We start from the raw sequence: 56,981 nt of genomic DNA on the forward strand, positions 1-56,981 counted from the left end.
AGGCACGTCGAGGTCTTTCAGATGGCTTGTGTAGGAACTTCCATCATCGGAAGGCCTCGACCTCTATCCAGCTATCGACGCGCCACTTCCCCGAGACCCCCGTCTACACCCTCGATTGTGAAGAGCCACAAAACCCAGGACGGTTCAGTGTTTTCGGACAACCCGACCACACCCTTTCCTTCAACTCATCAAGAGACCGGGCAAAACGGGCGCGTACCACTAAAAAACGGGCGCGTACCACTAAAAAACGGGCGCGTACCACTAAAAACCCGGACACCACACCAGCAACCGGGCACAACAAAACCCCGCACCACAAACGGGTACGGGGCAGTGAAAAGTAGATCTATGCCACTCGCTGATTCAACTCACGCAAACGCGAAATATCCTCGATGGCAATCTCATCATCCGGATCATCCTCATCAAACATCTGAGCAACCTCATCCAAGAGTTCCATCGGAACACGAACGTCTTCTTCTAAAGCCAAGGTCAGACAAAAGCCAACAGCTAGAGGAATTTCCCTATGTTCTGACAAACTCAGCGCAATTTCCATAGTCGTGTCTTGATCCCCCACCACGGGAAGAAGGATATCCCTCAATGAAGAGAAAATCTCAAAATAGGACCTCATATATCAATCTTACTCTGGGTGTGCCGTAGAAATGAATCTCATGCCATTCTTGCGCCGACTCGTCACAACTCGCACAACAACACCGTCGACAGACTTCCTATGTAACGTACGATGACCACGCACAAGCGCTTCACCATGATCTAGCACCTCTTCAATCGCGCCTGCAATATCGTCTCTTGACCAGTCTTCAGGGAACTCAGTGCGAGGCACACCTCGTTCCTTCTCAAAAATCCACCCAAATCCTGGATAGTGGCCGCCCTTGCCCTTCGGCGCTTCCGAAAAACTTTTATTATCTCGTTCTCCGTAGAGGATGTGGTTCCATTGCTTCGAATCAAGGGGCTCAAATCCTTCAGGCTGGAGTTTTGGCGGGTTTTCCGGATTCCTAGGTGTAGTTCCCCGGGAGGTTGTGAACACTCGCGGGGAATTACAGCTAGCCTGCCATAATCGGTCGGACTCAGCGACGGCTGCGGCGCTGGATTGGCCTTCCGGTGCTTGTGCACCCAGTTACCCAAAGCGCCGGGATTGATCTCCAACTCCCTAGCGACCTGGGCCATCGAACGGTCAGACTGCAAAACCAACTGCACCGCCTCGGCCCTAAACTACGGACAGAACTGCCGCCTCCAACTAGCTAACATGATCTCGATCCTCTCATCTCAAAAAACTGTCCAAGAACCTAGATACACCCCAGATCGCGTGCTCCCGGTGACGGGTGTGGGCCTCCGCGCGTCGGCGCAGAATCCGGTCCAGGGCCCGCACCCCTCCGAGGGTGTCGGAGATGACGACATACAACTGGTCCGGATCTCTGACCGCCATGGTCGCGTCCGCAAGATCTCGCAAGGCAGTGTTGGCAACTTCTGCGCTCTCGGCAGGATGGGCAGGCGTAGGCATCACGGCACCTTCTTTCGTCTCCGGTGATGCCCCTCAGGTACACCCGACTCGTCAGACCTGTCGGCACAGTGGCAGAGCGGCGGTGAACGCCTTCGCTTGCTGTCCGACTAGCTTGCGGGTCTCACAGGAGGACTGGATCGCGGCCTTGGTGATCGCCGAGACCGCCGCATCGAGATCCTCAAGCGTGTCAGCGGTCACGGAGACGGGACCGCTGTAGCGCAACACCCCGTGCCCGGCGGTGAGGTCGGTCTGCTGCTCCTGGTACTCCGCGTTCTGGGAGGCGTCCTCGATCTGCCCGATCCGGGCCCGCTGGGCGTCGTCCGAGACGTATTCCACCTTCTTCTTGCGGATATCGCGGGCGGCCTGATCGGTGCGCATCGGCGTGACGATGAGGGAGAACGACCGCAGCACTCCCGTCGACAGCAACACCGGGGCGAGGAAGCCTGGGTGGACGAGAGACCTGGGCCATTCCGAAACCCATAGCACCGCGTGATAGGCGGAGTCCGTGCGCAGATGCCCCCAGGCCTCGTTCACGGCGACCAGTCCGGCCGTGGCCAGTTCCTGGCCCAGGTCGCCATGACGGTCCAGGGTCGAGGCGATCGCGGGATCGTAGGCGGAGCGGAGGATGACGGCGATCTGTCCGGTGCTCAGCCATTCGGTGAATGACAGGTCCGCGGCCCGCAGTGCCGAGGTCATTGTTCTCATCTCCTGTCGCAGCACATTCGCCCACCCCGGAGTCCGCCACCACTCCTCGATCTGATTCAGATCGGTTGTCGCGTCGTGGAAGCCTTGCGGCGTGATCGGGTGTTTCCCGTTCGGAGCGCACACGAACACCAGCACGCCCATGCGGGCGAACTCGCGCGCGGCAGCAGGAATCGATCCCGATGCCCCCACGTTCTGGAGCGCTCTCGACACGGCGTTGCGTTTGGACCTCATGAGCGTGAGCTCGATCCGGGTGCCAGCACCGGTGATTGGGAGCGTGCCAGGGCACGCTCGGGCACTGCCGGATGGTCCGCGCGTAGTTCCGTGTTCGCACCGTGTGGTCTCCTCCCGACTGGTCACCTGTGAGGTGAGCCAGGGCGCCCAACGGTCGAGACGGTCAGTGGATGAGGAGGTTGGCCGCCAAGTCCGTCGGAGCACCTGGTGTATACACCGGCATAGTCGTAAAACAAGGAACCATGTGCCGTATGGTGCGAATGATCCGAATATTCGGACCGAGATCCGTCAGATCAGAACCAGTCAGAAGGCTTGTTGCTCGGTGCGCTTGAGTGCACGGTAGCGGCTTGGGCTCATGCCCATGATCTGGCGGAAGAGACGTGCCGCATGTCCTCGACTCGCCCATCCAACTTGTCGGAGTATGCTGTGGATCGCATCATCTGTATCTCGGAACAAGCGAGCCATCTTTTCGACACGCAACATCGTCGGCCACGCGTGCGGGGTCTTGCCGAACGCCGCCACAAATACTTGGCTGAATCGCGAAGCCGACAGGGGTGTGGCTGACGCGAGTTCTGCACAGGTCCACGAGTGCGCAAGATTCTGCCTCATCAGGTCCGCGGCTTGTAGTGCTTCTGCTCGAACTGCAGAGAATTTTCTATGCCGTGGTCGGGTCGGCAACGTGCTTGCGCGCTACCCGGGCGAGATCCGCACTGGAGTAACTTGCACGAACAGCACGACGACATCAAGGATCGAGAACCACAGTACTTGCATTCGGTGAGCGTGGAGACTAAGTCCGTGTGGGTCCAGACTCAGTTTCACAATTTCATCTACCCAGGGCATCAGTAGCCCAACCCGCCCCTCGCCGAGGTGGCGAACCTGAGCGGGATCGGCGTAGATGATATCCGCGAAATCTTGCGTATCTAATCGGTCTCGAATGACGTTGACGTACTGCCAGTAAAGCTGGTGGGGTGCATAGTCTGGGTCAATATAGACGGTGCTCGTTAGGATTTGTGGCTCAGGGTCGGATCCGCAAAAGACCCCTGCTCCCAGCAAGACAACATCACCGGCATTAACAGCCCGCCGATTGGAGTTCACGGTGAGGAAAGCTGATCCATCACAGATAACGATAAGTTTGGTGCAATCATATGCTGTCGGACCTATCGGCCTATGGAGGGTTTTCGTTCTCGCAAGTATTGGCGCGAACTCGAAGTCGGGAAGGGGTGTGTGAATGTTCAATATGTTGATGGATTCTTGCTCTCCCTCCCAGGCTGCGGGAGCTTCATCGCCTATTCATTTGGGCGTGGGTAGTGCAGAGAAAATTAGGCTGACGGATCTTCGTGCAGTGTTGGAACAGCTAGGTAACCATTGCTGCCATTGCGACCGTTGGCCTCAGGCGGACACCGCCCGCTGAGCACATGGAGTACACGTCGGCTGGAGCGAAACCTGCGCGGACGAACAGAGCTACGCAAATGCAGGTCTGCAATCGTGGCAAGCTGACAACAGTGAATCCGGGTTCTCAAAAAACGGTCGACTATCATTCGATACCCAATTAGAGCGATGAGCCCCTCCCTTCTTATTGTGGCCAATCACTTTTGAACGCGGGGGAATCGCTGTTTAAAGTCTGTCGCGACGTCCTTCATGAACATAAACTCGACACCGTCGTGCTCTGACATATGCTCGATGAACCGCTCGAGCATCAATAGATTCTGTGGGCGACCGCTTACATCGGGATGGATCGTCATCGGAAAGACTGCGTAGTCCATTTCGCGATAGACCCAGTCGAACTGGTCCCTCCACAGCGACTCGAGCGCTCGGGGAGTTACGTATCCGTGGCTGTTCGCGCTTCCTTTGACGAACATCATTGGCGGCTGGTCATCGAGATACCAGCTTGCTGGAATCTCGATGAGGTCTGTCTCTGTCCCGCGTTCCAGAGGCTTCATCCACTCCTTGGCCGAAGCCGCATCGAAGTTGATCGGTGTCCACTCGTCGCCGGCGCGCACATAGTAAGGAGTGTGATCGTCGTGCATGAGTGAGTGGTCGTACAGGAATCCACGCTCGTGCAGGATTTCGTTAGTGACTCTCGAGAACTCCCACCACGGGGCTACGTATCCCACCGGTCGCCCACCCATGCGCGACTCAAACAACTCCAGGCAGTAGTCGACCACCTCCGTTTCTTGCTCCCTCGTCATCGACAGTGGATTCTCATGGCTGTACCCGTGCATACCTACTTCGTGTCCAGCCGCAAGCGTCCTCTCAAACTGCTCAGGGAACGTCTCAATCGAATGCCCCGGCCAGAACCATGTCACTGGAATCTCGCGGTTCTGTGCCAGCTTGAGCAGCCGAGGAACCCCGACTTCACCCGCGAACATTCCACGCGAGATATCGCTAGGTGAGTCCTGCCCACCATACGAGCCAAGCCACCCGGCGACGGCGTCAACGTCAATACCGATAGACACCATGATCTTCTTAGACACTTTGAGTTCCTCCTTGAATGATCTTGATTGCTCGTTCGGAAAGGTGATGTTAAAAGTGACCTAGCCTTGAGAGAAGGCCCATCCAGCAGCGAGTGCACCGATACCTAAGCCAGCGTCGAAGGCGATGTTCCATCCTGCACTGGCCATCTCCGTATTTCTGGACGTGCGGGCGCGTCGCATCATGGCGGTCAGCGCTGCCGTCTGACCTACCCCAGACGTAAATCCGATGACTGCAACGGCTAGGAGTATGCCCAGACGAGAGAGAACGACAGAGAAGACCATCGTTGATAAGGCAAGGATTCCGGCTGCTGTCACAAGGATGGCAAGCGGCGGATATCGATCAGATAGGCGGCCTCCCACCAGGCGACCCAGCGCCAAGCACACTTGGACCATCAACGCAGCCAGAACCGGTAGCCACGTACCCTCTGTGTCGCCGACTGAGGACAGAACGGCGGCGTAGAGACTCACGGCGAAAAGGTGACCCACCAGGCTGGTGATGACAATAGTGGCGGTAGAAAAAGTCCGCGAGCGTTTCAGAGAATCAGGCGCGGCGAGCTCCACCGACGGGCTGCCCAGCTGTAGATTAGAACGGTTGTCGGTGGGCGATTTCGCCTGCCCTGCCGGGACCAATGCGCTCAGCGCGAAGGCACTCCCGACGAGCGCTACGGCCAATTGCCCTCCTAGCTCGGCAGCATAGAGGCCTATCGGGGCTCCGAGCGCTCCGCCCACCGCTGAGCCAAAGCCATAGGTGCCGAGGGCGCGGCCGGTTTGGTCAGATGCTGCCTGCTCTTTGACCCAAACGGTACTCATCACCACGAAGACGCCGAAGCCAAGGCCGAGAAGTAGTGATCCTGGCCACTGGTTCATCAAGGGGAGGATCGCACTGCCCAAGCCCATAGCCGCCAGTGCCAGCATGACGGCAACGCGGCGATTCCTGACCCATCTCCGCCCAATGATAAGAAGCGGCTGGACGGCAACGACGACGAGCATCACTATGCCTACTCGTGCTCCAGATGAGATGCCTGACTCGTTTAGAGCGCTTGATGCTGTGGTGTAGAAGGTATAGAACGCGGCGAAACCACCACAGCCCGCAACCGCTATTCGACCTACGATGCCGTAGGAGCTGGGCCGCGCTGAGGTCACTTGTGCAGTTCCGTAGCCGCTCTGGAGGTACTGTCTGACTTCGCCGAGAGCTTTGGACTGTCAGCGAGCTTGAGCCAAATGACACCGCCGATAATGACTGCGAGCCAGAACCCCTTGATTAGGGTGAGTGTCTCGTCGAAGAAGACTGGCCCCAGCAGGGCGGCGCCGACCGCGCCGATGCCGGCCCAGACAGCGTAGCCGATGCCGACATCGATTCTCTTCAGGGCTACGCTGAGGAAGAATAGAGTGAACAGGAAGAACACGATGGCCACGAGGGACCATGTGGGGTTTGTGAAACCATTGCTTCCGTTCACGCTCAGGGCGTATCCAACCTCGAATCCTCCGGCGAGGAGGAGGGCGAGCCAGGCGCCAGCCTTCTTCTCAATGTCTGTCGGAGTGGTGGTCTCATGATTGGCAGTGGTAGCCATGAGAATGATCCTTTCTGAAGGTGATAGTGCAGGCGTGGGATTAAGCGGCGCCAGCAAGGTTGAGGCCGACAACACCGGCTATGACGGCGCCAATGCCCAGGAGCTTTTTCCAGGTTAGTTTCTGGGAGAGGAAGAGCGCGCCGAGGACGACGATGCCGACTCCTGCCAAGGAGGTCCACAGTGCGTAGCCGACGCCGACGTCGAAGGTCCGCAGGGCCAGGCTGAGGAAGAAGGTGGCTATGCCTCCGCTGACGAGGGTGGCGATACTCCACCAAAGCTTGGTGAAGCCCTGCGCCTTTCCGGCGGAGATGCCAACGGCGACTTCGAAGATGACGGCTATTCCGAGGTAGAGCCAGCTCATGATGGATGTCCTTTCAAAGGTGCATTCGAACGCTGGTCAGCGTCCATTGTTGATCTGTGTGTGTGAAAGTAGCGAGCGAACGGTTCGTTGCCTCGTTCGGCCGGAAAGGAGTTGAAGACGGTGGACCGAAGCTCATCAGTAATGCCGAGCGAGAGGTAGCTGGTGCGGTAGTCGAAGCCCCATTCGGCGACGGCGTCGCGATCGACGGCGACGTATATGGCATCCACGCCTTGATCGATAGCGAAGCGATAACACAGTCCGCAGGGTTCGCCCGTGGCCACCAGCGTGGTGCCGGAGAGGTCGTCCCGGTCATCAGAGTTGAGCACTTCGCGCATAGCGACGATCTCGGCGTGGGCGGTCGGGTCACGGGTTTCCCTGACCCGGTTGACTCCAAAATCAGAGATGACGCCGCTGTTGTCGACGAGCACGCCAACGAAGGGCAGCCCTCCGGCCTCGACGTGCTCAACACCCACTACGACCGCCTCGTTCATGGCCTGAATGAGAACGTCCGGTGGGATGGTGCTCATGATCGGGCCTCGGCGGCCGTCGCGCCCTCGGCCAGAGTGTCGACAGTCTTCTTTAGCCGCGCGCCGCTGGGTACCCCGCGCAGGAACTGGCCCTCGACCACGATGCCTGGCACAGAGGTGACGCCCACGGTGTTGACCGCATAGTTCTGATCGGCTTGCTGCCTGGCCCGTCGTTCCTCACTGTGCAGAGCCTGTTCGGCCTCCTCCCGATCGAGGCCGGCCGAGACTGCCACGTCAAGGATCACGGGATCCTTGCCGATGTCCCAGTCATCTTGGAAGAAGGCCTTGAACATCGCCTTGGAGTACTCCTCGGCTTTGCCCTGCTCCTGAGCCAGCTGCAGGACCATGAATGCCTTCTCCGTGCGCGGCTGGGGAGATACGGTCGGCAGGCTGATGGGAACATCAAGCCGTTCGGCCATCGGGTAGACGGCGTCTCTCCAGATCCGTGGCAGGTAGTCGTCCTCCGGGCGCAGGGTGGGAACGGGATCCGGTCGCAGCTCGAACGGCCGGATGGTCACTTCGACATCACGGTCCCGTTTGAGTTCCTCGATCGCTCCCTCAACGAGGAAGCAAAACGGGCAGACGTAATCGACGAAGACATCGATCTTCGTGGTCATAGTGCTGGTCCTTTCAATCATGTTACTGCATGTGCATGCATCTATATGGGTAAAAGGTGGCCCTTCTCGCTCGAGGGCGCCAAATGCTAAGATGTAAGCTTGCTGATCGCCTCGAAGGAGTGGTCAAGGCCGGCCAGATCTAGCTGTGGGTACTGCTTGGCTGCGTCGCAGAGCAGTTCGCTGATTTTCGCATCGTAGGGGTCGCGGATCTCCTCCACGGATTTGAGGCCTTTCTCAGTGATGACCGCGTAGACCCCGCGTCCATCGTCGGGGCAGGTGTCTCGGAACGCCAGCCCCTTGTCCTCCATTCGCCCAACGAGTCTGGTCACGGAGCTTGAGTTTAAGCTGACCTTCTGGGCGAGCTCGTGGATACGTAGCTCCCGCTCCGCGGTTCTGCTTAGGTGAAGGACTGCACGATACTCGGTGAGTCCGATTCCGTAGGTGTCAACGAGCCATTTACCCAGTGTGGCATCCACTGCGGCGACGATGGCCACAACCTGCGACCATGCCGCGCTGAGGTTGCGCGTCGGGGGGGTATGTGCTTGCTCAGAATGATCCGTGTACATGCACATAACCCTACCATGTGCGTTCGCGCAGCTCACCTCTCGGAGAAGAGGCGACCGTATCCTTCCACCTGGGATCTCAGGCCGCTTCCGTCGAGGCTGGCCCACAGCAAAACCTGGTTAGCGGTGAGCATCGTGATGCCGAGCGTGGACTCGAGATGATCGATCGCCCCGATAGCTCGCTGTCCGTTGCCGGCGATGAACACGGCCTGAGCGCCGGTCGTCGCGACCAGTTCGTCCACTGCTGCGGCGGTGGCTGCCGGAGTGATGGTCAGCGGGCCTCCTGTAGGACCGCTGGGGGTTGCGGAGACGATGTCGATGCCGTGGTCTCGGAAGTAGGCCTCGCCGGCTCGGCAGAGCTCGTCGTCGAACCAGGAGGGCGCCATGATGGCGATCTTGTTCAGACCCAGCTTTCGGATCGCGGCAGTGGCCGCGGTGCCCGTGGTGTCGAGCTTGATGCCGTGACTGACCGTTGACAGGCGCATGAGCAGTTCTTGCTCGCGGTCTGCTCCGATCTTGAACGAGGAACTGGTGAAGGCCAGTCCGATGGCGTCCAAGGGCGAGCTGGAGAGGCTGTCGACCGTGCGGTCGATGATCTCTGGAGCAATGAACTGCATGACCGGGTCATGGGCGATCTTCTCGTCGATGGTCCCGCCTGGGTGCATCGGGCTGAAGTCGACGCGTGCTCCGTGGATGGTGCTTCGTGTGCCGGCGAGCATCGCCTGGGCTTCGGCCTCCGGGCCGATGTCGGCGTGAGGGGTGACGATCCCGAGTTTGAAGTCGGATTCCCAACCGTCGTATTTCCACACGTGTCTTCTCCTTTCTAGTTTGGCAGCGTCGTTGCGGCCAGGCTCAGTGAGGTTGGTGTGCGGCCGTGATCGGTGACCATCTTCGGGTGCTTGGTCGCGATGAGCGTGAGCAGTTCGTCCATGTTCGGATCGACATAGTAGCGTTGCTCGCCGCGATAAATCATCCTGGTGCTGTCGCTGTTGCGCTGTTCGATGGCGTCGCCGCTGGGATTGAAGCGGAGGACATCGATGCCGTAGAGCATGCACAGCAGCGTGTTGAAGATGGGCGCGGCCTTGATCCACCGACCATTGAGGTAGATCCGTGCGTACCAGTGCAGGAACTCCTCACCTCCGACGAGTTCGTGCATCGCCGCGTCGGCAACGTGGTTGGTGACCACGTCGGAGCACAGCACGGCGGGCACGCCGAGCTTGCGGCAGCCAGCGACGAACAGGATGCTCTTGTGCAGGCAGAAGCCGAAAGGTTTATCGACAACGTCCGAGGCGCTAAGGTCCGTGTTCAGCATGACGTTGAAGACGTTGTAGTCGATGGTGTCGCGCACGGCGTCGTGGAGACGCTCGACGGAATTGGCGACGTTCGCCACGCTGTAACAGCCAGCGTCCTCAACGAACTGCGTAACGCTCGGGGCGTCATAGTCGAACACGGCGGTCGCCTGGGTCAGCTGAGGTTCGCGAGCGATCATGAGTTCACTCCCAACATGGTGGCGATCTTCGTGCGCAGGAGGTCATTCGATCCGGAGTAGATCGCTCCGGGTATGGCATCGAGGAGGTTGCTCGCCAACGGTGACGTAGTCAGGTATCCGTTGCCGCCATGGACGCGGATGGCGTTGATCGCCGAGTCGACGTTGGCCTCGCTGATGAAGACCTTGGCCGCGGCGATCGGAACGGTCAAGTCCTCGAAGCCGTCCAGTCGTTCCGCGATGGATTCCAGCAGGGCTCCGCCCAGTTCGATGGCGATCTGAGTCTGGACGATCCGGTCTGCCACCAGCTGGTTGCTGCCAATGCTGCGCCCGAACTGTTCGCGGTCGTTGACGTACTGCACTGAGCGGGAGACCAGCTGCTCCATCTCGCCGATGTTGCCGGCAAAGGCCAGCAGGATCTCGCGCTTCATGACCTGGTCGAGGATCAACAGGCCTGCGCCAGTGTGCCCGACGCGGTTGACAGCGGGCACTCTCACGTCCTCCAGCGCGACCTCCCCGATCGGGGAGGTGCTCAGCCCGGCCGTGGGCATCGGCTGGGAAGTGTCGACGCCGGGCCATCCAGTCTCGACGAGGAACGCCGAGAGCCCCTTGTCGACGCCGTCTTCGATGGTCTTAGCGTAGATCACCAAGGTCGAGGCAATCGGTGCGTTGGTGATGAACCTCTTTGTACCGTTCAGGACGTAGTAGTCCCCCTGGAGAATCGCTGTGCTGGTCGTGCTCATGACGTCTGACCCGGCCTCGGCCTCGGTGATCGCGTGGCCGCCGATGGTGGTGCCGGATTCGGCTGCCGGCAGATAGCGATCCCGCAGCTGTCGCTCTGCGAATGCGCGCAGGCAGTAGATGGTACTGGCCAGTTGGGTCACTGCTGAGAAGGTCAGTCCTCGATCCGGGCTGGTGCGCCCGAGTTCACGGACTCGGTTGATGGCGGCGCTCATTCCTGTACTGCCGATGCCTTCGGTGGCGAGCGTTCTGAATAGCCCGCTCGTGGCAGCGGCATTCCACAGTTCCGTCGGGAATCCAGCTTTCTGTGAGGGTGGGGCCGTGGGCGCGTACTTGCGCAGGTGGTCGAGGAACCCCAACCACGGGTCGTCAGTCAGAATCGTGCTCATCGTCTACTCCTCTAGTAGGTGCTGAAGTCTCTGGCGCTGAGCACGCGCTTCTCGTCTCCGCGGGTCGGCGGGTTGAAGACGCTGACGAGCTCGAGATCCTCGTGGTCCGATGCGCGCAGATAGTGGGGCTGGTTGTCATCCAGGACATAGACCATGCCGGCAGTGACTTCGAAGAAGTTCCCTTCGGTGTCTTCGACGTTGCCCGCGCCACGGATGCAGTAGCAGACTTCGAGGTTGTTGCGGTACTCCAACTTGGACTCGGTGCCCGACCGGAAGACGGTGTCGGCGACGGCGAAGCCCATGTTGTCCTTTTCGACCAGGAGGCGGTGGCTGGTGCCACTGCCCCACTCGACGGCGGAAACTTCGTTCCTGGGCTTGGTGAACATGGTGGTACTCCCTCTTATTCAGGCGATTTCGGTGATAATTGACGGTGATTGGATGGTAATGGTCAGCAAGCCATGACGTCAGTGCGATTGGCCTCGATGAAGCTGGCGATGCCCTCGGGCGTCTTCAGCTCGTCCGGATTGATTGAGATGGTGTTGATCGGAATCTTGTAGGTCCGAGCGCACCAGCCGAGCAACTGGACCGTGGTGACGCTGGTGAGGATTCCTGTCGTGAGTAGATCGACATCAGGCGGCAACTGGTCTGCCGTGACGTCGGTAGCGAACGTTTCGACGATGTACTGCTTGACCCTGTGGAGGGTGGACATGAGTTACTCACTCCCTACTCGTGATTTGATGGTGGGAAGATCCGGTTTGCCGTTACCGTTCAACGGCAGGGGCCCGGTGAAGGCATGCAGGTTGTTCGGCATCGCGAAGGCGGGCAGATGAGCGCTTATTGCCATGCGCAACTGGAGTCCGGTTGCGGCAGAGCCGTGATCGGGCGCGGTGTAGGCAAGATGCAGTTCTTCTGCGGAGTCAGAGACCTCGAGCCACGCGCAGGCAATGCCGACCAGAGCCGTCCGACGCGCAGCCTGCTCGATTTCTTCGAGGTTCACTCGCTGGCCGCGGACTTTGACAAGACGATCACGTCGGCCGTTATACATCAGCTGCCCATTTGACCACCTTGCCTGGTCCTTCATCGGGTACAAAGCCTCACCGGCCACGGGTAAGGGCGTGACGGTTCCCTCGGTGATATAGCCTTGCGCCATCCACGGCGTATGCACGAGTAGTTCCCCGTGGGCCTCCTCGGCGCTCTTTCGGAGAGGTACGTGGATTCCATTGGAGTTGAGCAAAACCTCGCAGCCGGCGATAGGCGTGCCAAGCGGCAGGGTCTCACTTTCAGAGAACTGTTCGGCTGAGAGCGTCTCGATGAGGCAATCGTTGACCTCGGTGGCTCCATAGACGTTATGGAAAGTTGCAGTTGGGAAAAGTCGCGCTGCGGCCGCGCGCAGCGATTGTGCAACGACGCCGCCAGTGAGAACCACGTCCCGAACCGAGGGGTACACCGCGTCTCCAACGGCGTTGAGCAGCGCATCCAGAGTGGAGGGAACGACCTGGATGAATGTTGGCCGGTGCTGTTCGAGCAGTCGGACCAGGTAGGGAGCCTGGTGGAGGCGGGCTGCCTCAGCCGCGACCACAGTACCGCCGGCGGCCAGAACCGCCCAGGTGTCCAGTAGGGACACGTCGAAGTTCCAGGGGCTCAGACTCAGGGACACGGTTGTGTCGTTGAAGCCAAAGTAGTCGCCGCCCCAGTGCAGGAACTGAGTGAGGCCTGTGGCGGGCAGGGCGACGAGCTTGGGGAACCCCGTTGACCCGGAGGTGGGCAGTGCGAGGACTCCGCCTTCCAAAGAGTCTGTCGAAGCTGAGCGTGTTCTGGCGAAGTGTTCGATCTGCTCGACGATCGTCGCCAGGTAGTCGTCTGATGCCGAAGTGGGAACCAGTGCTACTACGCCTCCGCGATTGAGGATCGCGACGCACTCATCGATGAGGCTGCGGTTCTTGGCTGCGCGGTAGATGCCGTATCCGTAACCGGCGACATCATCGCTGCGCTTGTCCTCGCCTTCGACAATGGTCCCGGGCTCCAGGTTTAGGCCCGCCGTCGGGGTGGGGGCTGTCGTAGCCATCATGCTCACGCTGGTCCCTTCTCTTCTTTGTACTCCGAGTGAGAGCCGGAGCGGACTCTGGCGATCACTCGCTATTTGCTTCGATGTACATACATCAATGTAAACTACTGCATGTGCATGCATCAAGACATTACGATAGAGGTGTCATAATCTGTCACAATTCCCCTTCGCCCATTAGCCTGTGGACGACTCCCACGAGGGGCAACGAGGACGTTGCCGCGCTTCTGGTCGAGCGGGCGCTTGGAGCGGGTGCTAGGAGGTATTTCCGCTGTTCAGAGCGCAGCTTTCCCCTCGCTCACAGTGGCAAGTACTTCTCGGTCTCCCACTCCTTGTCGCTCACCGCGGTAGTTGTCGCCGATGTGCCGATCGGAGTCGACGTCGAAGAGCGACTCACCTCGCAAGCGTGCGTCGATCTTGCTTGGGCGTGGTCTCCTGGCGAGCGCGCGGAGCTACAGTGTCAGGCTGACGTGGAGCATATCTCCACCGAGATCTGGACTGCGAAGGAAGCCGCGGGGAAGGCGCTGGGCATGGGCTTGCAAGCGTTGCCGTGCGCTATTGAGACATCTCCTGTGGTCGAGGCGACCGCGCACCGGACCATCGTGATGCCCTGCGGGCGCGGAACGAGTACCTACTTGGATTCTCATGGTGTGTGGCACGGTAAGAGCCATCTCCGCATATCCTGGAGGCACGCGCTCTAGCTCCCTGAGGGAGCCTGTCCCGCATCCGGCGCCTCATGCGCCGCTGCCGATTCCTCTCCGAGAACTGTGGACTCCGCGCGTTAGTCCGCCTACAAGCTCAGCTGTCGCAGCTGGTCAATCAGTTGTTTCTGTGCAGTGTAGCCCTCGTTAGCTACTGCACATTGATCACGATCAGATCCACCCACACAGTTGGCACCGTAGTGCAAACCGGCGTGCCGCGCGCACCTGCCCGCTGAGGCGACCCTCCAGAGGCCAGCCTCGGAAGGGAGCCGCCGTGGTGATGACGATCCGCGTCATGTCGGCCGGCCGCAGATACGAGTATCTCCTGTCCTCCGTCGCTGCAGGCGACGGCGACCGCGACGTGGGCACCCCGCTAACCCGCTACTACACCGAATCCGAGTGCCCGCGCGGCACCTGGATCGGCTCAAGGCTGGCAAGCCTCGAAGACGACCACGGCACCGGACTTGCCGACGGCGAGGCCGTCACCGAGGACCAGCTCGCACGGCTTCTCGGTGACGGCCTGCATCGAATCACCGGCACACGGCTCGGCCACCCATTCCCGAAACTGCAACCCCGCGCGAGCGCATCGCCGCCCGCATTGCGCAGCTCGACCCGGACCGGTCGCCAGCGCAACGGGATGCAGCCATCGAGGAAAGCCGTAGCGAAGAGATTGCGAAGAAGCCGCGCAACGCCGTTGTAGGGTTCGACCTCACGTTCTCCCCGCCGAAGTCGCTGAGCGCTCTCTGAGGTGTCGCTGACGCGGGCACGCAAGCCCTCATCTCACAGGCGCATCACGCAGCCATGCGCGACACCATCGCGATTCTTGGAGAACGGGTCACCTCAACCCGCGTCGGCCGAGGCGAGATCGTGAGGATGCCGATCAGCGGAGTGATTGCCACTGCGTTCGATCATTACGACTCCCGCGCCGCCTGCACAAGGCCACCGTGTCGCTGTCGACAAGCTACAACGCGTTCCTCACGGATCACACTGCCCGGCTGCTCGGTGTCTCCTGGTCCCCGGTCGACCGAGGCAAGGACCGCAACACGGGCTGGGAGATAGACGGTGTGCCCACTGAACTGATCGCTGGGTTCTCCCGACGCACGACTGGAACCGACGGGGTCGAGGGCATCGAAGCAACGGAAGATCGGCTCATTGCCGAGTACATCGTCACCTACGGACGCGAACCTAGCCCGGCGACGATCGCCCGATTGCGGCAGCAGGCAACGCTGGAGACGCGGCCGGTCAAGGAACTGCACTCTCTGGCCGAGTTCACTACTCAGTGGCGCTGGCGCGCGACCGGATTGCTGGGCGAGGACGCGACGACGTGGGCGCAACATCTCCTCGCACACACCCCGGCTGAGGCGAGGCTGCGTGCCGACGATGTGCCCCCTGGAACAGGTGGCTGATATTGCGACGGTGGTGCTGATGGCGGTCGCCAACCGGCACCCGGTGTGGAACCGGTGGAACATCCACGCCGAGACGATACGGCAGCTCATGGGGGTGCGCTTCACCACGACCAACGACCGCATGGCCCTCCTTGATCAGATCATCGAACGGGCCGAAGCCGAATCACTCCGGCTGACCCTGGAGTTCGACCGTGCTCTCTCTGAGCATTTCATCGACGAGAACGGGCCCCGGTTCCAGTCCGTCGACCAGATCGCCACAGTCTCGAACCTTGCCCACTCAGATCGGGTACTCGATATGCTCGTCGGCCCAGCCGGGGCCGGCAAGACCACGGCGCTACCGGCACTGCACCGGGCCTGGACCGCCGGGCACGGACGCCACTCGGACATCGGCCTCGCCCCGTCAGCACCCGACGACTCCCGCTTGTGGATATCGACCCGGACGTACGGCTGGCTCGAGTCGGCGGTGGAACAACTTCGGAGGCGGTCGCGCGCGAGGCCACACGCCACGGCCTGACCCCACTCAACGGTAGCGCACCAACGGTGGATGTTGCCGGCTACAGCCTTGGAGGTGGCGTGGGACCACTCATCCGGCAGTATGAAATACGCAACCGACCGCGTCACCGGGTTCGGCATAGTCACCGCGTTGCAGCTCCAGCTCTTTCCCGTCGACCAAATACTTGCCGGCGCACTGAGCTTCGCCCCCTGAGCGATTCCCTGAGATCGTCAGCCGTAACCTGGAGTGGACCACCGGCGTGCCCAACCAACTCCCCTCCTCATTGTCGCTCAAGACCTTCCCCGACCTTCTGACTCTGCCGGAACGCGTCCGATGCAAGCGGACCCTGCGCCTCTTCGTCATCTGCACCGACCCCCCGGACATGTATCTCCGCGATTGACGCACTGCGGACCGGTCGAGGACAACATCTACCTGATATCCTACGCCGACTGCAGCAAGGTATTCGCCGAACCGGCAAACTCGCGCGGCTATGAAGGTGATGACGTGACTACCGTGGCACTGGACCCCACCGCGACCGTCATGGCACGCATCGATGCGGAGACCGGGAACTACATGCTCCTTCAGGTTCATTACCTCCGCTGTGTCGCCACGCGGAAGCCAGAGCGTGACAACGCGATCGGCCACCCTCATGCGACTTACGTCGTCCGGATAATCACGCCGATCGCCCGGCAGGTACGCTACGACCTCGCGAACGAATAGTCCGCCCTGGTCGAAGACCTCGCGCACGGGGCGACCAGTCGAGCACTGTATTTTTGTTCGGAGACAATGCCACCGAGCTGAGCACAAGTGCCTGCTACGAACCCGAGACCTATCAGCGCCTTGTCGACATCAAGCACCACTACGACCCAGCTAACCTCATCCGACTCGGGCGCGCCATACCTGTCAATGCGCGCTGAAAGTACGCCCTTCTCTAAGATGCGTCGAATCGGAACGGGTGCCATATGAAACGGCATCGGTGGCGCCTGGTTGTCCATGGCGACGACTGGCAGTCGCCGTGTACAGGTCATGGAGTTATGTCTGACGCTCCGCGTTGCAGGAGCGAGGGCCAGAGCACGTGCCCCGACGAGAAGATGCCCCTCGTACAGACAACGCCAGTGCAACAGCCGGTAGGCGCCGTTATGACTGGGCGTATTTGGTCGTCGGCGTACTGCGCTAAGCCGGGCTGATCGCGCTGACCGCCCCGACCCTCAGAAGAGCTCGACACCGCCGTCGCCGCGGTGGAGCACGCCGCGATCCAAACCTCCTACCAGACCCGCCTGCTGGTGGCTCTGAGGCGAGGCCGGAAAGAACGATGTAGCATGAGCCGGGCCGGTTCAGGCGAAGTTGGAAGCAGGAGGCGATCCGAGCACCTGGCGGATGACCAGCCCGATCAAGGAGTCGCAGGATGACGCCCGGGGCCCACCGGTCTGCCGGAGTCCCCATGCGCGAGCCGAACGACGAGAACGTCAACCGTCCGTTGCGGGTCGGGTCGCTGTTCTCCGGCTACAGGGGTCTCGACCTCGCCGTCGAGCACGCCACCGGCGGGGAGACGATCTGGTTCTCCGAGATCGATGCCCCACCCATCCGCGTCTTCACGCGTCACTGGGCGGGCACCCCGCACCTCGGAGACATCTCCGTCATCGACTTGGGCGACGACGGTGCCGCCGATCGATGTGCTGATCAGCGGGCTCCTGGGTCAGGAGGTCTAGGCCGTCGGCACCGGCGCCGGCCTCTCACCCGGCACCCGCTCCGGGCTCTGGTCGAACATGGCAGCCGCGATCGACGCGTTGCAACCCGTGCTCGCCATCATGGAGAACGTCCGCGACTTGCTCTCCGCACCCCTAATCCGCCCTACCCCGGAAGGAACAACCCCCGACGCACGCAACCAAACGATGCAACCGACGAGCCTGCACCCGCCGTTCCCAACCTGGAACCCGACCCGTGGCCGCTGGGAGACGAGCCAACACGACCTCCTCGCGCGCACGGAGCCACACTCGGGGATCTGGCCGACCTCCGGCGAAGTGCGCGTTGAGTCGGCCTACCGGCGTCACTGGCCGGCACACCCCACCAACGGTTCCATTTCTTCCTCACCACTCATCGACAAGACGCTGTTACGGACACTTTTGGCCTCGGACTTTTCGCCCAAAGGCGCAACCCCGGACCAGGTACGGACACGACGGGGCATCATTGCCCTGAGCCACCAGGTCATCAACCTCGCCGTGCACGGACCGGCAGGCTCACCGACCAGCTGGAACGATCGGAGACCCTGTTCGCTCTGATGGAGGACATCTTCACCGCTGGGGGCGCGCCCAGGCCATCGCCCGATGGGAACACGTCACCGGACCAGCAACTCCTGCCCCTGCGATCCTGAAAGAGGAGAAGGGCCCGCGACCTGCGCCGGAGTTCGACGAATCGCTCATGCGCCTCCCCACCGGATGGGCCACCAGCCCCGACCACGGCCTGACTGACAACCCGAGAAACACGGCGCTCGGCAACTGGGTTCTACCAATCCAATCCGTTGCTGGGGTCGCACGGATGTTGTGACCTCGACGCAGCATTCTTCTCTCCCCGGATCTGGCACTCGGCCGCCGTGATCTGTGGCTGATGTTCGTCACGCCCTCGTTCAGGAGTCGTCCAGGAATCGTCCGGGCAATGACGGTTGTATAGATTTCCTAGCCCGCACACCTTGTGCGAGCGAATAGAGGGGAAGCAACATGAGTGCCCAAATGAGATCGCGGAGCAGGTCGTGGAACATCTGGAGTGGCTACAGCAGCCTTGTCCACGCTGGTGCCATTGCGACCACAGCGGCCAGGAACATCCGACAGACCGCAAGCGTCTGGCCGATCAGCCGTTCGCGACCCTCATCACCCAGGAGCCCGAGCACCGGGAGCAACGCGAATTCAAGGACTCGATTAAGGCTGAAGATATGGCGATTGCCGTGTATCGAAAGAGAGGAGAGACTACGAGGTCTGGTTACGCATCGTGAACGACAGAGAGCACGTCGAGATCAATCTGGAGAGCTCAGCCCGACTGAACGCTTCGCTCAACGCGTTCATCGTCGAGGTCATCGTGTCGTCGGGCTAGATTCGATCTCGTTTCCCTTGCGAGTGGCGTGCCCTAATAATCCCCAATGGGGCAGGATGCGCGCATACTCTAAAGCCGACACAACTAAGCGGGTGCGAGGTGAGGGTCTGCAACAGGAAACACCGACATAAAACAATGCAACGGCATATAGTTAGGCAACCAGAACCCCCGAAGATCGAGTGATCCATGTCAAAATCAGCATTCGTTACAGCCACTCAGCCACGCAATCGCTAATCATCATTTGGGGAACCGGGTTCGGATACCACCTCACCGAAATCAATCAAAAGGCGCCTAAGCAGGGAGGCAAACTGCTCCGTACCAGGCGGGAAATCTGGCCACCTCTCCTTCAGATCATTCACAGACGCGAACGGTTTCGAAACATCGCCCTGTCTCCCCGTCATAACCACCCCTGCGACTCATCTACTCCCTGTACTACCTGACAGGATCATGATTTGTTTCCACGCTTAGCCCGTGACCATTATCCCTGTTTGCGCCCGGGGCTCTTGCTCTGATCAGGCAGGGACTCGACGTCACCGGTCTGAGCTCCCCTCGATCCTGCAGCTGGCTCGGACCGTTTAGTAGGCGTCTTCGCGATTTGGTCTTGTTTGCTCCGGTGGGTGGCCGCCGTCTCCGGCACAGTGACCATCACACCACTAGCAAGAGTTACACGCACTGCCATTAACCCTCACTACCAGCAGTTTCAACAGTCTTAACCAGAGCGAACCTGTCCGCGAAGACGTACCAGCCGTAGACGATTTCCAACCGTAGTGCGATCTGGTTGTGGCGGGACAAGGCACCCTGACCGTCCGGGTCGCCGTACATGATCTTCTCGACCGGGAACTCGCGTTGGACACCCCAGCGGATACCATTCGTGAAGTCACCGAGGATCCCTCGCACACCAGTATCAGTGGTCGCCTCTGGGCGCTCAGAAACGGTGTCTCCTTTGGCGGTGTTAAGTCCCAGGAAGGAGCTGATGCCTGCGCCCAGTCCCAGATTCGGGTACCGTTGAGTCCCCGATGGGGAACCATCAGCGTTCTTGGTCTGCAAGTTCGATAATTCCCAGGTCAGTCGCGGGACAATCGCAAACCCATGGACCGACACCGGCCGGTCTCGATTGATCAACAGCCCGGCGGTAGCGCGCACCACCTGGTCTGGTTCAACAGATGCAGACAGCTCCGCGGAGTACTCGGTAGCACCCACGTAGTGATCCCAGGCCGTGATTTCAGTACCAGTCAACGGATTGATCCGGCGATACAGGCCCAGATCCAGGGCACGAGACAGTGCCATGGAGCCTGCTCAGCTGGTGGTCCTCATCGGCCCACTGGACTTCCTCATTGAACCGCATCGTGACCTGAGCTTTCTTCAGAGTTGCGGTCACCGAAGTAAACCCACCAGTGGTAGCAGACTTCTCCGCACCCTCCGTCACAAACTCAGCCACCGTCGAGGTGTTGATGTGTCCTTGATCAGCCCATCCGCCACCGTGCGAGGCATCAGCATCTTCGCTGTCTCAGTAGTAAAAATAGCGATCACAAACACGCGCTTCCAAAGCGTCACAAAACAAAGAGTATTACCCCCGAAGGACACTCACCGTCCCTGGTCATCACCGCCAGCACACACACGCCAGCGCCTGACGTCATCATCATCATTCGTGTTAAGCCGAGACCACCCATTTAGCCGCCTCGTAGAAGATCCTGAGCAAACTTCTGTTGCTCAGAAATCCGCGCTTTACCAGCAGATCCACTGGTGGAGCCCCACGCGCCCCCACACCGGCATAACCACCAGCCTTGACCCCAGCATTTTGACAGAACGCTTCGAGCAACGCCTTAGCATGCTCGGTGATCTCGCCCTCGCGATGACCGCGTACCACTAAAAACCCCGGAAACCACGCCAGCAACCGGGTACAACAAAACCCCGCACCAGTTACTGGTACGGGGCACTAAAAACTGGGGCCTTAGGCCACCTGTTGCTTGTTCAACTCACGAAGAAGCGAGACATCATCAAATACAGGCTCATCATTCGGTTCTTCCTCGTCAAACATCAGACTAGCTTGAACGAGCAACTCCTCTGGTATTTTTATTGACTCTTCTACGGCCACGTCAAGACAAAACAACACAGCAATACCGAGCTCTCGGTGCTGAGACGCATTCACCGCTTCTTCTAGTACTGGATTCGACTCTCCAACAGCGTCAACAACCACGCTGTACAAAGACTTAAAAACTTCGTAGGAGCTCCACATGGTCTTATTCTACTTCCTGGGGTCAAGATCCGGGTAAGCGCTAATAATGTAGCGTAGCCCGCCGTGTTTTCTCCGACCAGTCGCCACCTTGAACGGCACCCCATCCACCGTGTACTTATGGATAAGGTTACCCCGTGACTTGTTTGGCTTACCGTAGGTGATGGTGTCATCAATCGCATGCACAATATCTTCGTGAGACCAATCGCGGGGGAACTCGGTTCTGGGAACACCTTCAGCTAACTCAAAAATCCACCCGTACCCGGCCCCATGACCGCCAAGCCCGTCTGGTGCTTCAGGCGTCGAACTGTTACGCCGTTCTCCGTAGAGGATGTGGTTCCATTGCTTCGAATCAAGGGGCTCAAACCCCTCAGGCTGTAGTTTTGGCGGGTTCTTCGGGTTCCTAGGCGGGATCTTCTTACCATAAGTGAACCCGTCAGGATACTGTTCACGAAGTCTCTCTAACGCCTCGCCCCGGTGCTTATCCCATTTCGCGTACGGTACTCTACCGTCATCTGTAGTTTTCTGATTATCCACACATCTTTTCCTAAGCTGTTTCGCAACATATTTATAATCGATAATGCTTCAATTTCACTCAGTATTTATTGCGTCATTATTAATCAATAGATCGTGCTCAGCGGATTGGTTGTTTCAGCCGATGAAGGATTGTCATAGATGATCCCCAGAAAGCCATCGCCACCGTGCGGATCATGTCGTTATGCAGGGCCATCGCCAGCCGGAATCTCGCCTGGGTGGACGCATTCCCCCGCAACCAGTTGATCGGGATGAATGTTCTCAATCGCGATCTGCGGAGAGGAATAGCACACCGCATCCCCCACACGGGTGATCGTCGCTTTGAAACAGCCGGACCAGCTGTACAAATTAGCCTCGCTGCCCCACTTCGTCACGCAATTTCTGAATTTCTTGACGTGTACCAGCAGTATTCTGCGCGGTGCGAATCGTCGCGATGAATAGCTCCAGCACCACACGGAACAACACGAGCTGAATGACGGGAATGATCCATCCAATCAGCAACCACAGTACGCCAATCAGCGCGACACCTGTCGCCATGATGGTAAATGCCGGCACTAGCCAACCAATGATCAGGGAGATGCCGACCAGAACGAGGATCAAAATATAGATGATCTTCGTGAACTTGACCGTCACGAAACTATCGAACGACAGATCAAACAGGCAGGCGACGAAGCCTTTGTTTTCTTCTGCTGATCGTCGTGCAAAGTCCAACAGCAGTTTTTCAGGTTATTGTCAGGAACGCTAGAGTTCATCGTTGCCTACGCGCTGACGTCCAACATCTCCGCCTCGTGCAGGTGGATCAAGACCGCTGCAGCGGGTGGGCTTACGTCCTGCGCACGAGCGAAAGTCACGGCTGCCTCGAACACGTCTCCGTTGTGATGAACCTCGGGTAGTCCCACAAACCGATAACCCGTAAAGTTGTCCTGATCAATTACGGCAACCGTGGCGACCGATCCAGCGCGGAAATTTGCCAGGTGCCGACCGGTTGGCGGTTCGTAATAAAAGAGTGTGCGTTCATCCCAAATACGAAGCGAACTCGTTGGTCCAACCGCAGGAGCCCCTTCCGGTGTAGCCGTAGCCAGCACCGGAATGTCCGTCTCAAGCAGAGCTCGCATGTGCCCCGTCAAGCGAAAACCACCACGCAGTCGCCCCGCGAATCCTTCGGCAAATGCCGCGCTATCACGAACAAATGGTGAACCCAACGGTGGCGCACCGGCGCGGAGGGACGCGTCAAGGAATCGCTCCATCTTCTCAGGATCTTCGTCTCGCAGAAACACCACCAACATACGCAACAGTCCATGCACCGTGGTGGCTGGGTCCGCTGAAGTCTCCAAAAGTCGCATCGCAGCCTGGTGATTGCCCGCCCGCGCTTGCTGAAACAAGCCAATTGATTCCAACCAAATGCCATCGCGCCACGTCTCTACTGTCACGTTTACTCCGATCTGGCTACTGACTGTTTGGTGTGAGTACCTCGCTACGCTCCATCATATGTTCGCCATGCCGTAGTTACAAACACAGCTAGCACGTAGACACGGAACCTATCGTGTGATACTACTAGATATGCGCCTAATTAGTTCATCAACACACAAGATATTGTGTTTTTATGATGTCCGCTTCAGTCAATGAGTGAGGAGAGATCGCTGTGCATACTCCAGCGAAGAAACCCCCGGATGCACTCCCGGTTCGAGAAATACCAGTCAAAGAGTCCCCGGATCTGGTGTATTTTTCCAGCGTTTCGGAGAACACCCATCGCTTCGTGGAGCAGCTGAACCGACCGGCCATACGAATTCCGCTGCGCCCGAGAAGTGAAGGGTATATCCGTGTCTCACGCCCTTTCGTGCTCGTTGTCCCCACCTACGGGGGTGGGGAGCGCTCTGGTGCGGTACCCAAGCAGGTGATCAAATTCCTCAACGACCCGATCAATCGGTCTTTGATCCGCGGTGTGATCACGGCGGGAAACACCAATTTCGGTCAGCACTACTGTCTGGCCGGACCGATCATCTCCGCCAAATGCAAGGTACCGGAGCTGTATCGCTTTGAACTCTTAGGAACGCGGCGCGACATCGAGCTGGTGGACACCGGACTGACTCGCTTCTGGGACCAAGCCGACTCCCAAACCTTTACCTCCACTCCAAGCTAAGTCGAAAGGAAACGGTATGACGATACCCACCACGGATGCTCCTGAGGTCACCGGAATCGGTGAGCGCAGGGACTACCACGCACTCAACGCCGAGCTGAACCTGTTTGCTGCTGACGGCTCGATCCAGTTTGATAAGGATCGCCAAGCAACCCAGGCGTACCTGGATCAGCACGTGGCCCCCAACACCAAACGCTTTGATTCAGTGTGGGAAAGACTGCACTGGTTGGTGGACAACGACTACTACGAGAAAGATTTCCTCGCCGCGTACTCAGAAGAGTTCGTCACCGCTGTATACGAGCGTGCCGAGAACGCCGGTCACCGTTTCCAGACCTTCTTGGGCGCCTTCAAGTTCTTTACAGCGTACGCTCTGAAAACCTTTGACGGATCCCAGTATTTGGAGGGGTACCCCCAGCGAGTCGCTACCACGGCTCTATACCTGGGTCACGGGGACGAAGTATTGGCTACCCAGCTGGTTGATGAGATGATGTCTGGCCGTTTTCAACCGGCTACGCCCACCTTCCTCAACGCCGGAAAAGCCCAACGCGGTGAACTAGTTTCGTGCTTTTTGCTGAGGATGGAAGACAATCTGGAATCCATTGGTCGCAGTGTCAACTCTGCGCTACAACTGTCTAAACGGGGCGGCGGAGTAGCGCTACTGCTGTCAAACCTTCGTGAGGCGGGGGCGCCGATCAAGAAGATCGAAAACCAGGCTTCCGGAGTTGTTCCCGTGATGAAGATCCTGGAAGACTCATTTTCCTACGCCAACCAGCTAGGGGCACGCCAAGGCGCAGGTGCGGTGTATCTACACGCCCACCATCCCGATATTCTGCGGTTTCTCGACACCAAGCGTGAGAACGCCGACGAGAAAATCCGTATCAAGACGCTTTCTCTTGGTGTCGTCATCCCGGATGTGACGTTCCATCTTGCCAAGGCTAATAAGGACATGAACTTGTTCAGTCCCTACGACGTTGAGCGCGAATACGGAACCCCACTATCAGACCTGTCAGTCAACGATCACTATGACGAGCTGGTCGCCAATCCACGGATCCGCAAGTCCACCATCAAGGCCCGTGAGTTCTTCAAAACCCTGGCTGAGCTACAGTTCGAGTCCGGTTACCCCTACGTACTGTTTGAAGACACGGTGAACCGCGCTAATCCACTCCAGGGCCGGATTAACATGTCCAACCTGTGCAGCGAAATTCTGCAGGTAAATACACCATCCCGCTACGATGGCGCCATCGGCTACCAGGAAGTCGGTCGTGATATTTCGTGCAATCTGGGTTCACTAAATATCGTCGCGGCGATGGCCTCTCCGGATTTCAGTGCCACGGTGGAGACGGCCGTTCGGGCACTCACCAGTGTCTCAGATCAGACCAACGTGGATGCTGTTCCGTCAGTAGCTGCCGGTAACGAAGCCTCACACGCCATCGGGCTAGGCCAGATGAACCTGCACGGCTACCTGGCCTCTCAACGCATCCATTATGGTTCCGAGGAGGGCATCGATTTCACCGACATCTACTTCCTGACTGTCACCTATCATGCCTTGCGTGCCTCGAACCGGCTGGCGATTGAACGTGGGAAGGCCTTCGAGGGTTTTGAAACCTCGTCCTATGCCGACGGTAGCTATTTCGACAAGTACACCGAGAAAGAGTGGCAGCCAGCCACCCAACGAGTCCGGGATCTGTTCGCGAGCGCTGGGGTCGCCATCCCGTCGCGCGAAGACTGGGAGAAGCTGCGTGGCTCGGTGACAGAACACGGGATCTATAACGCCTATCTGCAGGCCATCCCGCCCACGGGTTCCATCTCGTATGTCAACAACTCCACCGCCTCGATCCATCCGGTGGCGGCCAAGATCGAGATCCGTAAGGAGGGAAAGCTCGGCCGAGTCTATTACCCGGCACCGCATATGACCCACGACAATCTGGAGTTCTACCAAGATGCCTACGAGATTGGATACGAAAAGATCATCGACACCTACGCCGCCGCGACACAGCACGTGGATCAGGGGCTGTCGTTGACGCTGTTCTTCCGAGATACCGCCACTACCCGCGACATTAATAAGGCTCAGATTTATGCCTGGCGTTCCGGTATCAAGACTCTCTACTACATCCGATTGCGCCAGCCGGCCCTGGGAGGCACAGAAATCGAGAACTGTGTCTCCTGCGCCCTGTAACCACTGACCACCCTATCTGTCGAAAGAAGAACGATGACTGCGACCCATTCCAACCGTCCACTCACCGAAATCTCCGTGACCCCACCGTCCTACCGCCACGACCCCACTGCCCGGTTGCGCCCGATCAACTGGAACCGCGTCGACGATGAGAAAGATCTCGAGGTCTGGAATCGACTCACGGCAAATTTCTGGCTACCAGAAAAAGTGCCCCTCTCCCATGACATTCCCGCCTGGCAGAAGCTCACCGAAGAAGAACGCACCTTGACCATGCGCGTCTTCACGGGGCTCACGATGCTCGATACCGTCCAGGCCACCGTCGGGGAGATTTGTCAGATTCAGGATGCACGCACCGAGCATGAAGAGGCGATCTATACCAATATCGCGTTCATGCAGTCCGTACACGCGCGCTCCTATTCATCGGTATTCTCGACTCTGACCTCAACACCGGAGATCGACAATGCCTATCGGTGGGCGGTCAACAATGACCTGCTGCAACAACGGTGCAAGAAGGTGTTGGCTCACTATTATGGCGACGACCCGCTGAAACGCAAGGTGTCCTCGACCCTGTTGTCGTCACTGTTGCTTTATGCGGGTTTCTATCTGCCGTTGCATTTCTCGGTCCACGCCACGCTGACCAATACTGCCGATATGATTCGGCTGATCCTGCGTGATAAGGCAGTCCATGGGTACTACTCCGGCTATAAGTACCAACGGGGTTTGGAAGCCCGCACGGCTAGTCAACAGAAGGAAATGCGAGAGTTCACCCTCAACCTGCTGGACGATCTCTACGAGCTAGAGCTGCAATATTCCGGTGAACTCTATGAGCCTCTGGGACTGATGGATGACGTTGCCGTCTTCGTGCGGTATAACGCCAATAAAGCACTGATGAACCTGGGGTATCCGCCGCGCTTCTCGTCAGAAGAAACCGAGGTCAATCCCGAAATCCTCGCCGCTTTGGCTCCCGGGGCGGACGAAAACCACGATTTCTTCTCCGGGTCTGGTTCCTCCTACGTGATCGGCACAGCCGAGGATACCAGCGATGACGACTGGGACTTCTAAACTCGACCCCATACCTCTTCACCTCTTCGAGGATGAGCACAAGAAAGGAATTTCGATGACCAAGAACATCTCCGTGCTTGTCGGTAGTCTGCGTCGTGGCTCTTATGCCCGCAAGATCGCCCGCAATGTGCTTGACTACTTCCCCGGCGGCTATACCGCTCAAATCGTGGAGATCCGGGATCTGCCCCTCTACGATTTCGACTACGATGACCCAGAGGTCACCGATAAACCGACCCCTGAGCAGTACACGAACTTCCGAAACACCATTAAGAATTCCGACGGTGTCATGTTCGTCACCGCAGAAAATAACCGCACCATTCCGGCCTGCTTGAAGAATGCTGTTGATATCGGTTCCAAACCGAATAGTGATGTCGCGTGGAAGGGTCTGCCCGCCGGAATCATCAGCCACTCGGTGGGACGTATGGGTGGCTATAGCTCACAGAAGAATCTGCGGTTGGCCCTGTCCTACTTTGACATGCCCACCCCCGGCCAGCCGGAGGTCTTCTTGGGGCAGTCTCCGGCTCTGCTTGATGACAACGACCAATTTGTCCAAGACTCCACTGTTGAGTTTCTTCAGGACTACGTGAAGCGTTTTGTCGAAATCGTCGAAGAGGTGGCACATAAGAAATAAGCCACAGAGCAAACTCCTACGACGGCGGCAGTTCCAGGATCGGTGTGTTCGTCATATCGCCATGACGAGCGTGAGAACTGCACCAATGATGATACAGCATCTAGATCACGGGTGCGAATAAACGCTTGATTCAATCATCTCGTCATCATCAGAATGCTTTCGATCAGGATGCCGTTCGGAAGAGCTGGTCAATGCTCAATCCGTGCTCGTCGTGCAGGACATCAGCATTGCCGGTGACAGAGACGAGAGCTGAAGATTTGTTCGGGAGTCGACCTGGCACGGAGTCGGAGAGGGCTCCCGAGAGGGCCGCTTCTTGCGACTGGAGCTCAGCGACCGGATCCTGTGCGAGGTCGTTTCGGACTTGAGGCAAGGCTCGTGGGTTTTTGATGACCTCAGTGATCATAACGAGGTTCGCACGCCTGAAAACCTAGTCATGTCACCCACATAAAAAAGAACCGCACCATCGTGCGGTTCTTTGGTGGAGGTAAGGGGACTCGAACCCCTAACCCTCTGCTTGCAAAGCAGATGCGCTACCAGTTGCGCCATACCCCCAAGTGTTTAGTTGGGTGGGACCTCATCAGTCGCCTCTTCCCAGATAGTCCGGGTTTTCACGTCTCGGGCGATGACAAATCCTAACGCACCAGCTCCAAGCGCCACTGCGAGGGTCACGATGAGTTTCTTCATGTGATCTCCTGTGGTCTTGGTGTCGGTGGTGGGCGTACCAGGACTTGAACCTGGGACCTCTTCGTTATCAGCGAAGCGCTCTAACCGCCTGAGCTATACGCCCGAACCTATCTCGAGGTCGCCCTCAAGACGAGAACCTACCTTACCCGGAATTTAACAGAACTCCAAATCCGGTTCAGTCATCGGTGAGCGTGACGCCCACACCTCCAACGAGGGAGGCTGAAATGTTGTAGATCAAGGCTGCCAGGATGGACAGCAACGTAATTAAGACCACGTTCACCACGGCAATAATGGTCGACACGGAGGCCACCTGGCTGAGTGAGACGAGCTCTTGGATAGTCTGTCCACCGCCCTCAGTGCCCAGGATGGTTCCGATCAGGGCGTTGACCTCGTCGAAGATGCCGGTCAAATCCATCACGGTCCACAACACCACGCCGGCCACCACGGTAACCACACCGAAGGCAACGGAGAGCAGGAAGGAGATCTTCAACACCGACCACAAGTCAATCTTGGCGAGTACCAGCTTGGCTCGACGCACCTTGGCTTTCGGTGCAGGACGCACCAAACCTTTGGTATTCTTCTTGCCTTTAGGCGCGTTCGACCCCGCAGTGGGCTTTGTGCCAGCTGGGGCAGCCGGTGCTACTTTCTTCGGACCTTGAGTCTGACGGGCAGGTTTTTTGCCCTGCGGGGCTGTTCTGACCTGCTGTTGAGGGACTTGAGGTGGCTGTCCAGAGGGCTTTTTCTGTGGCCCTGGAGTGCTCGATTGACTCACGACTGTCCTTCCTCCGTACGGTGATCAGTTTCCAAGGCTACTTCAGAATTCTGATCAGTGGGCTCAAGACCGACAGTGTCCGGCGTCTTGTCAACATTGTCCACATCGGGTTCTTGATCAATCGGGTGGTTTAGCGCCACGGCAACAATGGAATCCTTGGGACCTGGCTTGGCAAAGATGACGCCCATGGTGTTGCGACCTCGGATCGGCACCTGCGATACCGCTGAGCGGACCACGTTACCGGACTTCATGACCACCAGCACCTGCTGGTCTTCGGTGACCACGAGTCCACCGACCAGCCCACCACGGGCTTCTTGCAGGTTGGCGACCTTAATGCCGTACCCGCCGCGGTTCTGCAACCGATACTCATCAGCTGAGGTGCGCTTGGCGTATCCGCCATCGGTGACTGTGAAGATATAGGAGTCATCACAGATCACGCCCATGCTCAACAACTCGTCATCGTCCTTGAATTTCATGCCGGTGACACCCGAGGTGGCCCGGCCCATGGGACGCAACGCCTCATCGGTTGCGGTGAACCGCAGGGACTGACCGTTACGAGAGATCAACACCAGATCATCGTCGGCGCTGACCAGTTGGGCTGCGACCACTTCATCGTCTTCGCGCAATTTGATCGCGATGACACCGGCAGTGCGTGGCGAGTCGTAATCTTCCAAGCGGGTCTTTTTCACCAGTCCCTGCTTGGTGGCCAGCGCCAAGTAGGGCTGATCCTGGTAGGTCTTCAACGTCAGGACCTGGGCAATGTATTCATCGGGCTGGAAGGCCATCACATTAGCCACGTGCTGACCCTTGGCATCGCGACCGGCCTCTTGCAACTCGTAGGCCTTGACTCGGTAGACGCGACCAAAGTTGGTAAAGAATAAGATCCAGTGGTGGGTGGAGGTGGTGAAGAAATGCTCCACCACGTCTTCACCCTTTAGCTGTGCACCGCGGACACCCTTACCGCCACGGTTCTGAGCGCGGTAGTGGTCGATCCGGGTGCGTTTGACGTAACCGCCACGGGTAATGGTGATGACCATTTCCTCTTCGGGGATAAGGTCCTCCATCGACACGTCACCGTCATAACCATAGAGGATTTCGGTGCGACGCTCGTCGCCGTGGCGCTCGATGATCTCGCTCATTTCTTCGGAGATGACCTCGCGCTGACGGATCGGGGAGCCCAGGATCTCGTTGTACTCGGCGATCTTGGCCTGAAGCTCGTCGTATTCATCCTGAATATTCTGCGCTTCTAGCGCAGCCAGTTGTCGCAACTGCATCAGCAGGATCGCACGGGCCTGATCATCATCGATGTCCAGTAGCGTCTTGAGTTCTTCACGGGCGACATCGGCCGAGGCTGAGGCGCGAATGGTCGCAATAACCTCATCGAGCATGTCCAGAGCTTTAAGCAGACCACGCAGAATGTGGGCGCGTTCTTCGGCCTTGCGCTTACGGTAGGCGGTACGACGCACGATGACATCGACCTGGTGTTTCACCCAATAGTGGATGAACCCATCCAGCGACAGGGTCCGCGGGACTCCATCAACCAGTGCCAACATATTGGCCGAGAAGTTTTCCTGTAGAGCGGTGTGCTTATACAGGTTATTCAACACGACCTTGGGCACCGCATCGCGCTTGAGCACAATGACCAGCCGTTGTCCGGTGCGACCCGAGGTCTCATCGCGCAGATCTGCAATGCCGGACAGCTTGCCGTCCCGGACCATTTCGGCGATCCTGGAGGCCAGATTATCTGGGTTGGTCAGATACGGTAGCTCGGTGACCACCAGGCAGGTTCGGCCCTGGATCTCCTCGACGTTAACCACTGCGCGCATGGTGATCGAACCACGCCCGGTCCGGTAGGCCTGCTCAATACCCTGGTGGCCCAAGATCTGTGCCCCGGTCGGGAAGTCAGGACCTTTGATGCGTTTCAGCAGTTCTTCTAAGAGTTCTTCCCGACTGGCTTCGGGGTGGTCCAAATACCACTGGACACCATCGGCCAGTTCCCGCAGGTTATGTGGCGGGATATTGGTGGCCATTCCGACCGCAATACCCGAAGAGCCATTGGCCAACAGGTTCGGGAACCGGGCAGGTAGCACCGTGGGTTCTTGTTGCCGACCGTCGTAGTTGTCCTGAAAGTCCACGGTATCTTCGTCAATATCGCGGACCATCTCCATCGCCAGGGGGGCCATTTTGGTCTCGGTATACCGTTGGGCGGCGGCACCGTCGTTGCCAGCTGAACCAAAGTTGCCCTGACCCTGGGCCAGTGGGTAGCGCATCACCCAGTCTTGGATCAGACGCACCAGCGCATGGTAGATGGCCGAGTCACCGTGGGGGTGGTAATTACCCATCACGTCACCGACCACACGGGCCGACTTAGAAAAGGAGCGGTCCGGACGGTAACCGCCATCGTACATGCCGTAAAGCACACGACGGTGGACCGGCTTGAGACCATCGCGCACATCCGGCAGAGCACGTCCGACGATCACGGCCATGGCGTAATCGAGGTAGGAGCGTTTCATCTCCGACTCGAGATCGATGTGTTCGACCTTGTCTGGATTGATGATCTCTGGAGGTAGTTCGTCACTCACGCTGTTTTAATCCTTGGGTTTTCCAACACGGGCTTCTTCGGACTCGCAGGCAGCACGCGATCTCTGATTAGATATCGAGGAACCGGACATCCTTGGCGTTTTGTTGAATGAAGTTTCGACGAGATTCCACATCCTCGCCCATCAGCATCGAGAAGACCTGATCGGCTGCGGCAGCGTCATCCATGGTGACCTGTAGCAACGTGCGGTTCTGCGGATCCATAGTGGTTTCCCACAGTTCCTGGTAGTCCATCTCTCCCAGCCCCTTATACCGCTGGATGCCGTTCTCCTTAGGCAGCCGCCAGTTCTTCGCCAAACCGGCTTCCAACCGGTCATCACGTTCTGCATCGGAGAACACGTAGTCGTGGGGCTGATTCGACCACTTAATCCGGTACAGCGGGGGTTGGGCCAAGAACACATGACCGCGTTCGATCAGCGGGCGCATGTAACGGAAGAGCAGGGTCAACAGCAAGGTGGTGATGTGCTGACCGTCCACATCCGCATCCGCCATCAACACAATCTTGTGATAGCGCAACTTCTCGATATCGAATTCTTCACCGATACCGGTACCGAATGCGGTAATCATGGCCTGAACTTCCGCGTTCGATAATGCTCGATCTAGCCGGGCCCGTTCTACGTTCAGGATCTTGCCACGCAGAGGCAGTATGGCCTGGGTAATCGGATTGCGACCCTGCTTGGCCGAACCACCCGCAGAGTCACCCTCGACAATGTAAATCTCGCACTCTTCGGGACTCTTTGAGGAGCAGTCCGAGAGCTTACCGGGCATGCCGAAGGATTCCAGCGGAGACTTCCGCCGGGCTTGATCCCGAGCTTTGCGGGCTGCCAACCGGGCCTGGGAGGCCAGGATGGCTTTGCGAATAATCTCTTTGGCCGGCGCGGGGTTGCGGTCTAACCAGTCGGTCAGTTCGGAGGTGATCACACCCTGGACGAAACCGCGGGCCTCGGAGTTGCCGAGCTTGGTCTTGGTCTGGCCTTCAAACTGTGGCTCGGAAAGTTTCACTGAAATAACTGCGGTGAGTCCCTCACGGATATCGTCACCGGTGAGGTTATCGTCTTTATCCCGCAACAATCCGTTGTCTCGAGCGTAACGGTTGATCAAACCGGTCAAGGCCGCGCGGAAGCCTTCTTCGTGGGTACCACCCTCGTGGGTGTTAATGGTGTTGGCGTAGGTGTAGACCGATTCAGAAAAAGCAGTGGTCCACTGCATGGCCACTTCCACAGCCATCTGGCGATTTTCGTCCTCGGATTCGAAGGCGATAATGTCCTCGTGCACCGTTTCGGTGCGCTTGAGTGAGTTGAGGTGCTGCACATAGTCGAGCAGGCCATCTTCGTAGTAGTAGCTCACCGAACGCTGTGAGGGGGTGTCTTCGGTTTGACCTTGCTCGGCCAATCCGGCTTCATCGGGCTGATCTTGCGCAGCACTGGCGCCGACGATCTCATCAGACTGGACCTCATTGGAATCCAGATTGCGCTCATCGGTCAGGGTAATCCGTAGGCCCTTATTCAAAAACGCCATCTGCTGGAAGCGGGCGCGCAACGTCTCAAAATCGAACTCGACGGTTTCGAAGATCTCCGGGTCCGGATAAAAGGTCTGGGTGGTGCCGGTCTGCTCCGTTTCTTCCCCGCGTTCCAGTTGCTGATCGGTGTGACCGCCGTTGTGGAAACTAATTCGCCACACATAACCCTGGCGACAGATCTCGGTATAGACCCTGGTGGACAGTGCATTCACCACGGAGACACCCACACCATGCAAACCACCAGAGACCGCATATCCGCCGCCACCAAACTTGCCACCGGCGTGCAGGATGGTCATGACCACTTCAACCGTCGGCTTGCCCTCAGTGGGATGCAGATCGACCGGAATACCGCGGCCATTATCAGAGACCCGCAGGCCACCATCGGCCTGAATGGCCACGTCGATGGTGTCGCAGTATCCTGCCAGGGCTTCATCGACCGCATTGTCGACGACCTCGTAGACCAAATGATGCAGACCCCGGGAAGTGGTGGATCCGATATACATACCGGGCCGTTTACGAACGGCTTCCAAACCTTCCAGGACGGTAATGTCTCCGGCGTCATAACTGTGATCCACTTTGGATAGTCCAGCTGAGTCCGGTTGGTCTGGTTGAGACAGGGTCTCTGGCTGTTCATCGGCCACGGTCGACAGGGGCTCCTCGATCGGAAAATAGGACTTTTGGCAACGATAACTCGCCGCGCACATCCCGTTATTCTACGCCATCAAGTCCGATCCACGGAAAAAATCGGGCCCTCAGTGGAGAAAACATGCCCAAATCGTGACATAACGGCCGCTTCGGCGTCATGGTAGAGCTTCTTCTGAACAGCATCTCGACCTCGCTGGTGCTAGCCCGGCAAATCCGCGTTGAGCGAGATCGTGGGTGGGTTATCCGTAGGTGTCGCGCGGACCTCGACCGCGCACCACCCGCGGGCCTTTACGCCAGCTGGGGGCAGCGGGTCCGTTAATGGTGATCTCTCGTACCACCTCACGACCCAGAGCCGTATTGATCCGTTGCAGGATCTGGGCAGACATCAATCGCAATTGAGTGGCCCAGCTGGTGGTCGAACACCGTACCACCAGCACCGCGTGCTCGAAACTTTCAATCTGACAGTGTTCAGCCACCTGTGGTCCGACCAGGTCCTCCCACCGTCCCAAGACCGATCCGACCGCGACCGGTTCTTTCCAACCCCGGTCAGCGACCAGACCCCCGAAAAGCTCATCAAGGGATTTCACTTTCGGTAAGGGCGAGGTGAATTGATTATCAACGTCAGCGGCAGCTCGCCGGCGCACAGATGGGGCCCGTCGTGTTCCCCGGCGCGAAGAACCTCGCCGCCACCGGTGCAGGTTCGGGTCGGGGTCGCCTGGGGTATATCCGGCTTGGGAGACGGTGCGACGTACTCGTTGTAGGGCGGCAAATGCCGCGTCAATTCTGTCGTGGTCCACCCCGCAGATCGCATCGAGTTCATCTGCTGCCATCATCATCTAGTCCTCTGGCCCGTTGGTCTCAGTAGTGGGCACCTGGGAGATCCCGTGATCGCAGCGCACCGGGAACCGCGGACCGTGAAGTGTGTGCGGCACATCCTCGGCCACCGCAGCGGTGACGATCACTTGATCAGCCTTGGTGGCGATCTGGGCTAATTTGTCACGCCGTTGGGCATCGAGTTCGGCGAACACATCGTCGAGAATCAAGATGGGTCGGTCCTGGTCACCGGGCCGATCCTCGGCGAGCACCTGATAGCTGGCCAGTCGCAAACCAAGCGCAAAAGACCATGTTTCCCCGTGGGACGCATAGCCTTTGGCCGGGGCAGGTCCCAGCGTGAACTGCACGTCATCACGGTGAGGCCCCACCAAGGTCAGTCCGCGATCTTGTTCCTGATCATGAACGGCCTGCAACTCCTGAAGCATCGCTTCAGCCAGAGCAGTTTCGTCCGGGACCACCGGGTGTTGCCCGGTAGCTAATCCCACGGTGGATTCGTAACTGAAACCGGCATCTTTCATACCCGGTGCTAGGGCTTGATAGGCGGTCTGCAGAGGCTGAGCCAAGAGCTTCAAGACGTGTAACCGTCCCCAGAGAATTCTGGCGCCGGCCTGGGCAAGATATTCGTCAAAAACGTGACGGGTGCTTTCTTCATCGGCACCCCATCGGCGGGATTTTTTTGCGGACTTATACAGGGCATTGCGCTGTTTTAACACACGCTCGTAGTCCCGCCGGGCATCGGCCATGACTGGTCGAAGCTGCACCGTGAGGTCGTCAAGAAAATTCCGACGCACCGAAGGATCTCCGTTAATAAGGTGCAAATCTTCCGGAGCAAATAAGACGCACCGCACTAAACCCAAACCCTGCTTGGCCGGTTGCGGTGCTCCACGGTTGATGGACACCCGATTGGATTTGCCAGGATTGATCTCCAGGTCGATACCGACAGCACGTTGATCGTGGTGAATGCGGCCTCGGATATGGGCTTGGTCTGCGCCAAAGCGAATCAGCGGTCCATCGTGTGACACCCGATGCGAATGATGGGTAGCTAAATAATTTATCGCCTCGGCGATGTTGGTCTTGCCGACCCCGTTGTATCCCACCAGGACATTGGTACCTGGTTCGAAAGTCAGGTCCAGTTGCTGATAGGACCGAAAGTTTGTCAGTGAGAAAGCCGAAATGTAGACCATCAGTCAGCGATGCGAATCGGCATGACCAGATAGCGGAAGTCCTGGAGTTCCGCTCCTTCGGGTTCACTCTGACCGGTCAGCAATGCAGGTTTAGGAGCGGTGGTGAAGGCAAAGTGGGAGTAATCGGCATTGACGACGTTGAGTCCCTCAAGCAAGTAGGTGGGGTTGAAGGCCACCGTGATGTCGTCTCCCAACAGTCGGCACGGCACCGATTCATTCGCCGAGGCATCATCTCCTGCCCCGGCGTCAAGGTAAACCTCGTTACCGGTGAACGCCAAACGCAACGGAGTATTGCGTTCCGCGACCAAGGCCACGCGCTTGACCGCATCAATTAAGGGCGTTGATTCCACCACTGCGTGGATCGGACTGGACTCGGGAAACAGGGCCCGAATCTTCGGGTAATCACCATCAACCAACAGGCTGGTGGCACGACGGCCACCGGACGAGAACCCGAGGATCTCGGTTCCTGAGTCGCTCTGATTGAGTCGCAACGACAGTTCGCCACCACCACCCAAGGACTTGGCAACCTCGGACAGTGTGCGAGCTTTAACCAACACGGAGGTCGACGTCGCCGGATCGGTTGGTGTCCAGGTGATTTCTTTCATGGCCAATCGGTACCGGTCGGTGGCCAGAAACGTCATCTGATCCCCGTCGATCTCAATCTTCACCGCAGCCAGGACCGGCAGAGTGTCATCTTTAGAGGCTGCCGCGGTGACCTGGTGAACTGCTTGAGCGAACGTGTCACCGTCGACCGTTCCCGAAATGTCAGGTAGCTCAGGCAAAGTCGGGTACTCACTGACCGGCATCGTCGCCAGGGCAAATCGCGAATTCCGACACGTCAGAACAACTTTGGAGCCATCGAGCTCGACGGTGACGGGTGCATGAGGAAGAGATTTGACGATGTCATTGAGCAATTTGCCGGAAACCAGAATTTGTCCCGGCTCTTCGATATCGGCTTCGACTTCCAGTTGTGCGGAGGTTTCATAATCGAAGCTCGCGATGGACACGAGTTGATCTTCGGCTGTGATCAACAATCCCGACAGTACAGGTACTGGTGGGCGAGGGGACAAAGAACGGGCAGCCCACGATACAGCGTCGGTGAGGACGTCACGCTCGATAGTGAACTTCAGGCTCGGGCTGCCACTACTGGCCGAGTCTGTAGAGAACTTCTCTAGACTGAACGTCACGCTGCTCTGCCTCTCATGATCGGGTCTATCGCACGCCTAAATGGCGTGACTACGAGCTCAATAATGACAGAAATGAGCTCATGAGTCATTGCAAGCTTAGCGGATTGTGAGTTTTCATGTGATCCGCTGTGAACAGCTTCTCGGTTCCTCTTCTGTCGTCGAAGCAAACGCGAAGTGTCTGGAAGGTTGTTGTTCTGTAGATGGGGATTTTTAAGGGTAAGTGGTGTTAATAAGTCCTGTGGATAATGTGGATAAGCGGTTGCTCAGCGCTCATTTTGCGGTTGAATTTGTGGAGGGTCGCGTGGAGTGTGCTCGTGTGGGCTGGGGATTGTCGTGGAGTTTCTCGGCGTGGCTGTTCAGCAGATTCACAGGGAAGAGGGGGTGTATCCAAAGGGTTTTGGTATTTCTCCCCGTTTTATCCCCAGAGTTATCCACACCTGTTTATGGGGGTTGAATGTTGTGTGTGGATAAGTTGTGGATATACCTGGACGATTGTGGATATATGGTCTCCAGCTTTGGACAAATCTCCGTATTTGGCGGGTTTAACGGTGTGGACCAACATTCAAGTTGAACTTGAGGTGAATAAAAGAAAATCTTCAAGCTGAGAGTGACTTGAATATCACAGGGGTATCTCTAGCGATTAGTTGTGCTTATTACGTGCTGCCTGTTTGATGAGGTTGGTTAGCTCCATGACTTGGTTATAGATCGTGCGACGTTCACCCATCAGGTCACGAATCTTTCGGTACGCGTGCATCACGGTGGTGTGGTCTCGTCCGCCAAGCTCTGCACCGATGCGTGGTAGGGACATCTCCGTTAGCTCACGGAGTAGGTACATCGAGATCTGCCGGGCATTGACCAATTTTTTGGTTCGAGATTTCGATTGCAACTCTTCGAGTGTGAAACCGAAGTACTTCATGGTCTCGTCAAGGATCAATCCAGACGTAATCTCCTGGGAATCGGCATCAGGGATCAAGTCCTTGAGAACATGCTCAGCCAGAGAATAGTCAATCGGCTGACGATTCAACGAAGCGTAGGCAGCAACGCGAATAAGTGCGCCTTCCAGCTCGCGAATATTCGTAGAGATCCGTGAAGCGATGTACTCCAGGGCATCTGTGGGGACATAGAGACCGTCAGATTCCGCCTTCTTATTCAGAATCGCGATACGAGTTTCTAGATCTGGCGGTTGAATATCTGTGGTGAGACCCCATTCGAAGCGGGACCGTAGTCGTTCTTCGAAACCCGAAAGTTGCTTTGGTGGTAGATCAGAGGTAATTACCACTTGCTTATTGTTGTTGTACAGAGCATTGAAGGTGTGAAAGAACTCTTCAACCGTGGCTTCTTTATTGGCCATGAACTGAATGTCATCGATCAGCAAGATGTCGACGTTTCGATAGATCTGCTTAAAGCTGGCACCCTCATCATGACGAATGGAGTTAATAAAGTCGTTCGTAAATTCTTCGGAGTTTACGTACCGGACTCGCAGACCGCGATAAAGCTCTTGGGCGTAGTGACCGATGGCGTGTAGCAGGTGAGTTTTACCCAGCCCAGACTCTCCGTAAACGAACAGCGGGTTATAGGCCTTCGCCGGGGCTTCAGCCACCGCATTGGCTGCCGCGTGCGCAAATCGATTGGATGAGCCTGTGACAAATGACTCGAAGTGGTATCGAGGATTCAACCGGGTACGTTCTTCTGAGTCTGCCGGGGTTGCATCAATTGTTTCAGGTTCGGGACTAGGAGCCGGGTTCGTTCTGGCGCTCAGTACCGTGGTGGGGTTCGAGTAATCCTGGTCATGACGTGGTCGAATCGAGTCCTTTGTCGCAAACCGTCGCGCAGAGTTATCAACGTAGTTATCCACAGCGTGAGGCCGGTCATAGGAAGGTTCGGAGGAGCGAACTGGTTCCGCGGTGACAGGTTGCAGACTTGCATCAATCGAGAAGGCGCAACGGAGATCAGTTTGAAAGACCTTGTGCAGGGCCTGGCTCAGAGTAGCCTGTAATTGGCCCTCAAGAACTTGTCGAGTGAGTTCATTTGGCACGGTGAGAAGAAGTGTGTTCCCAATCAGCCCTTGAGGCACTGCCAGATCCAAAAACCCCATTTGACGTGCACTGACTTGTCCTGTGTCTTTGATCTCTTGGACAACGTGACGCCACGAACTTGTGATTGAGTCATCTGGAACCACGAGACTCTCCTCTTCACAACCGCTGTGGTCGTGATGTTAGTGACCTATCGTAACTGCTGTTGTGGACTGTCCAGTTCAGGCCGTGAGACCGCCCTGGTCCCATGACCACGAGGGGGTCTGAACATGAACAGGACAACTGGTCGTGCCAACGACCAGTGGTAATAGCCTAGCGTGATCACGCGGGAAATGAGAGTTATGCACAGTGTTATTCACAGCATGTGCGAAGGTTGTTGAGAAAGTGTATCCTCGTGGATTTGACGCATCGATCGGAAAGTAACTATTCTTGACAGGTCTGTGTTCGTGCTACCGCGTAGCGTAGTGCGCTATTCAAAGACCAATGACCTTGAACTGACACCGAGTTCATTAACGCCTGGTGGATGACTGACGTCCTGGGTGTACGGTGCAAGACCATATAGCTTGGAGAATTAACCATGAGTAAGCGGACTTTTCAGCCGAATAACCGCCGTCGCGCCCGCAAGCACGGTTTCCGTGCTCGGATGCGGACCCGGGCCGGTCGTGCAGTGCTTTCAGCACGCCGGGCCAAGGGCCGGGCGCGCGTTTCTGCCTAACTATTTTGATCCTTTAGCGCAGTACCTGCCGGTCGTGATCGCGTGTTGCCACGAATGAACCGGATCAGAAAGGGCAAGGACTTTTCACGGACAATTCGTTCCGGCACCCGCGCTGGGGGCCGGAACATTGTCGTATCTGTGGCTTTTCAGCAACAGAGTGAGAATCCTGAAGGTCTTAGCCCAACGCGGGTGGGATTCATCACCTCAAAGGCAGTGGGCAATGCGGTTACGCGCAAAACCGTACAACGACGCTTGCGTGCTGCTGTAGCCAGTCTTTTCCAAGAGGACCACTTCCCCGTGGGAGATCATTCTTCACCTGCGCAAGATGTTGTGATTCGTGCTCTGCCTCGGTCAGCTCAGGTTGACTATCATGAGTTAAGGTCCGATGTGGCTGGCCAATGGCTACACGCGATGAAGAAAATGGCCCAGCGTGACAGAACAAGCATGACAGAAATGGCAGAAGACTAAGGTATGCCCGTTGAATCGCCCTACATCACGTTAAGCCCGAGAAAGCAGTGGGGTCGGTTTCGTGCCCTGCCTTCTGATGCTGTTGCCTCGGTGCTTATAGCGTACCGGGCTGTGATCTCGCCACTGTATGGTCAAGTGTGCCGATTCTTTCCGAGTTGTTCGGCCTATACACTCGAAGCTGTCTATCGACACGGTGCCATTAAAGGAATGGGCTTAGGCATGTGGCGAATTCTTCGTTGCCACCCGTGGCAGTCTGGTGGAGTTGATCCGGTTCCGCCAAGTCATAGAGTTTGGCCAGAGGGTAAATTGCCCAAGATCATTAGACTGAATCACCCGCAAGTACCGGAAGAACCCGGCTCACACACAGCAGAGGAAAACTGAACGCCATGGGCTTTTTCGATGTCATACTGTTTCCCTTCAAATGGGTTGTCTCCTGGATTCTGAGTATTTTTCACAGTTTCTTGAGCTTTTTGGGCTTGGGCTATGATTCCGGTTGGACCTGGACGCTAGCGATTGTGCTCTTGGTGATCACCATCCGCACCTTGCTCTTGCCCCTTTTCGTGCGCCAGATCAAATCCCAGCGTGCCATGCAGGCGATGCAGCCTGAAATTAAGAAACTCCAGCAGAAGTACAAAGGGAAGAAAGACCAGCTGTCGCGTCAGGCGATGGCTATGGAGCAGCAGGCGCTGTTCAAGGAACATGGGACCAGTCCATTCTCAGCCTGTCTGCCCATGCTTGTTCAGATGCCATTCTTCTTCGCGCTATATCAGGTACTTAACGGGGCATCTCATGCAGCGGCAAACGGCGAGAACATCGCGGCCTTGAGCCATGAGGAAATCTCCTCATTTGCCAGATCGAGCATCTTCGGCGCACAAATGCAGGACACCTTCCTGGGATCGACCGGTGAGAACCTCGACTGGTCGGTCATCATCGTGGCTGCGGTGATGATTGTCTTGATGTCTTCGTCGATGTTCTATATGCAACGGATGCTGATGAGCAAGAACATGACTGAGGCAGCGATGACCGGCCCCTTTGCGCAGTCGCAGAAGCTGATGCTGTACGTTTTGCCTTTGGTGTTCGCCATCGGTGGCATCAACTTTCCTATTGGCGTTTTGGTCTACTGGACCGCAACAAACTTCTGGGCGGTTGGCCAGCAGTTCTACATTATTCGTCGGAACCCGGCCCCTGGCTCGCAGGCGGAACGGGAGCTAAATGAACGCCGTGTGGCAAAGGGTCTTGAACCCATTGGTAAAGCAGCTGAGGAAGCGCGGGCTAAGGCCGAAGCGAAAGCAAATAAGCCGAAAGGCCAGCGCCAGCAACCTGTGAGAAAGAGTAGAAAGAAACGATGACTACTACTGAAGAACTCAATAACGCCGTCGATCCTGACGATACTCTTGATGAGCAGAGGGTCGAAGCCCAACAGACTGAAGAGTCGGTCTCGACGATCGAAGAAGAGGGCGATCGCGCTGCCGATTATATTGAAGAGCTTCTTGACATTGCCGATCTTGACGGAGACATCGATATTGAGGTGCGAAATGGCCGCACCTACGTTTCTGTCGTCACCGACGGTGAAGATGACGGGTTACAGGGCTTGATTGGTGCCAAAGGCAAAGTCCTTGAAGCACTCCAGGAACTGACAAGACTGTCGGTCTTGTCGTCGACCGGCCAACGATCTCGACTCGTGTTGGATATTGCCGGGCATCGACAGCAACGCGAGGTTGAGCTTCGCTCACTGGCTGAAGACGCGATTGCTGAGATTAAGGACGGCGAAAAGGACGAAGTACACCTGAAGTCGATGTCACCCTATGAGCGCAAGATCATTCACGACGTCGTGGCTGAAGCGGGCCTAGTCAGCGCATCCCAGGGGCAAGGCTCACGCCGCCACGTGGTCATTTCTGCCGACAACTGATGAAGGATGGATCCCTATGGCCGAGGATCAGCATCATGGGCAGGTCGATTACGACACCGCCTTAGCCATCAGCCGATTGAGTGAACAACCGCAATGGATTCAAGGTGCTGTGCGGGAGATTTATGGCAAGGCGGGCGAGGTTGCCCAGCGTTATGTGAATCATCTGGTGACGACGGGTGTTGAACGGGGCCTTTTGGGCCCACGCGAAATCCCGATTATGTGGGAACGTCACGTGTTAAATTGCGCCGTTGCGCAGACATTGTTTCCTTCGGGCGCACTGGTGGCCGATGTTGGATCAGGAGCCGGTTTACCCGGTATTGCCTTAGCCATAGCCCGACCCGACGTTCAGTTTGTGCTTGTTGAACCATTAGAGCGACGGGTGCTGTGGTTAGAGGACGTGATCGGGGACCTAAGTTTGCATAATGTAGATGTGGTGCGTGCCCGGGCTGAACAGGTGGTAGATACCCTCGACGTTGATGTCGTGACTGCACGAGCCGTGTCTGCCTTGAAATCACTCATCCCATTAACTGCGCCGCTTTTGCACGGAGACGGTGAACTTCTAGCGCTCAAGGGACGTAGTGCTGCGGAGGAAATTTCGAAGGCACAGAAAGTACTTCGCACGCATCGGGCCAAGGACGTGGCAGTCCTGACCTGCGGGGATGACCTGCTTGAGATTCCCACGACCGTTGTCAGGGTAACGTTTGGGGATAGACTGGGGTAGTCAATAGAGTCGCCGTCATGGCATCGGAGTGTGAAAAGCGCGTATGAGCAATAACGATTCCTCAACGGCTGCCGAGTCGCAATCCTCGGCTACGCCGCTGGCTGCTGAGATCGCATCCGAGGCGAAACGACGGCAACGTTTGGACTCCAAGAAGATTCCGAAGCCCGGGCGCACACGTATTCTGACTGTGTCCAATCAAAAGGGCGGCGTTGGAAAGACAACCACCACGGTGAATCTTGCCTCCGCATTGGCACGTGGCGGTATGAACGTCATGGTGATTGATGTGGACCCCCAGGGCAACGCGTCAACTGCTCTGAACGTGGAGCATTCACAGGGTACCGACTCCATCTACGATGTTCTTATTAATGACTTTGAGCTGCACGAAGTGGTTCAACAAAACCCAGAAACGGATTCCTTGATCGTAGCCCCGGCCAGCATCGATCTGGCTGGTGCGGAGATCGAACTAGTGTCATTGGTCGCGCGAGAGCATCGGCTGGCTAGAGCGCTAGCGCGGTATCTCAAATACCGGAAGAAAAAAGACTTGCCACGGCTTGACTACATCTTCATCGATTGTCCTCCTAGTTTGGGATTGTTGACTGTCAACGCTTTGGTGGCAGCGAAGGAAGTTTTGATCCCTATCCAAAGCGAGTATTACGCCCTTGAGGGTCTATCCCAACTGACCAAGAACATTCAAATGATTCAAAAGCATTTGAACGAAGAACTCGAAGTATCAACTATTATGTTGACTATGTACGATGGTCGCACCAATTTGGCGATTCAGGTCGCGGAAGAGGTTCGCGAGTTTTTCCCGGATCAGGTGCTTGATGCTGTGATTCCGCGTAATGTTCGGATATCCGAGGCACCCAGTTTTCAGCAGTCTGTGATGACTTATGATCCTGCTTCGTCAGGTGCTTTGAGTTATCGAGAGGCTGCTCTCGAGATTGCTGAACGTGGACGTAAGCAAGGTCGTTAGTATCGCGTTATCTTGTTGTTTGCCTCGTGCCGAGGCTCCTTCTCTGTGGCGTGTACGCCGTTTCACGTGGAACGGGTACCATATAAGGGGAGGTTATCGTGAGTACAAAGAAGAATAAACGCGGTCTTGGTCGGGGTCTGGGCGCTCTTATCCAACCCGAGGTGGGGCCAGTTAATGCTGAAGACAGCACGGAGAATGTGTCTCAACCGGCAGAGAAAGGGTCCGAGGGGGCTAGCCAAGGCGCTCCTGCTGGTGGTACCAATGCTCAAGCGGGGAACTCTGGTGTAGCAGCCGGTACCCGGTCTCGTCCCTCAGACCTCTTCTTTGAAACATCTAGAGAGCAGGGTCAGGATCAACGCAGAGATCGATATCGTCGTCCATCGATGCCAAATCCTCTAGCGGCACACCGGGAGACTTCAGGGAGTCAGAGGACGGGTTCGCTGGACGGCGAACAGAGCGTTCCTGTATCAGATAGTCGCCTAGTTTTGCTTGACCTAGAGCAAATCACACCGAATAGACAGCAGCCACGCCAGGAGTTTGACGAAGATGAGCTTCAAGAGCTGGTCGCATCGATTCGTGAAGTGGGCGTGCTACAACCAATTGTTGTGCGTGAAATTGGTGAGAGCACGTATGAGTTAATCATGGGCGAACGTCGCTTCCGTGCTTCCCGCTTTGCGGGGTTGTCGTCTATTCCTGCGGTTATCAGGGATGCAAGTGATGACCGTATGCTCGTGGAAGCGCTCGTAGAGAACATTCATCGTAGCGACCTAAATCCACTGGAAGAGGCTGCAGCCTATGAGCAACTGTTGAAAGACTTTGGGTGGTCTCAAGAGCAACTGTCGAAGAATATCGGAAAGTCGCGTCCAGCAATTTCCAACAGTCTTAGGCTGATGCAGTTACCGGCGTCAGTACAGTCTAAGGTGGCGGCCCGGGTCCTGTCTTCGGGTCATGCGCGCGCTCTATTGGGTGCTGAAGATCCAGCTGTGATGGAAACAATTGCTGACCGCGTGGTTTCTGAGGGGTTGTCTGTTCGGGCCACCGAGGAGCTCGTGAGTCTCTATCGTTCTCGTAAGCCTCATGCTCGTCGAAGCGTTTCACGTGGAACACAGACATTCGATGATCTCGCTGCTATGTTCTCTGACGAATTGGATACGACAGTAGACATTCGGTTAGGTGCTAAGAAGGGCCGGATCTCCATCGATTTCGCCTCGGTAGAAGACCTGAACAGGATCATGGCGCTGATCCAGCCTTCACAACGTCAATAGCCGAAGAGTTTTTGCGAGGCCTGACCCGTAAGGTCGGGCCTCGTTTTGTTTCACGTGAAACACGGCTCCCCATGTGGTACATGACTTCTGAATGCGACGCCTTTCTCCGAGATCACAGGTGCATAGACGCCACGATGCTGTCGCTGTTGATACCATCAACGAGGGCTGAGAGCGTGATACCGACTGGTCCGGATACATAAGTTCCACGTGAAACATTGCGTCCCGAGTAGACAGTCATGCTCGTGGGTACTCCTGGTTTGACAACAAATTTCACATTCAGCAAGAACCCGGCTAAGGGTAAAGCGAGCCGTGCGAAATCAATGAGCTACAGCGTAAGAGCATGCAGTAAGAAAGGTGGCATTCTCGACGGGATAGTTGCGGGTATGAGGACATGCAACCTCGTGGTCAATGATTGTGTCTCCAATCCTACGAAAAGAGGATGATTGGGCATCGTTCTAGGGGTATGAGTTAGTTCCTACTCCAGGTGATTTAGCAAGCATCATTGGAGTTCCACAGCTGCGAACCGATAGGTGAGCACAGATCGTAAAAAAAGAGGACGGTGGTTTCACGTGAAACCACCGTCCCGGGTAAAACGCGGTATATTCTTATTTCAGAAGGTCCGCAAATTCAGACTCGAGTGCTGGCTGTGGCTTCGCACCGATCGAGGTGGCGACCTTCTCCCCATTCTTAAAAGCCATCACCGCAGGGATGCTGGTAATGCCGTACTGCGAGGCAACCTGGGGATTGTCGTCAACGTTGAGCTTTGCAACGGTAATCTTATCCGCGTGCTCTTCTGCCATCTTCTCCAGAACGGGAGTCAGCATCCGGCACGGACCACACCATTCTGCCCAGAAATCGACGAGTACAGGTTTATCGTTCTCGAGGACTTTCTCCTGAAAGTCTGCATCGGTAACGTCGATAGTTGCCATTTTAACTCCTAAAGGTTGATAACTAAGTATTAGCCTAGATTTATAAGGTAGTGTTCAACATCTTGTGCTGCTACACAGCCGGTACCGGCGGCCGTGACGGCTTGGCGATAGGTAGGGTCGATGACGTCTCCGGCGGCAAACACGCCGTCAATGTTGGTCTGGGAAGACGGATGCGCAACCTTGATCGTGCCATCATCGTTGAGGTCCAAAACATCTTTGACGAGTTCGGTGCGAGGGTCCTGACCGATAGCGACAAAGAGGCCGGAGATATCCAGGGTTGAGCGCTGGCCAGTCTTCAGGTTTTCAATGCCGGCAGTGTGAAGTTTATCTTCTCCGGAGAGATGTGTGACCACGGAGTCCCAGATGAACTCGATCTTGTCATTTTCAAGAGCGCGCTGTGCCATGATGTGGGATGCTCGGAGTTCATCACGACGATGAATCACGTAGACCTTTGAGGCAAATTTAGTGAGGAAGAGTGCTTCCTCCATGGCGGAGTCACCGCCGCCGACCACAGCGACTTGTTGATCGCGGAAGAAAAAACCGTCGCAGGTCGCACACCAGGAGACACCAAAACCGCTCAGGCGTTGTTCGCCGTCAATCCCAAGGTGACGATATGCGGATCCCGTGGCAATAATCACGGTACGCGCACGATAGCTGTCCCCGTTACCGAGTGTCACGACCTTGGGATGGGATGCCAGATCGAGTTCTACCACATCTTCATATTGAATGTCAGCGCCGAAGCGGCGGGCCTGGGCCTCAAAATTGGCCATCAGTTCTGGGCCCAAAATCCCATCGGGGAAACCAGGGTAGTTTTCAACATCGGTGGTGTTCATCAGTTCGCCACCGGCGGTGACTGATCCAGTGAAAACCACAGGGTTGAGATTGGCCCTGGCAGTATATATTGCTGCGGTGTACCCAGCGGGACCCGAACCGACGATGATCACATTGCGGACATCGTTGGCATCAACTTCCGTCACGGTGATGACCTCTACTTTCCGACATCAGCAACCGGGTTTGCTGGAAACCAACGGCGTAATGTACGTACACAGTGTGTTTCTTCATCCACCCTTAACGGTAAGGCCGTGACGGATATTCCATCACCCTAATTCACGGTAATTTCAGCGATATTCAGCCCATAGGGCAAATCGGCGGACGCATCGGCAGCCTGTGGCAAATCAGTGAAGTTAATAATGACATACTGCCCGGTAACCGGCTCACCATCCTCGCTCGACACCGAGGCGGTGTAGCTCGGCCCGGTAAAGGAGCCTTCTGCTACGGCAGTTCCATCAGCCGGGTTCTCAGTATCTGAGACGAGTACCTGGAAGCTTCCGCCGGATCCACCGTTCTGGTCGATGTTGACCTCGGTGATCTCCGAGTCTTCCTCCAGTTCAACGACGAGAGCAAGATTTCGGGCGAAACCACCAAACTGCGATTGAGCAAAAGACAATGAACGCCACGAGGTCGCCGCATCACCATCGACTGCTAACGGAAGCTGGTCGTCGGTTTGGGAGCTAAGATTCGGTGAATCGGGGACCACGCGGGAGATGCCGGCAATAGACGGCGCTGGGGCCACCGGTGAGGCCTCTTCATCCGCGGACTCGCCATCTTGTGGCTCTTGCTCGCCCTGCTCGTTGGGCTGGGCCGAAGACGTCGGCTCGGCCACGGGTTCCGAACCGCCACGTCCCAGGAAGGTAAACATCAGCACGACGGCGACGACGAGGACCAAGAGCAACAGGACAGCGCCAATCCATCGACCGGTCCCGCCGCCCTGGCGTTCTTCGGCGTATTCCATCGCATAGCTGTCGCCGTATCCGCCACCGGATGTGGCCGGCTGGGGTGCGGAGGCGGAACCACCGACTGTGGCGGAATTGCCCATAGCTTGGGCGACGCGTTGTTGAACATTCTGCGGTGCTGGGTCCTTAGCTGTGGGAACCTCTGATGCCTCGACACTGGCGGCGGCTGCTTCAGCAGCCGGAGCCTGACCGGCCGGTTCCTGACCTGTCTTCTCCGGGGTGTCGTCAGAGTCGTCGATCACCGGAATCGGACCGGTTTGTACCGACTCGGAGCCCGAATGGCTCACGGGTTCGGTCGGTTCCTGATCTGCGTGACGCGGGCCGTGGTCAGTGTCCTGACCCCCTTGGCCCGAGTGGTCATCGTGGTCATCGTGACGTGTCGGGCCGGCACCCACGCCGGCAACAGCGGCACCCGCACTGGCATCGCGGGCTGGGCGGGACGTCGTGTTGGGGTGGGGAGTGTCTCCAGGACGGACGAGCTTGGAGGGATCGTCGGTGCGGTTCAACGAGTCGTTGAGGCGATCGGAGATCCGGTTGAGGAATTTCGACCGATGTGGCTGTTGCTCCCGGCTGGCGGCCACATCGGAATCTAGGCTGGAGTAGTACTCGTCATCGTCGTCGTAGGTCTGGGGCTCGTAGGACCGAGATTCACCGAAGATTTCGGATCCCAGGTTCTCGGTGTAAAAGGGCTCGACGTAGACCTCGTGGCCGGTTACCAGGGAGAGTAAGGACTGTGGGTCAGTCTCCCCGGCGGAAATCAGGTAGGTGCGGTCGTCCGACAAGCCCAGGTCCAGGACTTGAACGTCGGAGGAACGTTCTCCGGTAGCCAGTTGCCGGGCTGAGGTTGCGACCTGGGAGGCGTGATCGGGGGAGGCCACCAGAATCATTACTTCACGATTGAGTACTTGATCGAGTCCGGTAAGGATCACATCTTGCTCAGCGGTGGCCAAGACCTGTCCGGTAATCAGGTACCGTCCGCCCAGCACGTTACCTTCGTCGAGTTGTGCCACGATCTTTCCTCCAGGGTCGGGTTAAAAGTTGGTCATGGTCGGCAGAGACCATTTATTCGACCTAATCTTCTATGGTAGTCGCACCCTGGCGACGCTGTGCGTCAATCACACGGGATTACCCCAGAGTTTTACTCGGTCGAGCGCGTGAAACGTTTGATCAAAGGGCCGAGATAGTCGTCGAGTTCTTTGACGTTGAAAGCCCGACAAGCCAGCAGATACACCGCGAGCATCACGATTCCGACCACCGCGCAGGTGATCAGTGCGGTGAGAATCGAGGCGTAGGGGAACCCACTGTGATAGCCACCCAAGAGCAACAGCACCAACGCGCCAACCAGCCCGGAGGCCACGGCCGCATACCCGGTGCGCAGGTAGGCGGTGAAGACCTTGCTCGTGTGGTAGTTCCCGAACCGCTTCAGAGTCAAAAAGTGCACCATGAGGAACTGAATGATGTGCACCACCGTGAACAGTAGCGCAATCAGGTGTGCCAGGGAGGCGTTCGGGATGATCGGGGCAAGCAGATAGGCCGAGATCAGCGTGAGCACCGAAGCGGTGCACTGCACGATCATGGGCACCGTGGCGTTCTCGGAGGCGTAGAACACGCGCAACAGATAGAAGTGTGCCGAGCGGAAGGGCATGCCAATGGCCAGTAGCACCAGGATTTGGCCGATTGCTGCCGCGGAGATGGGAGCGGTGTCAGAAGATCCGGAGAACAGTCGCCCGATCGGGGCAGCCAAGACGAGCACTACCATCATGGCAAACATCATCGGTACCGCGAAGCTACTCAGCCCGGCGCCGGTGGTCCACCGGGCTGCGACGGTATCGCGGTCCTGCAGGGAGCGGGTCAACCGGTTGAACAGCACCGTGGCGATCGACAGCACGAACACCGAGTGTGGGAGCACGGTAATCAGTTGCGAGACGTTCAGGGCGTAGAGGCCGGGGACCGCGGCAGCGGCTTCGGGGGTTTCGGCGACAGTGGACCGCGCCTCAGTGGCTCCGGTGACCAGGCGGTTGATGAGTAGGTTGGTGACGTTGCCGACCAGCATGGTGATGATGGTGAATCCGGCCAGCCGACCGGTGGTGCGCAATCCCATCCCGCGCCAGCCAAACTTCAGTTTCAGCCCCAGTCCCAAACGTTTCAGCGGCCACAACAGCACGAGTGCCTGGATAGCAATGCCGAGGGTGTGGCCTCCAGCTAAGACTGCCGTGTGGGTAGGGGACCAAGCGAGTAATTGGTCCTCATCCGACATTCCGGTGTAATGGCCGAAGGTGACGATGTAGGCCACAATCACCAGGATGGCCACCGCGTTATTGGCTACCGGCGCCCACATATAGGCGCCGAAGCGTCCGTGAGCGTTAAGGATCTGCCCGATGATGGCATACATCCCGTAGAAGAAGATCTGGGGCAACGTCCAGAACGCGAAAGCGGTGGCTAAGGCGAGCTTGGGTTCCGACCAGCCCAGGGTGAGCGCATTCATGATCGGATAGGCACACAGCGTGATCGCGATCGTAAAGGCCCCGATGATCAACAAGGCGAGGGTCAGGATGCGGGAGGTGTAGTCGGCGCCCCGGTCGGGTGCTTTGGCAGCCTTAATGAGCTGAGGTACCAGCACTACGTTAAAGACACCACCGGCCAGCAACATGTAGATCACGTTGGGGATGGTGTTGGCGGATTCGAAGACGTCAGCGACTAAGGCGGTGGACCCAATGGCCACGGCGAGCAATGACGTACGAACGAAGCCTAAAATTCGAGACACTAAAGTGCCGGAGGCCATGAGCGCTGAGGCTTTGGTAGCTCCGGCAGAGGATTTCGATTGGTCTTCAGGGACAGGACGCTCGCTCACCGCTGATCTTCCTGGGGTGGGTGCTGGGATGATTTCGAGGGCCCAGACGGATGGCGGAAGCGTTGTACCCGCAACATCAACTCGAACGGGGTTGGTGGTGTGGTGGGTTGAGTCGCGGCATCCTGACCGGACTGACCTGGGTGATCGGCAGGGGACCGATCCTCGGTCTGCTGGCAGGAGCCTACCGTTTCGGGCCCGGCGGAGTGGTGCTGCTGTCCGGGTGTGCCGAGATTCTGTGATGTGTCGGTAGACTCGTTGTTCCGGTCCCGAGTCGCTGGTGTGGGGCGCAGATTCTCCGGAATGAGCCCGGATGGTAGTCGGCGACGAAGCGGGATGACGCGTCGGGACCGGAATGTCACCGGTACGTGGGTAAAGTACTCTGGTAGCGCCTCTTGGGCGACTTCGACAATTCGGCGTTCGTTGACGAAGCTGAGGCGAGCAGAGAGCCGTTCCAGGTCGACCCAGGCAACGTCGATGGCTTCGTGGTCGGGATCGTTCTCAATGGTCAAATTCCCGCCGGTGGCACGCAATAAGAAATGGTGCACGGTTTTGTGCACGCGGTGTCCGGGAACGGTAAACCAGTAGTCAATGGAGCCCAGCGCAGTCAGCACTGTTCCCGAGATCCCGGTTTCTTCGGCGACTTCTCGTTCGGCGGCGGCGTGGTGATCTTCTTCACCCTCCGGATGGCCCTTGGGCAGGACCCATTCCAGCCGGCCTCCGCGGTTATAGCGGGCAATGATGGCTACCTGGAGCCGGCCGAGACGTTCCCGCACGACCATGCCCCCGGCCGAAATCTCTTCCACTGTGGGCAATTGGGCATCCTCGCGCGGACGGGGGGTACGCCGTGTAGGATCGAAACGATCGATTCGTGCCGGGCGTGTGGGTTCAGCGTTTTCGGGCGTACCGGAGCCCCAGCTATTCCAGGGGCGTCGTGGTGACCGAAAACGAGACATGTTGTCCACTCTATCCCGATTACCTCATCACCGAACTGAAGCTACGACTGGATGCCCACGATTCGCCAGCGACACCAACCAACCACCCAGAGACCACGCCGAGACGATACTGTGATTCAACACCCCGACGACGCCCACGCACTCAACGCTGCACGACCGTTACCCGCTGGTTTTCCTCACGGAGCCACGGTGCCGGGGCTCGTGGTAGAACTGGGTAACATATTTCAGCAGGCCGGTTTCGAGCTGGCTCTGGTCGGCGGACCGGTGCGCGATATCTTCCTCGGGGTGACGGCTGTGGACCTGGATTTCACCACCGACGCCACTCCGGAGCAGATTACTGAGGTGTTGGGCACCTGGCCGGATGCGATCTGGGATATTGGGGCCGCGTTCGGAACCATCGGGGCCCGTAAGGCCGGCTGGCAGGTGGAGATCACCACCTACCGGGCCGAAAAATACGACCCCGAATCGCGCAAACCGCAGGTGGTCTTCGGCCACGACCTCACTGATGACTTGTTGCGCCGGGATTTCACCGTTAACGCGATGGCCCTGAAACTCCCCGACCTCGATCTGGTTGATCCCTTCGGTGGCATTCGGGATCTGGCCGCCGGGATGCTACGAACTCCGGGCAGAGCCGAAGCTTCATTCTCCGATGACCCGTTGCGGATGATGCGGGCCGCCCGGTTCATGTCGCAATTGCGCTTGTCGGTAGCCGATGACGTACGCACCGCGATGATCGAGATGGCCGAACGCATTAACATCATCTCTGCCGAACGGGTCCGTGATGAGCTGGTCAAGCTGATGATCGGGGCCGATCCGCGGGCCGGTTTGGAACTGTTGGTCCAGACCGGACTGGCTGAGCACGTGCTCCCCGAACTGCCGGCCCTGCGACTGACCATGGATGCCGCCCACCATCATAAGGACGTCTACCAGCACTCGCTGAAGGTGCTGGAGCAAGCCATGGAGTGGGAACCGGAGTATGTGTCGGCACCGAATTTCGTGCTCCGTTTCGCAGCGGTGATGCACGATATCGGCAAACCCGCCACCCGTCGGTTTGAGAAAAACGGGGCGGTGACCTTCCGCCACCACGATGTGGTCGGAGCAAAGATGGTCAGGTCCCGGATGAAGGCTTTGCGCTTTGATAAAGAAACCATCCGGGCGGTGGCCACTTTGGTCGAGTTGCACATGCGTTTTTACGGGTACGGAGATGCTGGCTGGGGTGATTCGGCGGTGCGCCGCTACGTGACCGATGCCGGGGACATGTTGCACCATTTGCACGCGCTGACCCGCTCGGATGTCACCACCCAGAATAAACGTAAGGCCAACCGTTTAGCTCACGCCTATGATGACCTCGAACAACGCATTGAGCAGTTGGCGGCCGAAGAAGAATTGGCGAAGATCCGTCCCGATCTCAACGGCCAACAGATCATGCAGATCCTGGGGATTTCCCCGGGACCGTTGGTCGGACGTGCCTACCAGCATCTGCTGGACTGGCGGTTGGACCAGGGCCCGCACACCGCCGAGGAAGCCGAAGCCGAGCTCTTGCGCTGGTGGGAGCAACAACCCGAATCCCAGACGAAAGCGGAGCCGAGGGATGAGTGATGGAGTCTGGTACAACCCGATGTCGTGGACCGCACCGTGGTTCGTGATTTGGTTGGGGCTCTATGTGGTGATCTGGGCCCGCGCCGGCGGCACCTATTTACTAGGTCGTGGCATTCGCATCGGGGTGGGTCGGACGCACACTCGGCTGGCTCGGGTATTACAGACCGACGGGTATCAGCGCGCCGAGCGAGCGATTGACCGGTGGGGCGCCCCAGTGGTGGCGTTGAGCTTTCTAACCATCGGATTCCAAACGTTGGTGAATTTCGCCGCCGGGGTGACCCGGATGCGGTGGTTCCGTTACGTCCCCGCGCTCGCAGTGGGCGGGGCAGCCTGGGCGGCGATTTACGCCACTGTCGGTGTGGTCTCCTTCCGGGCGCTGAGCTACTTCTTCACCCGGTGGCCGGTGGCCACCGGCGTAGTGGTGGCCTTGATTGTGATCGCGCTCGTCATCTGGTTCGTCGCGAAACTCCGAGGTCGGCACAACAACGTTTAGGCTGGAGGTATGAACGACGCTGAGATCTCTGCCACAGCCACTCTGCAACCGATTCACGCGATCGCCGAGCGGCTGGGAGTCTCAGCCGAACATCTCATTCCCTACGGCCACACCATGGCCAAAATTGATCTCACCGGTCTCGGGCTCACCGACAACGCGGATGCTCAGCGCAGTCCGGGCAAAGTGGTATTGGTCACCGCCTGCTCCCCGACCCCGGCTGGAGAAGGGAAGACCACCGTCGCGATCGGGCTGGCTGACGGGTTGAACCGCATCGGGGTCAACACGGCCCTGGCCTTGCGTGAGCCGTCATTGGGTCCGGTTTTTGGACTCAAGGGTGGTGGCACCGGCGGCGGGTACGCCCAGGTGGTGCCGATGGATAAGATCAATTTGCACTTCACCGGTGACCTACACGCCATCTCGGCAGCGCACAACTTGTTGTGTGCCCTGGTGGATAACCACATCCACCAGGGCAATCAGCTAGGCATTGACCCGCGCACCATCACCATTAAACGGTGCGTGGATCTCAACGACCGGGCACTACGTCACACCGTGATTGGACTGGGGGGACGCACCCAAGGGGTGCCCCGAGAAGATGGTTTCGAGATTACGGTGGCGACCGAAACCATGGCGATCTTCTGTTTGGCCACCGACCGGAAGGATTTGAAGCAACGACTGTCGCAGATGATCATCGGCTACACCTATGACCAGAAGCCGGTAACCGTCGGTGAGTTGGGGCCCGAGGGTGCCCAAGGGGCCATGGCAGTGTTGCTCAATGATGCACTGGATCCCAATTTGGTCCAAACGTTGTCCGGCACCCCCGCGTTGGTGCACGGCGGACCGTTCGCCAATATTGCCCACGGCGCCAATTCGGTGATTGCCACCAATACCGCCCGGGCGCTAGCCGATGTGGTGATTACCGAGGCCGGCTTCGGGGCTGATCTCGGCGCCGAAAAATTCATGCACATCACCGGCCCGGCTGGAGGGTTCAGCCCCGATGCCATCGTGGTGGTCGCCACGCTCCGGGCACTGAAATATAACGGTGGGGTCAGCGTGGATGAAGCCAACCAGGTCAATCCGGAGGCGCTACGGGACGGCGTGGCGAACCTTGACCGGCACCTGGACCACCTAGCGCACTATGACCGTCCCGTGGTGGTGGCGATCAACACCTTCCCGGACGACACCCAGGAGGAGATAACCTGGCTGATCGACCACTGCCAGGCCCTAGGGGTAACCGCCGAGATCTGTGCAGCGTGGGGGCAGGGTGCCGACGGGGCCGAAGCCTTGGCTCGGGTGATCCGAGACCAGCTGCAACAGACTCCCCACCAACAACACCGGCGCGAGCAGGCCGAGCAGCACGCCCCGGATCCCCTCAGTCCGCAGGAGTTGGCGGGCTTGCCCCTCCAGGAGAAGATCTCGGTGATTGCCCGCACGATCTACGGGGCTGACGGGGTGAAATATTCCCCGGCAGCACTGAAACAGTTGGACGAGCTGGCGGGTACCCCGGCGGAGTATCTGCCCGTGTGCGTGGCCAAAACCCCGTTCTCCTTCTCTGATGACCGGACAAAACTCGGGGCACCGACCGGGTTTCAGCTCACCATCCAGCGCGTGCGGCTACGAGCCGGTGCGGGATTCGTGGTGGTCTACACCGGACGGATTATGACCATGCCCGGGCTACCGAAACATCCCGCTGCCGAGGCGATGGACGTTGCAGACTCCACCGGTGAGATTCTGAATATCTTCTAGGACTCGAGACTGCTAGAACCCGAAAACAGACACCTAGCGCTCAATCTCGCCACGAATAAAGGCCTCCACCAGTTCGCGGGCGTGCTCATCGCGGTGCTGGACCGGTGGGGACTTCATGAAATAGGAGGAGGCCGACAGGATCGGTCCACCGATGCCACGATCCAAAGCGATCTTGGCAGCCCGGACCGCATCAATGATCACACCGGCGGAGTTTGGGGAGTCCCAGACTTCGAGTTTGTACTCTAACGACACCGGAGCATCACCGAAGTTGCGCCCCTCCAGCCGGACGAAGGCCCACTTGCGGTCATCGAGCCACTGCACGTAGTCAGACGGGCCAATATGGACGTTGCGGTCCTCCAGTTCGGTGTCCAGATTAGAGGTCACCGCCTGGGTCTTGGAAATCTTCTTGGACTCCAACCGCTCGCGTTCCAACATGTTTTTGAAGTCCATATTGCCACCGACATTCAGCTGGTAGGTCCGATCCACGGTTACCCCGCGGGCTTCGAACAGTGCTGCCATGGTGCGGTGGGTGATGGTGGCCCCGATCTGGGATTTAATATCGTCGCCGACAATCGGCACCCCGGCCTCGGTGAACTTCTGCGACCACTCTTCGGTCCCGGCAATGAAGACCGGTAGTGCATTCACAAAGGCCACCTTGGCGTCCACGGCAGCTTGCGCGTAGAACTTATCGGCCTCTTCAGAGCCCACCGGAAGATAGGAGACCAGCACGTCGACCTCACGATCGCGCAAGACCTGGGCCACATCGACTGGATCAGCGACAGATTCGGTGATGGTTTCGCGGTAGTACCTCCCGAGACCATCCAGGGTCGGGCCACGCTGGACCTGTACACCGGTAACAGGGACTTCGGCCAGGGTAATGGTGTTATTCTCCGAGGCGGTGATGGCCTCAGCAATGTCCAGCCCCACCTTGGCCTGATCGACATCAAAGGCCGCCACGAACTCCAGGTCGCTGACATGATAATCGCCGAAACGTACGTGCATCAATCCGGGTACCACATCAGAATCAGCGGCATCCCGGTAATAGTGCACACCCTGAATCAGGGAGGAAGCACAGTTCCCCAACCCTGCGATCGCAACTCGAATTGCAGACAACGAGATACTCCTTTTGTTTTTAAACCTCATCTACTCTACGTCAGCCCGGAGGTGACCGAAGAGAAACCGGCAGGTTTTTACACCCTGATCGCTCACACCACGTAAACTGTGCCTCATGGCCACCCGCGCACAACAGCAACAGCCACGCACGCCTGTTGCTCCTTCTCGAACTGACCCGCTTCTCGCCCGGCTGACCTCCGAGAAAATTGGCCCGATCGGACGACGTAGCGCACCTGGTCGGACCGGTGGCGGGTTTTTCACCCCCATGCGGGTGCTGATCCTGATGACCACCCTGGCGGCGTTGGT

Annotated in this window: 60 protein-coding genes, 2 tRNA genes and 5 pseudogenes (1 of these 67 running past the window's edge); 23 read left to right on the forward strand and 44 right to left on the reverse strand. The window is 57.8% G+C overall.

All coding sequences use genetic code 11. The annotated features are described in order from the left end of the window. Nucleotides 1–343: 343 nt before the first annotated feature. The 21 genes and pseudogenes from DYI20_RS12175 to DYI20_RS04605 all read right to left on the reverse strand — a co-directional run bounded on the left by DYI20_RS12175 (nt 344) and on the right by DYI20_RS04605 (nt 13,246). Nucleotides 344–550: a hypothetical protein gene (locus DYI20_RS12175; protein ID WP_146206417.1), complete on the reverse strand. Its 207-nt coding sequence runs from the start codon at nt 548–550 to the stop codon at nt 344–346. Nucleotides 551–634: 84 nt separating this feature from the next. After that, a complete protein-coding gene (locus tag DYI20_RS13010; RefSeq protein WP_370443909.1) occupies nt 635–835 on the reverse strand; it encodes an EndoU domain-containing protein in 201 nt (66 codons plus the stop codon). Then, nucleotides 766–1,212: pseudogene (locus DYI20_RS13015) on the reverse strand (transposase); the annotation flags it as partial. The gene DYI20_RS13010 and the pseudogene DYI20_RS13015, both read right to left, overlap by 70 nt. A 61-nt stretch (nt 1,213–1,273) precedes the next feature. Next, nucleotides 1,274–1,513, reverse strand: coding sequence for a hypothetical protein (locus tag DYI20_RS04530; RefSeq protein ID WP_110100954.1), 240 nt, complete (start codon nt 1,511–1,513; stop codon nt 1,274–1,276). 51 nt (nt 1,514–1,564) lie between these two features. Further along, nucleotides 1,565–2,262, reverse strand: a pseudogene (locus DYI20_RS04535) (SCO6880 family protein); the annotation flags it as partial. A 28-nt stretch (nt 2,263–2,290) separates the two neighbouring features. Beyond that, a pseudogene (locus DYI20_RS12850) lies at nt 2,291–2,449 on the reverse strand (bifunctional DNA primase/polymerase); the annotation flags it as partial. Between the two features lie 303 nt (nt 2,450–2,752). Then, nucleotides 2,753–3,058 carry a helix-turn-helix transcriptional regulator gene (locus DYI20_RS12525; protein ID WP_233242849.1) on the reverse strand — a complete coding sequence of 102 codons (306 nt, stop codon included), beginning with the start codon at nt 3,056–3,058 and terminating at the stop codon, nt 2,753–2,755. An 81-nt stretch (nt 3,059–3,139) separates the two neighbouring features. Next, nucleotides 3,140–3,544, reverse strand: a complete 405-nt coding sequence (locus tag DYI20_RS12530; protein WP_233242848.1) for a hypothetical protein — start codon at nt 3,542–3,544, stop codon at nt 3,140–3,142. Nucleotides 3,545–4,035: 491 nt separating this feature from the next. Beyond that, the gene (locus DYI20_RS04545) at nt 4,036–4,923 is read right to left on the reverse strand and encodes a polysaccharide deacetylase family protein (RefSeq protein WP_110100952.1); all 888 of its coding nucleotides are present in this window, start codon (nt 4,921–4,923) and stop codon (nt 4,036–4,038) included. Between the two features lie 60 nt (nt 4,924–4,983). After that, on the reverse strand, nt 4,984–6,066 hold the full coding sequence (locus DYI20_RS04550; protein WP_110111017.1) for an MFS transporter: 1,083 nt from the start codon (nt 6,064–6,066) through the stop codon (nt 4,984–4,986). Continuing rightward, nucleotides 6,063–6,494, reverse strand: coding sequence for a DMT family transporter (locus tag DYI20_RS04555; RefSeq protein WP_110111018.1), 432 nt, complete (start codon nt 6,492–6,494; stop codon nt 6,063–6,065). Before DYI20_RS04555 ends, DYI20_RS04550 begins: the two co-directional genes overlap by 4 nt. 40 nt (nt 6,495–6,534) lie before the next feature. Further along, on the reverse strand, nt 6,535–6,855 hold the full coding sequence (locus tag DYI20_RS04560) for a DMT family transporter (RefSeq protein ID WP_110111019.1): 321 nt from the start codon (nt 6,853–6,855) through the stop codon (nt 6,535–6,537). Then, nucleotides 6,852–7,382, reverse strand: a complete 531-nt coding sequence (locus DYI20_RS04565; protein ID WP_110111020.1) for a nucleoside deaminase — start codon at nt 7,380–7,382, stop codon at nt 6,852–6,854. Before DYI20_RS04565 ends, DYI20_RS04560 begins: the two co-directional genes overlap by 4 nt. After that, nucleotides 7,379–7,999, reverse strand: a complete 621-nt coding sequence (locus tag DYI20_RS04570; RefSeq protein WP_110111021.1) for a DsbA family oxidoreductase — start codon at nt 7,997–7,999, stop codon at nt 7,379–7,381. The genes DYI20_RS04565 and DYI20_RS04570 overlap by 4 nt, the downstream gene beginning before the upstream one ends. Nucleotides 8,000–8,085: 86 nt before the next feature. Further along, on the reverse strand, nt 8,086–8,493 hold the full coding sequence (locus DYI20_RS04575; RefSeq protein ID WP_199223087.1) for a MarR family winged helix-turn-helix transcriptional regulator: 408 nt from the start codon (nt 8,491–8,493) through the stop codon (nt 8,086–8,088). Between the two features lie 104 nt (nt 8,494–8,597). Beyond that, complete coding sequence (locus DYI20_RS04580; protein WP_110100946.1) at nt 8,598–9,371, reverse strand: maleate cis-trans isomerase family protein; 774 nt, start codon at nt 9,369–9,371, stop codon at nt 8,598–8,600. Between the two features lie 14 nt (nt 9,372–9,385). Continuing rightward, nucleotides 9,386–10,051, reverse strand: a complete 666-nt coding sequence (locus tag DYI20_RS04585) for a transglutaminase-like domain-containing protein (RefSeq protein ID WP_110111022.1) — start codon at nt 10,049–10,051, stop codon at nt 9,386–9,388. Continuing rightward, complete coding sequence (locus DYI20_RS04590) at nt 10,048–11,178, reverse strand: acyl-CoA dehydrogenase family protein (protein ID WP_110100944.1); 1,131 nt, start codon at nt 11,176–11,178, stop codon at nt 10,048–10,050. The genes DYI20_RS04585 and DYI20_RS04590 overlap by 4 nt, the downstream gene beginning before the upstream one ends. 11 nt (nt 11,179–11,189) lie before the next feature. After that, nucleotides 11,190–11,564: an ectoine synthase gene (locus DYI20_RS04595; protein ID WP_110111023.1), complete on the reverse strand. Its 375-nt coding sequence runs from the start codon at nt 11,562–11,564 to the stop codon at nt 11,190–11,192. 62 nt (nt 11,565–11,626) lie between these two features. Next, nucleotides 11,627–11,887, reverse strand: coding sequence for an acyl carrier protein (locus DYI20_RS04600; protein WP_110100942.1), 261 nt, complete (start codon nt 11,885–11,887; stop codon nt 11,627–11,629). A gap of 3 nt (nt 11,888–11,890) precedes the next feature. Beyond that, nucleotides 11,891–13,246 (reverse strand): AMP-binding protein, encoded by a 1,356-nt coding sequence (locus DYI20_RS04605; protein WP_158278447.1) that lies wholly within the window; start codon nt 13,244–13,246, stop codon nt 11,891–11,893. An 80-nt stretch (nt 13,247–13,326) separates the two neighbouring features. On the opposite strand from DYI20_RS04605, the gene DYI20_RS12895 reads away from it, so the two are divergent. The 6 genes and pseudogenes from DYI20_RS12895 to DYI20_RS12900 all read left to right on the forward strand — a co-directional run bounded on the left by DYI20_RS12895 (nt 13,327) and on the right by DYI20_RS12900 (nt 16,757). Then, nucleotides 13,327–13,941 (forward strand): 4'-phosphopantetheinyl transferase family protein, encoded by a 615-nt coding sequence (locus DYI20_RS12895; protein ID WP_110100940.1) that lies wholly within the window; start codon nt 13,327–13,329, stop codon nt 13,939–13,941. Nucleotides 13,942–14,221: 280 nt separating this feature from the next. After that, the gene (locus DYI20_RS12535) at nt 14,222–14,641 is read left to right on the forward strand and encodes a relaxase domain-containing protein (protein WP_233242847.1); all 420 of its coding nucleotides are present in this window, start codon (nt 14,222–14,224) and stop codon (nt 14,639–14,641) included. A 101-nt stretch (nt 14,642–14,742) separates the two neighbouring features. Next, a pseudogene (locus DYI20_RS12540) lies at nt 14,743–15,347 on the forward strand (relaxase domain-containing protein). Then, on the forward strand, nt 15,340–15,861 hold the full coding sequence (locus tag DYI20_RS12545; protein ID WP_233242846.1) for an AAA family ATPase: 522 nt from the start codon (nt 15,340–15,342) through the stop codon (nt 15,859–15,861). The pseudogene DYI20_RS12540 and the gene DYI20_RS12545 overlap by 8 nt, the downstream one beginning before the upstream one ends. A gap of 483 nt (nt 15,862–16,344) precedes the next feature. After that, nucleotides 16,345–16,560: a hypothetical protein gene (locus DYI20_RS04625; RefSeq protein ID WP_147472517.1), complete on the forward strand. Its 216-nt coding sequence runs from the start codon at nt 16,345–16,347 to the stop codon at nt 16,558–16,560. Between the two features lie 53 nt (nt 16,561–16,613). Beyond that, complete coding sequence (locus DYI20_RS12900) at nt 16,614–16,757, forward strand: BBE domain-containing protein (RefSeq protein ID WP_158278444.1); 144 nt, start codon at nt 16,614–16,616, stop codon at nt 16,755–16,757. Nucleotides 16,758–17,230: 473 nt separating this feature from the next. Here DYI20_RS12900 and DYI20_RS12550 read toward each other — a convergent pair whose 3' ends face one another. Continuing rightward, nucleotides 17,231–17,443, reverse strand: a complete 213-nt coding sequence (locus DYI20_RS12550) for a hypothetical protein (protein ID WP_244924654.1) — start codon at nt 17,441–17,443, stop codon at nt 17,231–17,233. A 163-nt stretch (nt 17,444–17,606) separates the two neighbouring features. On the opposite strand from DYI20_RS12550, the gene DYI20_RS12555 reads away from it, so the two are divergent. Next, nucleotides 17,607–18,119 carry a hypothetical protein gene (locus DYI20_RS12555; protein WP_243857797.1) on the forward strand — a complete coding sequence of 171 codons (513 nt, stop codon included), beginning with the start codon at nt 17,607–17,609 and terminating at the stop codon, nt 18,117–18,119. Nucleotides 18,120–19,602: 1,483 nt separating this feature from the next. On the opposite strand, the gene DYI20_RS04645 is transcribed toward DYI20_RS12555, so the two are convergent. From DYI20_RS04645 to DYI20_RS04670, 5 genes are all read right to left on the reverse strand, one after another. Then, nucleotides 19,603–20,211, reverse strand: a complete 609-nt coding sequence (locus DYI20_RS04645) for a hypothetical protein (RefSeq protein ID WP_208392285.1) — start codon at nt 20,209–20,211, stop codon at nt 19,603–19,605. Nucleotides 20,212–20,875: 664 nt separating this feature from the next. Further along, on the reverse strand, nt 20,876–21,160 hold the full coding sequence (locus DYI20_RS04655) for a hypothetical protein (protein ID WP_122548959.1): 285 nt from the start codon (nt 21,158–21,160) through the stop codon (nt 20,876–20,878). A gap of 9 nt (nt 21,161–21,169) precedes the next feature. Beyond that, nucleotides 21,170–21,694, reverse strand: coding sequence for an EndoU domain-containing protein (locus DYI20_RS04660; RefSeq protein WP_166769955.1), 525 nt, complete (start codon nt 21,692–21,694; stop codon nt 21,170–21,172). Nucleotides 21,695–22,039: 345 nt separating this feature from the next. Further along, nucleotides 22,040–22,402: a DUF4282 domain-containing protein gene (locus DYI20_RS04665; protein WP_166769956.1), complete on the reverse strand. Its 363-nt coding sequence runs from the start codon at nt 22,400–22,402 to the stop codon at nt 22,040–22,042. Between the two features lie 47 nt (nt 22,403–22,449). After that, entirely contained in the window at nt 22,450–23,121 is a 672-nt protein-coding gene (locus tag DYI20_RS04670; RefSeq protein WP_110099186.1) for a pyridoxamine 5'-phosphate oxidase family protein, read from the reverse strand. Between the two features lie 260 nt (nt 23,122–23,381). On the opposite strand from DYI20_RS04670, the gene nrdI reads away from it, so the two are divergent. From nrdI to DYI20_RS04690, 4 genes are read left to right on the forward strand one after another with little or no spacing between them, the layout of a single operon-like run. Then, the gene (nrdI, locus tag DYI20_RS04675; protein ID WP_210403498.1) at nt 23,382–23,831 is read left to right on the forward strand and encodes a class Ib ribonucleoside-diphosphate reductase assembly flavoprotein NrdI; all 450 of its coding nucleotides are present in this window, start codon (nt 23,382–23,384) and stop codon (nt 23,829–23,831) included. Nucleotides 23,832–23,847: 16 nt separating this feature from the next. Then, a complete protein-coding gene (nrdE, locus tag DYI20_RS04680) occupies nt 23,848–26,004 on the forward strand; it encodes a class 1b ribonucleoside-diphosphate reductase subunit alpha (protein ID WP_122548960.1) in 2,157 nt (718 codons plus the stop codon). A 33-nt stretch (nt 26,005–26,037) separates the two neighbouring features. Further along, complete coding sequence (nrdF, locus tag DYI20_RS04685) at nt 26,038–27,063, forward strand: class 1b ribonucleoside-diphosphate reductase subunit beta (RefSeq protein WP_110100929.1); 1,026 nt, start codon at nt 26,038–26,040, stop codon at nt 27,061–27,063. 55 nt (nt 27,064–27,118) lie between these two features. Continuing rightward, the gene (locus DYI20_RS04690; protein ID WP_110100928.1) at nt 27,119–27,694 is read left to right on the forward strand and encodes an NADPH-dependent FMN reductase; all 576 of its coding nucleotides are present in this window, start codon (nt 27,119–27,121) and stop codon (nt 27,692–27,694) included. A 163-nt stretch (nt 27,695–27,857) separates the two neighbouring features. On the opposite strand, the gene DYI20_RS12295 is transcribed toward DYI20_RS04690, so the two are convergent. The 11 genes from DYI20_RS12295 to dnaA form a co-directional block, all read right to left on the reverse strand. Next, nucleotides 27,858–28,097: a hypothetical protein gene (locus tag DYI20_RS12295; RefSeq protein WP_110099181.1), complete on the reverse strand. Its 240-nt coding sequence runs from the start codon at nt 28,095–28,097 to the stop codon at nt 27,858–27,860. A gap of 73 nt (nt 28,098–28,170) precedes the next feature. Next, nucleotides 28,171–28,246, reverse strand: a tRNA-Ala gene (locus tag DYI20_RS04700). A 6-nt stretch (nt 28,247–28,252) separates the two neighbouring features. After that, a complete protein-coding gene (locus tag DYI20_RS12770; protein ID WP_255410756.1) occupies nt 28,253–28,378 on the reverse strand; it encodes a hypothetical protein in 126 nt (41 codons plus the stop codon). 26 nt (nt 28,379–28,404) lie between these two features. Then, a tRNA-Ile gene (locus tag DYI20_RS04705) sits at nt 28,405–28,481 on the reverse strand. A gap of 72 nt (nt 28,482–28,553) precedes the next feature. Continuing rightward, the gene (locus DYI20_RS04710) at nt 28,554–29,150 is read right to left on the reverse strand and encodes a DUF3566 domain-containing protein (protein WP_110110659.1); all 597 of its coding nucleotides are present in this window, start codon (nt 29,148–29,150) and stop codon (nt 28,554–28,556) included. Beyond that, nucleotides 29,147–31,663: a DNA gyrase subunit A gene (gene gyrA / locus DYI20_RS04715; protein ID WP_244924657.1), complete on the reverse strand. Its 2,517-nt coding sequence runs from the start codon at nt 31,661–31,663 to the stop codon at nt 29,147–29,149. Before gyrA ends, DYI20_RS04710 begins: the two co-directional genes overlap by 4 nt. A 136-nt stretch (nt 31,664–31,799) precedes the next feature. Further along, the gene (gene gyrB, locus DYI20_RS04720) at nt 31,800–33,971 is read right to left on the reverse strand and encodes a DNA topoisomerase (ATP-hydrolyzing) subunit B (protein WP_122548962.1); all 2,172 of its coding nucleotides are present in this window, start codon (nt 33,969–33,971) and stop codon (nt 31,800–31,802) included. 180 nt (nt 33,972–34,151) lie between these two features. Then, a complete protein-coding gene (locus DYI20_RS04725) occupies nt 34,152–34,748 on the reverse strand; it encodes a DciA family protein (RefSeq protein ID WP_244924655.1) in 597 nt (198 codons plus the stop codon). Next, nucleotides 34,749–35,930, reverse strand: coding sequence for a DNA replication/repair protein RecF (recF, locus tag DYI20_RS04730; protein ID WP_110100924.1), 1,182 nt, complete (start codon nt 35,928–35,930; stop codon nt 34,749–34,751). Beyond that, complete coding sequence (gene dnaN / locus DYI20_RS04735) at nt 35,930–37,060, reverse strand: DNA polymerase III subunit beta (RefSeq protein ID WP_122549004.1); 1,131 nt, start codon at nt 37,058–37,060, stop codon at nt 35,930–35,932. Before dnaN ends, recF begins: the two co-directional genes overlap by 1 nt. Nucleotides 37,061–37,757: 697 nt before the next feature. Beyond that, nucleotides 37,758–39,296 carry a chromosomal replication initiator protein DnaA gene (gene dnaA / locus DYI20_RS04740; protein WP_122548963.1) on the reverse strand — a complete coding sequence of 513 codons (1,539 nt, stop codon included), beginning with the start codon at nt 39,294–39,296 and terminating at the stop codon, nt 37,758–37,760. Between the two features lie 431 nt (nt 39,297–39,727). Between dnaA and rpmH the strand changes: the two genes are divergently transcribed. The 8 genes from rpmH to DYI20_RS04780 all read left to right on the forward strand — a co-directional run bounded on the left by rpmH (nt 39,728) and on the right by DYI20_RS04780 (nt 45,201). Next, nucleotides 39,728–39,865 carry a 50S ribosomal protein L34 gene (rpmH, locus tag DYI20_RS04745; protein WP_110100922.1) on the forward strand — a complete coding sequence of 46 codons (138 nt, stop codon included), beginning with the start codon at nt 39,728–39,730 and terminating at the stop codon, nt 39,863–39,865. A 54-nt stretch (nt 39,866–39,919) separates the two neighbouring features. Continuing rightward, entirely contained in the window at nt 39,920–40,333 is a 414-nt protein-coding gene (rnpA, locus tag DYI20_RS04750; RefSeq protein WP_208392264.1) for a ribonuclease P protein component, read from the forward strand. Nucleotides 40,334–40,336: 3 nt separating this feature from the next. After that, complete coding sequence (gene yidD / locus DYI20_RS04755) at nt 40,337–40,714, forward strand: membrane protein insertion efficiency factor YidD (RefSeq protein WP_110100920.1); 378 nt, start codon at nt 40,337–40,339, stop codon at nt 40,712–40,714. A gap of 5 nt (nt 40,715–40,719) precedes the next feature. Further along, the gene (gene yidC / locus DYI20_RS04760) at nt 40,720–41,682 is read left to right on the forward strand and encodes a membrane protein insertase YidC (protein WP_110100919.1); all 963 of its coding nucleotides are present in this window, start codon (nt 40,720–40,722) and stop codon (nt 41,680–41,682) included. After that, nucleotides 41,679–42,242, forward strand: a complete 564-nt coding sequence (locus DYI20_RS04765) for a Jag family protein (RefSeq protein ID WP_122548964.1) — start codon at nt 41,679–41,681, stop codon at nt 42,240–42,242. Before yidC ends, DYI20_RS04765 begins: the two co-directional genes overlap by 4 nt. 16 nt (nt 42,243–42,258) lie before the next feature. After that, on the forward strand, nt 42,259–42,963 hold the full coding sequence (rsmG, locus tag DYI20_RS04770) for a 16S rRNA (guanine(527)-N(7))-methyltransferase RsmG (RefSeq protein ID WP_122548965.1): 705 nt from the start codon (nt 42,259–42,261) through the stop codon (nt 42,961–42,963). Between the two features lie 43 nt (nt 42,964–43,006). Further along, nucleotides 43,007–43,936 carry a ParA family protein gene (locus tag DYI20_RS04775; RefSeq protein ID WP_110110665.1) on the forward strand — a complete coding sequence of 310 codons (930 nt, stop codon included), beginning with the start codon at nt 43,007–43,009 and terminating at the stop codon, nt 43,934–43,936. Between the two features lie 485 nt (nt 43,937–44,421). Beyond that, nucleotides 44,422–45,201 (forward strand): ParB/RepB/Spo0J family partition protein, encoded by a 780-nt coding sequence (locus tag DYI20_RS04780; protein ID WP_243857761.1) that lies wholly within the window; start codon nt 44,422–44,424, stop codon nt 45,199–45,201. Between the two features lie 605 nt (nt 45,202–45,806). Here the strand turns inward: DYI20_RS04780 and trxA are convergent. The 5 genes and pseudogenes from trxA to DYI20_RS12560 all read right to left on the reverse strand — a co-directional run. Beyond that, entirely contained in the window at nt 45,807–46,130 is a 324-nt protein-coding gene (trxA, locus tag DYI20_RS04785) for a thioredoxin (protein ID WP_122548967.1), read from the reverse strand. Nucleotides 46,131–46,159: 29 nt separating this feature from the next. Continuing rightward, nucleotides 46,160–47,113, reverse strand: coding sequence for a thioredoxin-disulfide reductase (gene trxB, locus DYI20_RS04790; protein ID WP_122548968.1), 954 nt, complete (start codon nt 47,111–47,113; stop codon nt 46,160–46,162). Between the two features lie 119 nt (nt 47,114–47,232). Next, a complete protein-coding gene (locus DYI20_RS04795; RefSeq protein ID WP_122548969.1) occupies nt 47,233–48,933 on the reverse strand; it encodes a hypothetical protein in 1,701 nt (566 codons plus the stop codon). Between the two features lie 128 nt (nt 48,934–49,061). Continuing rightward, nucleotides 49,062–50,774 carry a murein biosynthesis integral membrane protein MurJ gene (murJ, locus tag DYI20_RS04800; RefSeq protein ID WP_233242753.1) on the reverse strand — a complete coding sequence of 571 codons (1,713 nt, stop codon included), beginning with the start codon at nt 50,772–50,774 and terminating at the stop codon, nt 49,062–49,064. Nucleotides 50,775–51,148: 374 nt separating this feature from the next. Beyond that, a pseudogene (locus tag DYI20_RS12560) lies at nt 51,149–51,727 on the reverse strand (NUDIX domain-containing protein); the annotation flags it as partial. 51 nt (nt 51,728–51,778) lie between these two features. Between DYI20_RS12560 and DYI20_RS04810 the strand changes: the two are divergent. Genes DYI20_RS04810 through DYI20_RS04820 form a run of 3 tightly spaced genes read left to right on the forward strand, consistent with a single transcriptional unit; the run spans nt 51,779 to nt 55,562 of the window. Further along, nucleotides 51,779–53,326, forward strand: coding sequence for a CCA tRNA nucleotidyltransferase (locus tag DYI20_RS04810; RefSeq protein WP_122548971.1), 1,548 nt, complete (start codon nt 51,779–51,781; stop codon nt 53,324–53,326). Then, complete coding sequence (locus DYI20_RS04815) at nt 53,319–53,819, forward strand: DedA family protein (RefSeq protein ID WP_243857762.1); 501 nt, start codon at nt 53,319–53,321, stop codon at nt 53,817–53,819. Before DYI20_RS04810 ends, DYI20_RS04815 begins: the two co-directional genes overlap by 8 nt. A 9-nt stretch (nt 53,820–53,828) precedes the next feature. Then, complete coding sequence (locus DYI20_RS04820) at nt 53,829–55,562, forward strand: formate--tetrahydrofolate ligase (protein ID WP_122548973.1); 1,734 nt, start codon at nt 53,829–53,831, stop codon at nt 55,560–55,562. Nucleotides 55,563–55,595: 33 nt separating this feature from the next. Here the strand turns inward: DYI20_RS04820 and DYI20_RS04825 are convergent, their stop codons facing one another. Further along, entirely contained in the window at nt 55,596–56,705 is a 1,110-nt protein-coding gene (locus DYI20_RS04825) for an inositol-3-phosphate synthase (protein ID WP_208392265.1), read from the reverse strand. 85 nt (nt 56,706–56,790) lie between these two features. Here DYI20_RS04825 and DYI20_RS04830 point away from each other — a divergent pair, with 85 nt between their 5' ends. Further along, nucleotides 56,791–56,981: the 5' portion of a glycosyltransferase family 87 protein gene (locus DYI20_RS04830; protein WP_183145597.1), read on the forward strand. It continues 1,372 nt past the right edge of the window; the window shows 191 of its 1,563 coding nt (coding positions 1–191); it begins with the start codon at nt 56,791–56,793; its stop codon lies beyond the right edge, outside the window.

The sequence above is a fragment of the Auritidibacter ignavus genome (assembly GCF_003703835.1).
Lineage (GTDB): Bacteria > Actinomycetota > Actinomycetes > Actinomycetales > Micrococcaceae > Auritidibacter > Auritidibacter ignavus.

Bases quoted from the DNA above. Each gene is read 5' to 3' on its own strand.
- DYI20_RS12525 (WP_233242849.1), bottom strand. From the start codon at position 3,058: ATGAGGCAGAATCTTGCGCACTCGTGGACCTGTGCAGAACTCGCGTCA.
- nrdF (WP_110100929.1), top strand. From the start codon at position 26,038: ATGACTGCGACCCATTCCAACCGTCCACTCACCGAAATCTCCGTGACC.
- rsmG (WP_122548965.1), top strand. From the start codon at position 42,259: ATGGCCGAGGATCAGCATCATGGGCAGGTCGATTACGACACCGCCTTA.
- DYI20_RS04655 (WP_122548959.1), bottom strand. From the start codon at position 21,160: ATGTGGAGCTCCTACGAAGTTTTTAAGTCTTTGTACAGCGTGGTTGTT.
- DYI20_RS04820 (WP_122548973.1), top strand. From the start codon at position 53,829: ATGAACGACGCTGAGATCTCTGCCACAGCCACTCTGCAACCGATTCAC.
- DYI20_RS04765 (WP_122548964.1), top strand. From the start codon at position 41,679: ATGACTACTACTGAAGAACTCAATAACGCCGTCGATCCTGACGATACT.
- DYI20_RS04690 (WP_110100928.1), top strand. From the start codon at position 27,119: ATGACCAAGAACATCTCCGTGCTTGTCGGTAGTCTGCGTCGTGGCTCT.
- rpmH (WP_110100922.1), top strand. From the start codon at position 39,728: ATGAGTAAGCGGACTTTTCAGCCGAATAACCGCCGTCGCGCCCGCAAG.
- DYI20_RS04600 (WP_110100942.1), bottom strand. From the start codon at position 11,887: ATGTCCACCCTCCACAGGGTCAAGCAGTACATCGTCGAAACGTTCGCT.
- DYI20_RS12555 (WP_243857797.1), top strand. From the start codon at position 17,607: ATGGCAGCCGCGATCGACGCGTTGCAACCCGTGCTCGCCATCATGGAG.
- DYI20_RS04565 (WP_110111020.1), bottom strand. From the start codon at position 7,382: ATGAGCACCATCCCACCGGACGTTCTCATTCAGGCCATGAACGAGGCG.
- DYI20_RS12175 (WP_146206417.1), bottom strand. From the start codon at position 550: ATGGAAATTGCGCTGAGTTTGTCAGAACATAGGGAAATTCCTCTAGCT.
- DYI20_RS04555 (WP_110111018.1), bottom strand. From the start codon at position 6,494: ATGGCTACCACTGCCAATCATGAGACCACCACTCCGACAGACATTGAG.
- DYI20_RS12770 (WP_255410756.1), bottom strand. From the start codon at position 28,378: ATGAAGAAACTCATCGTGACCCTCGCAGTGGCGCTTGGAGCTGGTGCG.
- DYI20_RS04605 (WP_158278447.1), bottom strand. From the start codon at position 13,246: ATGATGGCTACGACAGCCCCCACCCCGACGGCGGGCCTAAACCTGGAG.
- DYI20_RS04825 (WP_208392265.1), bottom strand. From the start codon at position 56,705: ATGAGGTTTAAAAACAAAAGGAGTATCTCGTTGTCTGCAATTCGAGTT.
- yidD (WP_110100920.1), top strand. From the start codon at position 40,337: ATGCCCGTTGAATCGCCCTACATCACGTTAAGCCCGAGAAAGCAGTGG.
- trxA (WP_122548967.1), bottom strand. From the start codon at position 46,130: ATGGCAACTATCGACGTTACCGATGCAGACTTTCAGGAGAAAGTCCTC.
- DYI20_RS04570 (WP_110111021.1), bottom strand. From the start codon at position 7,999: ATGACCACGAAGATCGATGTCTTCGTCGATTACGTCTGCCCGTTTTGC.
- gyrA (WP_244924657.1), bottom strand. From the start codon at position 31,663: ATGAAACGCTCCTACCTCGATTACGCCATGGCCGTGATCGTCGGACGT.
- DYI20_RS12295 (WP_110099181.1), bottom strand. From the start codon at position 28,097: ATGATCACTGAGGTCATCAAAAACCCACGAGCCTTGCCTCAAGTCCGA.
- recF (WP_110100924.1), bottom strand. From the start codon at position 35,930: ATGGTCTACATTTCGGCTTTCTCACTGACAAACTTTCGGTCCTATCAG.
- DYI20_RS12895 (WP_110100940.1), top strand. From the start codon at position 13,327: ATGTACATACATCAATGTAAACTACTGCATGTGCATGCATCAAGACAT.
- DYI20_RS04810 (WP_122548971.1), top strand. From the start codon at position 51,779: ATGCCCACGATTCGCCAGCGACACCAACCAACCACCCAGAGACCACGC.
- DYI20_RS04530 (WP_110100954.1), bottom strand. From the start codon at position 1,513: ATGCCTACGCCTGCCCATCCTGCCGAGAGCGCAGAAGTTGCCAACACT.
- DYI20_RS04725 (WP_244924655.1), bottom strand. From the start codon at position 34,748: ATGATGATGGCAGCAGATGAACTCGATGCGATCTGCGGGGTGGACCAC.
- DYI20_RS04595 (WP_110111023.1), bottom strand. From the start codon at position 11,564: ATGTTCACCAAGCCCAGGAACGAAGTTTCCGCCGTCGAGTGGGGCAGT.
- DYI20_RS04775 (WP_110110665.1), top strand. From the start codon at position 43,007: ATGAGCAATAACGATTCCTCAACGGCTGCCGAGTCGCAATCCTCGGCT.
- nrdE (WP_122548960.1), top strand. From the start codon at position 23,848: ATGACGATACCCACCACGGATGCTCCTGAGGTCACCGGAATCGGTGAG.
- DYI20_RS12535 (WP_233242847.1), top strand. From the start codon at position 14,222: ATGACGATCCGCGTCATGTCGGCCGGCCGCAGATACGAGTATCTCCTG.
- DYI20_RS04585 (WP_110111022.1), bottom strand. From the start codon at position 10,051: ATGATCGCTCGCGAACCTCAGCTGACCCAGGCGACCGCCGTGTTCGAC.
- DYI20_RS04815 (WP_243857762.1), top strand. From the start codon at position 53,319: ATGAGTGATGGAGTCTGGTACAACCCGATGTCGTGGACCGCACCGTGG.
- DYI20_RS04645 (WP_208392285.1), bottom strand. From the start codon at position 20,211: ATGGCACTGTCTCGTGCCCTGGATCTGGGCCTGTATCGCCGGATCAAT.
- yidC (WP_110100919.1), top strand. From the start codon at position 40,720: ATGGGCTTTTTCGATGTCATACTGTTTCCCTTCAAATGGGTTGTCTCC.
- DYI20_RS04560 (WP_110111019.1), bottom strand. From the start codon at position 6,855: ATGAGCTGGCTCTACCTCGGAATAGCCGTCATCTTCGAAGTCGCCGTT.
- DYI20_RS04590 (WP_110100944.1), bottom strand. From the start codon at position 11,178: ATGAGCACGATTCTGACTGACGACCCGTGGTTGGGGTTCCTCGACCAC.
- rnpA (WP_208392264.1), top strand. From the start codon at position 39,920: ATGAACCGGATCAGAAAGGGCAAGGACTTTTCACGGACAATTCGTTCC.
- gyrB (WP_122548962.1), bottom strand. From the start codon at position 33,971: ATGTGCGCGGCGAGTTATCGTTGCCAAAAGTCCTATTTTCCGATCGAG.